Consider the following 57,671-nt stretch of genomic DNA (forward strand, 5'->3'; position numbering starts at 1 on the left):
ATATGGTCCAGCTCTGCTCAATGGTTCCGGTAAATGGCGGCAATTCTTCTAACGGAAAAGGCAGAGAAGCATAGCTGGAGTCAATATGCTTTCGTTCTGCATCCCAGTATGGCCCAATGGTGTCTGTGTAAAAATGCTGGATGACCCTATCCAGCTCTGGCGAAATAGAAAGCAAACCGTAGCCCCATAGCGCCAGAACGGCATTGGGTTTGGCCACGCGCGTCACTTCTGGGTAAAACTGATCAAAGTCAAACCAGTGCGCAGCCTGCCCTACCGTAATCAAGTCAAAGGAACTGGTAGCGAAATTTGTTTTCTCAGCAGGCTGAAGACTATATTCTATGTTGGCCTGAGCTGGTGCTTGTTGCAGTTGCTTTTCACTTATGTCGGTTGCTTTGACGTGGGTGAAATGCTTGGCCAGTTCTACCGCCACTTGCCCGTTGCCAGTGCCGCAGTCCCAGGCGCATTCTCTGTTCGGCACCAGTTTCAAAATAAACTCATACAAGGCTGGCGGATAGGTCGGCCTGAACTTCTTATACAGCGTTGCCTGTCGGGAGAAATTGTCTTTGGGAGCGCTCATAGGAACAAGTTTGATGGAAATAAGGAAACTGAATTAAGACCGATACGCAGGTACTTCACATGCATTTACCGTGTTGCGCCCTCTGCTTGTTCTGTGGACCAAGTATATTTACATTCATTTCAGAAAGGGGAATGCCCTTCCTGTAAGAATCCAGGTGACAACCAGATAAGAATTAGTAGTTTAAAGCTTTAAATTCAGCAACCTATCCAATATCGTTATTCCGCAACATTACCATGAACGTAAATTCTTTTAACAGAAGACTCACTCTCCTTTTGATTGCCGGTAGCATTGCCCCGTTTCTGGCCTTTACACCACCGGTTACTGAGTGGCTTAGGCAGCACATAGACCAACGGCTCTCTGTTGAGTTTCCTGGTCAGCCTACCCAAAGCAGTGGGGGTGGCACAACTCTCTACTTTGTCAAATCAGGGGAGGCCGGTTTTATGGCCTCTGCCATTCATTATAACAAACAGCCCGGCCTCAGGCCCATCACCAATTCTTACCTCTATTACGTAAGTTTAATGAGTTCCCAGATTAAAGACGCAAACGGAACATTGGTAGATTCTGCTTCTTTCACACTAGACGGTTACAAGGGATTGGAATTCTCTTTTAGAGCAGCGCCTCCCCGAGGCACGTATCAGATTACCTTTAGCAAACGGGTTATTTTTGTGGATGGACGGGTGTACCAAGCCCAGTACACACCCATTTCTCATCTGTCTAAACCAAATAAAGAAAGAATCCGGAAGTTTTTTGACTCTATGCGCCTTACCTTAATGTAGGCGGGCTAGTACGTTACACGTATACAGCCTGCTTTACCCACTGAACGCAGTTGCGTTAGCCTTTTCCCCGTATATGCCCTACCTTTACACCATAACCAGAATCTAAAACTATAGTCAATATGGCCAACGGATTTTTCAATGTTCCCATTCCGGTGAACGAGCCTGTGAAGAGCTATGCTCCGGGCAGCAAAGAAAGAGAAGAACTTCTCAACACATACAATGAACTGCGCGAGCAGCAACTGGACATTCCCATGTACATTGGCGGCGAAGAAGTGCGTAGCGGCAAGACCGGCACCATCGCGCCTCCGCATGATCACCAGCGCGTGATTGCCACCTATCATCAGGGAGATGCCAGCCACGTACAACAAGCCATTGATGCTGCTTTGGCCGCTCGTGAGCAATGGGCCAACATGCCTTGGGAAAGCCGCGCCGCCATCTTCTTGAAAGCCGCCGATCTTTTGGCAGGTCCTTTCAGAGCGCGCATGAACGCTGCCACCATGCTGGGGCAGTCCAAGAACGCGTTTCAGGCTGAGATTGATGCCGCCTGTGAGCTGATTGACTTCTTCAAGTTCAACGTGAAGTACATGACCGACATCTACAAGATGCAACCAGAGTCATTGCCCGGCATGTGGAACCGGTTGGAGCACCGCCCGCTAGAAGGCTTCGTGTTTGCTTTGACGCCGTTCAACTTTACCTCTATTGCCGCTAACCTGCCGGCCGCCCCTGCCTTGATGGGCAACGTGGTGGTTTGGAAACCAGCCAACACGCAGATCTATTCGGCTAAAGTGATCATGGACCTGTTCAAAGCCGCTGGCGTGCCAGACGGCGTAATCAACCTAGTGTATGTAGACGGACCGGTTGCGGGTGACGTTATCTTCAAGCACCGTGATTTCTCTGGTATCCACTTCACCGGTAGTACTGGCGTATTCAACCACATCTGGAAAACCATCGGTGAGAACGTAGGCAACTACCGCAACTACCCACGCATTGTGGGGGAGACTGGTGGTAAAGACTTCATCGTGGCACATAAATCAGCGGATGCCAAAGAAGTAGCCGTGGCCATTACTCGTGGCGCCTTTGAGTACCAGGGCCAGAAATGTTCTGCCGCCTCTAGAGCGTACATCCCTAGCAACATCTGGGAAGACGTGAAAGCCTACGTGATTGAAGACTTAGCATCACTGGAGATGGGTGACCCGCAGGACTTCGGGAATTTCATCAACGCCGTGATTGACGAGAAATCGTTTGACAAGTTGGCCAAGTACATTGACGCTGCCAAGAAAGACAAAGGGGTAGAGATCATTGCCGGTGGTAACTATGACAAGAGCAAAGGATACTTCATTGAGCCAACCATCATCGTTGCAGAAGATCCTTCTTATGTGACCATGTGCGAAGAGCTTTTCGGACCGGTGTTGACTTTGCACGTGTATGATGAAAACAAATTTGAGGAGACTTTGGAGATTGTAGACAAAACGTCTCCATACGCTTTGACAGGTGCCATCTTCTCTAATGACCGTTACGCCATTGAGGTAGCTTCTAAGAAACTTTCTCATGCGGCCGGTAACTTCTACATCAATGACAAGCCTACGGGTGCCGTGGTAGGCCAGCAGCCGTTCGGTGGATCGCGCGCCTCGGGCACCAATGACAAGGCCGGCTCCATGCTGAACCTGTTGCGTTGGACTACTGCCCGTACCATCAAAGAAACGTTTGTACCGCCGGTAGATTACCGCTACCCGTTCTTACAGCGCGGAAGCGCCCCAGAAGGCGCTATCTAAGCGTTTTTCATCTAATTTCCAGAAAACAGCCCAAAAACGGTCTCCCGTTCTTGGGCTGTTTTGTTTTATTAGCAGGATTTGCTGGATTGAAGCAGAATTTGCTGGATTGTTTGATTTATCAGGATTAGGGACGCTTGAAGCAAGCCATTGGCTCAGGTTTGGCATCTAAGCAAACAGCAGAATACCTTCCTTCATCCTGACCTTCCCTCTCCCTTGAGAAAGAATTGCGATTTTAGCCTGTTTCCTGGAAATTAGGCGAAAAACGAGTAAAGACACTCGTAGGAGCTGCGCATACTACGAGGTCATAAAGAGTCCTGAGTCTTGAGTCACAGTAGATTTCCGCCGGTAGGGCGATGAAGGCATTGCAACCCCTCTTCCATCAAATAGTCAGCCGACCGACCTTGCGCAGGGCAGCCTTGGCTGTGCGCCCGGAGCATGGGTAGGGAGTGAGCAGCGGCCTATCTTACAGCAGAGGCGTAAGCTCACGATGAAACGAGTCACGCCAGCCAGGTGCACACTCCGAAGAAAAGACTGTCTGAGCGGCAGCGAGTTTCTTTTCTTCTTGATTCTTTTGGTTACTTTTCTCATCAAGGAGAAAAGTGACAAACCTGAGCAGAAAGGAAGAAAGAGGGAAGTTTGGCAAGAAGGAATTGGGCAGTAGAGGCAGGAATTATGCCCAACTGATGCAAACACCCCTCTACGCTCCCCTCAAGGGGAGAATCCTCATCTAGCGATTGTTGTTGGTGATAACACCAACAACGGCGGGAGAATAAGATCAGTTGATGTAAACACCCTTCTACTGAGCTGCCGCTCGCTGCCTCAAACTCTCGTTTGGGCAATCCTCAAAGGGAGAATCCTCGTTTTACACCAATATCCTGAGAGGTAAAAATCAAGGAAAGAGCCGTGAGTGTGGAAGTTCCCTTCATCATACGTCACGGTTCCAAAGCCCCACGCCAGACGAAAGGAAGGTGACAGTAGCTCAAGGCACAGAACTCTCCCATCATCCCTACCCTCTTCACAGGGAACTGGGCACCTTAATCTTTGGACTAAGGAAACGCATCAACAACGGTTGAATGGCCCTTTCAGGCTTTAATAGCCACTAGGGAAGGAGCTTCGTAAACACAAAAAACCCTTCCTCAATAAGAGAAAGGGCCGTTGTTTGTATAGTTTGGGAAAATACCTGCAGACTAAATAAAATTCTCCACTTGTTCCTTGAACGAGGCGCGGGCAGAAGAGCGCTTGCGCTGTTTCTGGTTCCGGACATCCTCAAAGGCTTCGGCCACTTTGGGATTGCCTGAGATGTAATTGATGGTGAGGTGGAACGCATGGGTAAACTCAATGCGGTTGCGCTCCATGTCAATGACGGGCAGTTGTTCCTCCAGCTCAGAAACGGCAAGGCCTTTAGCCGGAAAGAGGTCATACTTGTCCAATACCTTCTCCAAAAACGCCTTGTATTGCTCCTGGGTAGGTCTTCTCACAATGGTCTGACCCAGAAAGAAACCGTTGTCCTTAAAGTGAAGGCACTGCGTTACCCGTACAGATCCTATAGAAGACGTGTAAAACAGAATCTCGTGCCCTTCTACCTCCATGTCACGGTTAGCGTGTAAATCTGGCTTTCCCAGGGCTTGCTTTGCATCCTTGAGCGAAGTACCAAACTCAACACCTCTAAAGTTGATTCGAAGGTCAGTGTTCTCCACTACTTCCTTTGAATCTGTGATCATATTCAACAAGCTTGCAGCCGTGCGGGGGTAGTTCAATCTATCAAAATATTCCTCTTTTGTTGAGGAACTAGTCTCATATCGCTTTTTAGACTTTCCCGATGTGGACTTATGCCATAACAGACCAAACATTGATAATATATTAAGTAAATGCTGAATTTAACTTTCCTTTTCTCTGAAGAGAAGGCCCTTTACAACAGATAGACCGCGCAACCTGCTATTTCTCCAGAATACATTTAAAGCTAGTTACTATTGCGGGTGCTCTCTTCAAAGAAAATCTTTTAAGATTATAAAAAGTTCTTTCTATTATTAAACTAACCGATTCCACCTACAAGAGAAGGCAAAAATACACAAATTTCTCCCAAAACCCTATTGCAGGTCAGATAGTTCGGAGGCAGGTTAGCGTTGCGCAAAGGCCGCACTGCATCTCTGCTTCACCTTCTTGCAGATAAAGGATAAGACAACCAGCGCAGCACATATACCAAAAGAAGAGGCCGGCGTTAGGGATGCTAACGCCGGCCTCTTGCAAGCCCATGCTTTTCTGCCGGTGCAGAGTTTATTTACCCGGCACGGCGTTTCTCTTCTTCGGCGCCGCCGGTGCGTCTGCGTGAAGGCGCCACCTGGCTCTTGCCAAACCTATAGGTGAAGCTCAAGGTAGCCACGCGGGTGTCTCTGCGTTGGTAGAAGCGTTCTGCGTACCCGGTGAGCTCTGTGGTGGCGCGGGTCTTGTTGGAATAGAAAACGTCAGACACGTTCAGTTTAAGGCTGGCTTTCTTGTCTAGGAACTGTTTTTGCACGCCCACAGAAACAAACTTGACCGGGTTCACATCCAGGAAGCCGTAAATCTCGCGGGCGCGGTAAACGCCTATCAGTTCAGCCGACCAGTTGTTGGGCAGCAGGAAGGAGTTGTTGGAGTTGAGGTTAAACGTAGGACGGCCGTTGCGTAGGTTGGTGTTGGCCAGATTGCCTTGGTACAGACCGTAATAGATTTCTAGGTTGTTGGTACTGGTGAACCAGCGTGCCACCGTGATGGGCAAGGAAAGGGTGGCTCCATAATAGTCTAGTTGGGCCAGGTTCTGATCCTGCTGCTTTACAATGGGCTTGCCGTCTTCAGTGGTTTCGTCTGTGGGAGACAGCACGCTCACCATCACGTCTGTGGTGCGGCTGTAGCTCAGCTTGGTCACAAATTTCTGCAGAAGCGTGTGCGTGAACTCAAACGAATAGGTGAGCTGCGGTTTAAGCGCCGGATTGCCTTGCGAGTAGGTGGTATGGTCCAGCAGGAATCTGAACGGGTTGAGCTGGTTGTAAGTAGGGCGGTCAATGCGCCTGCTCAAGGATAAACCTACATCATGCTTTTCGCTCACGGTGTAGCCCACGTACGCGCTGGGGAACAACTGCGTGTAGCTGCGGTCAAAGTCATCATGGGTGATGAGCTGCTTTCCTTCGGCTTGAGTATTCTCCAACCGAAGCCCCAGTTGCAGGCTTAGTTTGGTCCACTTCTTATTCAGGTTCAGGTAGGCCGCGTTGATGTTCTCTGAATACAGGAAGTGGTTGCTTTTGTCGTCCAGGTAATCATTGCGGCCCTCTGAGCGGTCAAAGAACTGCAGGTTGTTGTCTGCCTTCACCAGGCTGCTTTTCACACCGGCTTCTAAATTAGCGTTCATTGCTTTCAAGGGCTGGGCATAATCTACTTTGGCCGAGTAGATGGACAGTTCTCCGTCCAAGTCACTAAACAGCGTGGAGTCTGACTGCGGCTTGGCTGCGTTCACAAAAGAAATGTTGATGTTTTGCAGGTCACGGGTCTGGAAGGCGGCATAGTCCACATCCGCCGAAATCTCACGGCCGGTAGTGTCTATGGTATGCTTCAAGTTGAGGTTGAGGGCCTGGTTATTGCGGTTGGTGCCCGTAAAGCCATTGGTCAGGAAGGAACTTTGGTAAGCTTTGTTGCCATCCAACACATCGGCGCGATTATTAACGGTGCGGTTAATGTCTGTGAACGCGCCACTGCCCACTATGCCCACAATAGTCTTAGGCGAAATGGTGTAGTCTGCCCCTACTCTGCCGTTATGCCCATTGATGATGTGGCCGAACACGTTTTTCTGGTCATAAATACCCAGCAGGCTGCTAGACTTAGGGCCTTCCGTATCTGTTTCCTCTACTTCATAAAACTGCCGGTACAAGTCCAGCTTATTAATGTCATTGCGGTGTACGTAGTTGTAAGAACCAAACACGTTCACGTTTCGGTTGCGGTGGTTCAGTTGCAGGCCCTGGTTGGCCTTGGGGTACATGCCCATGCCAAAAGAAGAGGAAAGCGTGCCGTTGGTGCCCACGCGGTTGTCTTTCTTCAGCCTGATGTCAATGATCCCGGCGTTACCCGCCGCATCATACTTCGCAGAGGGGTTGGTGATCAAGTCGATCTTGGCCACGGTGTTGGCGCCCATGCCGCGCAGCATGTTGGCTAGTTCAGCCCCAGACATGGGCACGGGCTTGCCGTCTACCATCACAATCACGCCGCCTTTGCCGCGCATGCTTATGTTGTCGTTCTGGTCAATGTTCACGCCGGGGGCTTTCTCCAGTACTTCCAGCACGGTGCTGCCCGTAGAAGCAATGCTGTTCTCTACGTTGAGCACCGTCTTGTCAAAATGCTGTTCCACCAAGGGCTTCTGCTGCTCAATCTTTATCTCCTTCAAGGCCACGGCGCGCTCTGGCATGACCAGATCGCCTAGGTTGAGGTTGTTGTCCAGCTTGATCACGCCAGATTGGTAGGTGGCATAGTCATAATGCGTGGCCATGAGTTTGTAGGTGCCGGCCGGCAGATTGCTGAAAATGAAAGAGCCATCCTCGGCAGAAACCTCCACTTTTACCAGTTCCATGGAAGGGTCTTTCACCAGCTGAATATTGGCGGCCAGCAGGGGCTCAGCCTTGGTGCCTTGTAGTTTTCCCTTCAGTTCATAGCGGCTGGTCTCCTGCGCCCAGGCAGGCACGGTAGCCAAAAGTAAGAAGAAGAGCAGGGTGAACAGTTTGTCTTGGTGTTTCATAGTAGGCATTGTTTGGTAAGTACTTAGTTAAGGCAAAGGACACGCCGTAGAACTGTTCACGTCTGGCACAGCCCTTCCTGTGACACGTCTTGGCAAGGGGTGTGCCAATATTTTAATTGTCTATTTATCAGATATTTACAAATAACCCATCAGACCCAGGTGTATAAAAATGAACACTTTTAGCCTGTTACCGAACACCAGACCATAAGCAGAACAGGGGTAAACGCTTCCAAGAAAAATTTCCGTTTTTAGCCTGTTTCCTGGAAAATACCCCAAAAACGGCTTTCAAAAGAACAGAGGAGATTGTGTACCTTTGCCCATTGTTTTTGCGAATTAGAAAGAGAGATACCATGCTTCGTTCACACACCTGCGGCGAATTGCGCTTAGAGAATGTAGGCCAGGAAGTTGTCCTGACCGGTTGGGTACAGAAATCACGCGACAAAGGCGGCATGCTGTGGGTAGACCTGCGCGACCGCTACGGCATCACGCAGTTGATGCTGGAGGAAGGCGTTTCTAGCCCAGAGGCCCTCACCCTGGCGCGTACCTTGGGCCGCGAGTTTGTGATAAAAGCCACCGGCACCGTGATTGAGCGCGTGGCCAAGAATGACAAAATTGCCACCGGCGATATTGAGATAAAAGTAACCGCGCTGGAGATCCTGAACCCCGCCAAACTACCTCCTTTCTTAATTGAGGACGAAACCGACGGCGGCGATGACCTGCGCATGAAGTACCGGTATCTGGACCTGCGCCGTAACCCGGTACGCAAGAGCCTGGAGCTGCGTCACCGCATCGGTCAGCAGACGCGTTCGTATCTGGACGGCCAGGGCTTTATTGAGGTAGAGACGCCGGTCCTAATCAAATCCACCCCAGAAGGTGCCCGTGACTTTGTAGTGCCTAGCCGCATGAACCCCGGTGAGTTTTACGCCCTGCCACAATCGCCGCAGACGTTTAAGCAGTTGTTGATGGTGTCGGGCTTTGACAAATACTTCCAGATTGTGAAGTGCTTTAGAGACGAAGACTTGCGCGCCGACCGTCAGCCAGAATTCACCCAGATTGACTGCGAAATGTCTTTTGTGACGCAGGAAGACATCCTGAACACATTTGAAGGCTTGGTGAAGCAACTGTTCCGTGCCGTGAAAGGCATTGAACTGCCAGACTTCCCGCGCATGACGTACGCAGATGCGATGCGTCTGTACGGCTCAGACAAGCCAGACACCCGTTTCGGGATGCAGTTTGTAGAGCTGAATGACGTGGTGAAAAACAAAGGCTTTAAGGTATTTGATGATGCCGAGTTAGTGGTGGGCATCAATGCCTCTGGCAGCGCCCATTTCACCCGCAAGCAATTGGATGAGCTCACAGACTTCGTGAAGCGTCCACAGGTAGGTGCCACCGGTTTGGTGTATGCCCGCGTGCAGGAAGACGGAAGCGTAAAATCAAGCGTGGACAAATTCTACTCGCCAGAAGACCTGCAACTATGGGCGCAGGCCTTCAATGCGCAGCCGGGAGATTTACTGTTAGTCTTGGCCGGAGGCGCTGATAAAACCAGAAAAGCGTTGAACGAATTGCGCTTAGAGATGGGCACCCGATTAGGCATGCGCGACAAAGACACATTTTCTACGTTGTGGGTACTGGACTTCCCGCTCTTGGAGTGGGACGAGGAAAGCAACCGCTACCACGCCATGCACCACCCGTTCACCTCGCCTAAGCCCGAGGATATGGACCTGATTGACACCAACCCGGGCGCCGTGCGTGCCAATGCCTATGACATGGTGATTAACGGTGTAGAAGTAGGCGGTGGTTCTATCCGTATCCATGACCGTGCCGTGCAGTCACGCATGTTCAACCTGTTAGGTTTCACGCCCGAGGAAGCTCAAGCCCAGTTCGGCTTCTTACTAGATGCCTTTGAGTACGGTGCGCCTCCGCACGGTGGCATCGCCTTCGGGTTTGACCGCCTGTGCTCTCTGTTCGGTGGCGCAGACTCTATCCGGGATTTCATTGCTTTCCCTAAAAACAACTCGGGTCGTGACGTCATGATTGACGCACCGTCGCCAATCGCGCAAGCGCAATTGGATGAGTTGCAGATAGACACGAGATTGAAATAATTGCTGATTGTCAATTATTGATTGTTATAAAAAGAGCCTGCGGAGTTGCTACTTCGCAGGCTCTTTCGTTTTTGGCCTGTTTTGGTGAAAACGGACCAAAAACGAAATCGTAGCATCACTTTCTAATCACACGATACAGTTTACTACAAGCAGATTCTCCCCTTGAGGGGAGCGAAGAGGGGTGTCTGCTTTGCTGGGAATTGCGTCCCCAATCTTAATAGATCAAAACCACTTACACGATGTATAAAATCACATAAGACTTCAGAAGGAGTACTCTCCTGTATAAACACCCCTCTACGCTCCCCTCAAGGGGAGAATCTGCTTTGAGCAAGCGACAATGGTAGTGAGTAGGAACAATCCCCAAACAATCAGCAATTGGCAATTAGCAATCACTTTCGTTTTTGGCCTAATTTCCAGAAAACAACCCAAAAACGGCTTCACTTATCAAGCAAAATAAGCGCCTCTGCCGTTCACCCCTTCCATCAACCGCTCATCATATTTCCCTTCCCAAGCATGAACACTTCCTCCATATTTGTATCAATCAATCGCACTTAATAACATTTAACCAATACAAAACCATGAAAACAAAACTAACCTCTCTCCTAGCACTTCTGTTGTTCATCACGATTACAGCCCAAGCCAAAGTCCCTTCTTTCAAAGTAGTAAAGACCGGCAAAGGCCCCGCTATGATTTTGATTCCAGGTTTAAACTCCGATGGTGAGGTTTGGGACGAGACGGTGAAGCACTACCAGAAGAGCTATACTTGCTACGTGCTGACCTTACCGGGTTTCGCGGGACAGCCGGCCATCCAAACAGACCACTTCCTGAACACCGTACGCGACGAGATTATCACGTATGTGCAAGAGAACAAGCTTAAGAAACCAGTATTGGTGGGTCACAGCTTGGGCGGGTATATGACTCTAGCGCTGAGTGTGAAAGCGCCTGATTTGTTCGGGAAAGTGGTGGTGGTTGACGGTTTGCCGTACATTGGTGCCGCTCAGAATCCTGGAGCGACTGTAGAAACCATCAAGCCCATGGCCGAGCAAATGAAGAACTCCATGGCCAAGATGAGCCCTGAGATGCAGAAACAACAGGAAGCCAGCTACGGAGTGACCATGGCCACCGACTCTGCGCACATCAAAAAAGTAATTGACTGGGGCAGAAAGTCTGATTATAAAACCACCGGCCAGGCCATGTATGAAATGTATACCACTGACTTGCGCAAAGACATCGCCTCTATCAAATCTCCGGTGCTAGTGTTGGGTGCCTGGTACGGGTACAAAAATTACGGCGTGACCAAAGAGTTAACCACCAACATGTATAAAGGGCAATTTGCTAACTTGCCTACCGCCGAAGTTAAGATAGCAGACACCGCCCGCCACTTCATCATGTATGATGAGCCCACCTGGATGTTTGCACAGATGGACGCCTTCCTGCAGAAATAAGCACGGTTCATGTCAAACACACGTCAACAAAAATGGTATTGGGTCTGCCAGGGTATTGGCTGGACCCTTTACTTTTTAACGGGTCTGTTCATCAGTTACAAGTTTTTTAAGGGCTCCAGTACCATGTACGGCATCCAGTTCACCGGTGCTTTCTTGTTTCTGATGGCTACGCACCTGCAACGCTTCCTTTCCAAGAAATACCACTGGCAGAAACTGTCCATCCCCAGGCTGGCCCTTTTGATACTGCTCTACAATGCCGTCAGCTCTGTGCTGGTGCAATTGATTACCTATGCCCAGATGGTATTTAGCGGGGCTTACACGTGGAATCAGATGGAATTCTTGATTTTGCTCCTGTATTCCATCAACGGCACTTTGGTACTCACCGCGTGGTCGTCCTTTTATTTCGGGTTTCAATCCATCCAGCGTTGGAAAGCCAAAGAAGTAGAAACACTCAAACTGCAACTATCTTTGAAAGAAGCCGAGTTGGAGGCCATCCGGTCTCAACTTAATCCGCACTTTCTGTTCAACAGCCTCAACAACATCCGGTCTTTGGTCTTAGAAGATCCGTCTAAAGCCCGCGAGATGATAACGCGCCTGTCTGCCATGATGCGCTACGTGATTGGCTACAACCGCAACAACCTGGTGAGCGTGGCCGAGGAGCTGGAGTTTCTGGACCATTACGTGGCCCTGGAGAAAATCCATTTCGAGGACAAGCTGGCATTTTCTTCTGAGGTCTCTGATGATTTAAAATCAGCCGCCATTCCGCCGCTGGGCATTCAATTGCTGGTGGAGAACGCCATCAAACATGGCATTGGTACGCAGGCCAAAGGAGGGCACATTGCGCTTTCCCTACACCGATTGAATGGCCATTTACAAGTACAGGTAGAGAATACGGGTAAGCTAAGCACATCTTCTGCTCCTTCAGGCATTGGTATTCAGCGGTTGCTGGAGCGCGTAAACCATTCCCTGGACCAGCCCGGCACTTTTCAATTGCACCAATCCACAGACACCAGCGTGACCGCCACACTCACGCTTCCTTTTAAAGAATATGAGAATCTGCATCGTTGAAGACTCGCGGCTGGCGCGCCTGGAGCTGAAGCATTTACTTACCAAATTTCCGGAACTAGACCTGGTAGGCGAAGCCGAAAATGCCGAAGAAGGCATTGCCTTAGTAGAGGAACTTCGGCCGGACCTGCTTTTCCTAGACATTCACCTGCCCCAGAAGAACGGCTTTGAGTTATTGGAGTCCCTAGAGCATGTGCCGCAAGTTATCTTCACCACCGCCTATGACCAGTATGCTTTGCAGGCCTTCGAGCGGAATGCGCTGGACTACCTCATGAAGCCCATTGAGGAGAGCCGCCTGCGCCAAGCCGTGGAGAAAGCGCTGGCCAAACAGGAAGCGGTGAAGCCTGCCCTTGCCCCTTCTCAATTAAGTGAAGAAGACCGGGTGTTTGTGAAAGACGGCGAGCGCTGTTGGTTTGTGGCCTTAAAGCAGGTGCGCCTCATAGAATCCAACGGAAACTACGCCTTGCTCTCCTTCAACAATGAACGCCCCTGCATCCTCAAAACCCTAAATTACCTGGAAAGCCGCTTAGACCCCAAGGTATTCTTCCGGGCCAACCGCCAGCAGATTATCAATGTGAACTACATTGAACAAATCAACCCGTGGTTCAGCGGCAGCATCAAGATTCAACTGAGAGGTGGCGAGGAAGTAGAAGTATCCCGCAGGCAGACGCAGGTGTTCAAGGATCTGATGAGTTTGTAAAGCTTCGTTTTTGGCCTGTTTCCTGGAAAACAAGCCAAAAACGAAGCTCAGATACACCCACGCGTCTCAATTTGAGATTCAGCCCAGAGACGCGCGGGCTTGCTATTTTTAAGAGCGCTTGTTGATGCTCATCAGCTTTTGCCCCCTCAGCAATATTTTAAGGCCGTGCCGCTTCAGGGAAATGTGCGGGTCTTTCTGTTCGTGCTCCTCTACCCCCTGCTTGTACGCCGAAATAATGTCTCTGTAAGACAGCACGCCCATGACATGGTTGTCTTGGGCCACCACGGGCAGCATGTCCAGATTTTCCTTGGCCATCATCTCTACGGCGGTGCGCAGACTGTTTTCGGCGGCTACAGAGATATTCCGGCGCTTGATGAGGCTGCCTACTTTGTTGGTGCCCACATGGTGGTGGCTAAACAAGTTGGACGAGCTCACAATGCCCCTGAACTCATTCTCATTGCTGGCAATGATGAAGTAATTGCGCTGGTAGTCGGTTTCTTGGGAGAGCCAGGCGCGTACCTCGGCAATAGTGTTGTCTTCGCTTAGCACCAAGCCGTTCTCTTCTATCACTTGGGCCACAGTTACCTTCTCCAATAAATCTGGCTCATAGCTGTGCGGGGTTTTTACGCCTCGGCGGGCAATCTTCTCGGTCATGATGGTATTCTCCATCAAGAAGAAAGACACAAAGTAGGAACCCGTGCAGGCTGCCAGCAAAGGAAGCAGCGCATTTGACTGCATGGTCGTCTCCAGGGCAAACACAATGGAGGTAAGCAGCGCGCGCGAGGCTCCGGCAAACATAGCCGACATGCCCACCAAGGCCGCCAACGTAAGCGTGACGCCAGATGCCGGGAAAAAGTACAGAATCACGCTGCCTAATAAAGCACCAGTTGCCGCACCAATGGTCAACAAAGGAGCCAGCGTTCCGCCCGATGTTCCGCTGCCCAAGGCAATGGCCCAGGACAGGAACTTAAACAGGCACAAGGACAATATAATCTGCAGCGGCATGGACCCAGAGAGTATATCTGTGATGTTCTCATAGCCTACGCCCAGAGTACGCGGCGCAAAGTATCCTATTACCCCAACGCCTACTCCGCCCAGGGCCGGCCACCACATCCAATGGATGGGTAGTTTCTCAAAGCTGTCTTCCACAAAATACACGATCTTGGTCACTAGCACAGACAGCAGCCCCATGGCAATGCCAATGGTACTATAACCCGCCAGCGCCGTGTTGGACGGCACCCCAATGATTTGCTCAATAGGAAAGACCGGACCTTGCTCAAACAGAAGATGATGCCCGGCCGCCCCGGTAATACAGGCCAGCGCCACCGGGATAATAGACCGCGGCGAAAACTCAAACAAGAGCAGTTCAATGGCCAGGAAAATAGCTGCTATGGGACTCCCGAAGATAGCCGACATACCCGCCGTAGCGCCGGCAGCCAGCAAGATCTTCCGCTCATTGTGCGTGATTTTCAAAAGCTGCCCCAGCGTAGAACCTAAGGCCCCGCCTGTGGCAATAATCGGGCCCTCAGCGCCAAACGGGCCACCGGTGCCAATGGAGATGGCCGCAGAAATAGGTTTGAGGTAGGTGATGGTAGGCTTAATGCGGCTTTGGTTGGTTAGGATCTGCTCCATGGCCTCTGGTATTCCGTGCCCTCTAATCGCCTTGGAACCATACAACGCCATGAGTCCTACAATCGCGCCGCCAATCACGGGTACCACAATCACCCACAAGCCTAGTGTATTATTGGCAGGACTCATGTATTCAGTGGAAAGCACCCCGAAAAAGGAGATATTGGTGACCAGGTCAATCAGGTAGACCAAAAGCTTGGCGATGAAACTGATGACCACTGCCACCCCCACAGCCAAAGCGGCCATGAGTAAGAGGCGTTTCTTGTTATGCGAAGGGGGTGATTGTACGTGTTCTGCTTCTAAGGTTGGACGGAGAGAGAGGGCAATAGGAATACCTTGGTCTGTCATTTATCAATCAATTAAGTTTAAAAATCTTCGGGGGCAGATTCAACTTGCTCAATTCCTGTAAAAGGAGAGAGAAGCTAAACTTTAAAACGGCGAAACACCGGGTTCCGTTTTTAGCTTGTTTTCCAGGAAATAGGCCAAAAACGAGTAAAAACAGAAGAGGCGCTTTGTAGGCGCCTCTTCTGTTTGGTTGTATATGCTCATAGATTATAGCAAGTCGTTGAACAAGCCTGGCACAAGACCCATTAGCACGGTAAGCACCACTAAGGAAATCAAAGTAAAGCTGGCTAGGGCGTCTACGGTGATTCGCTCGCCGGCCGGGTCTTTCATGTACATGGCAATAATCACTCTGAAGTAGTAATAGATACCTACGGCAGACATCAAGATGGCCACCACAATCAGCCACAGCATGTCTTGCTCCAGGGCGGCAGAGAATAAGAACAGCTTACCGAAGAAACCACCCGTCAACGGAATACCCGCCAATGACAACATCGCCACAGTCATCACAAACGCCAGCAACGGATTGGTTTTGCCCAAGCCGTTGAACGCCTCATACGCATCTGACTTGCGCTCATCTGCCACATACTTCAAAATACCGAATGCCGCGATGGTAGCCACTGAATAGGCCAAGGAATAGAACAGGATAGCATTCTCAGAACGGTCATTGAAAGACGTCAAGGCAATCATCAAATACCCCGCGTGCGAGATACTGGAGTAGGCCAGCATACGCTTCATGCTGGTCTGGGCCACGGCACCAATGTTACCAATCAATAAGGTCAAGACGGTAATGGCCACTACGGTTGGGAACCACTGCTCATACACGCCGCCAAACGCCGCCGACATCAATTTGTAGAAAGCCGCAATACCAGCGGTCTTCACTACGGTAGACATGTAGCTAGTGAACACGGTAGGCGTACCTTCATACACGTCTGGCGTCCAGAAGTGGAAAGGCGCGGCACCTACTTTAAAGGTGATTCCTACCAATACCAACAGAAGTCCCATCAAAAGCAATGGGGCGTTGCCAGCGTCAATGTTTCTGGCAGCGTCAGAAATAATGGTCAGGTCAAAAGAGCCGGTGGCACCGTACAACAAAGCTACCCCAAACAAGATAATGCCTGTAAAGAAAGAACCCATCAAGAAGTACTTCATGGAAGCCTCATTGGACAGGATGTTGCGCTTGTCAGAACCAGCCAGAATGTACATGCTGATGGACATAATCTCAATGCCAATGAACAGCATCAAGAGGTTCTCATAGCCCACCATCATGATACCGCCCACCAAAGAGAAGAGCATCAGCGAGTAATATTCCGCCAGGTTCCCGTCTTCATCGCGGCCGTATTTGCTGGAGAACGGCAAGATGAACAGCGTGGACAGAATCATCACGGCGGCAAAGCCAATGGAGAAATTGTCCATGGTGAACATGTTGTTGAAATAGGTCTGGGGATTGTTCCAGTCCAGTAACGTAGCACCTAAGGAAACTGCCAAGAACAGCATTACCATAGGCATGAGTACCTTCTTAGATTTCATGAACCCTAAGAACAGGTTCACAATACCAAAAATAGAGAGTAGAATTAATGAGGTCATGTGCAGGTAATTTCTCCTGTGTATATAATATCGTCGCTAAACTTAGCGGTTAATCACGTTCAGCAACTGCCCAATGGCCGGTTCAGAGATGTTCAAAAACGTATTGGGGTTCAAGCCAATCCAGAACACCATTATCACCAAGGGCACCAACACGGCTTTCTCGGTAAAGGTCAGGTCTGTGAAAACATCCGTAATATGGTTGGTCTCGCCAAACATCACGCGCTGGAACATGCGCAACATGTACACGGCTCCTAAGATGATGGTCAAGCCGGCGATTGCTCCCATCCAGGCATTGTACTGGTACACGCCCATCAAGAGCAGGAACTCACCCACAAACCCATTGGTCAACGGCAAGGCCACCGCGCCCAGCATCAAGACCATAAAGCACACTGTCAGGAACGGGGCCTTCTGCGTGATTCCCCCCATGGCGGCAATCTCGCGGGTACCGGTGCGCTGTTGAATGATGTCAATGATGAAGAACAAGCCCACCACGTTGATGCCGTGGCTCAGCATCTGCACCATCACGCCTTGCAAGCCCTGCTCTGTCAACGTGAACAAACCAGCGGCAATCAGACCCACGTGCGAGATGGAAGAAAACGCAATCAGGCGCTTCATGTCATGCTGACGGATGGCGATGATGGCTCCGTAGACAATCCCGATGATGGCTAGAACGATGGCTACCGTAGACCATTGGCTTACGCCTAATGGTACTATTGGCAACAACCAGCGCAATACGCCATAGATACCCATCTTCAGCATTATACCAGAAAGCAACATGGTACCGGCGGCCGGAGCCTCGGCGTACGTGTCTGGTTGCCAGGTATGGAACGGGAACACCGGCATTTTAATAGCGAAGGCAATAAACAGGAACCAGAACAACCAGCTCTGCGTGCCCGCATCCAATACTAATTGATAGAAAGCCGAAAGCTCAGAGGTGTGCGTGCCCGGCGTCTGGAAATACAGATACACAAACGCGGCCAGCATAAACAAAGATCCGAAGACCGTGTACAAGAAGAACTTGAACGTCACCCGTATTCTGTTCTCCCCGCCCCAAAGGCCGGCAATAAAGTAGATTGGAATCAAGGCTACCTCCCAGAAGAAGTAGAACAAGAACGCATCCAAGGCAGTGAACACGCCAATCAGACCGGTCTGCATAAACAGAATCAAGGCATAGAATGACGACGGACGCTCATAGTTGTGCTTGAACGTGGACAGGATGATTAACGGCAATAAGAACACCGTCAACAACACCAGCAGTAAGCTGATGCCGTCCATGCCTACTTTGAACACAATGCCCGCAGACTCAATCCACGGAAGGTTAATCAAGTACTGGGCAGAGCTATCAGTCGGGTTGAAACCAACCCATGCCCAGATTCCCAAAAGCAATTCTACCAAGGCTGCGCCAAATGCTACTTTCTTGGCTCCCTGTCCTTTTACCAACAGTACCAGCAGTGCGGCCACAGCAGGCCATAAGATTAATAATGCGGTTAACATGTGTGGCCTATCAGATAATAAAGTTCAGCAATAAAATTAACGCGATGCCCAGCACCATCATCAGAATGTAAGAACCGGTGGCTCCGCTCTGGACAAAGCGCAAGGTGCGTCCGCCACCCAAAGTAGCTTTCCCGAAACCGTTCACGATTGGGTCAATCAGACCTTTCTCAACAAAGCGGTGCAAACCGGTAGACAGAGCCATAACAGGTTTTACAATGATGGCGTTGTACAGTTCATCCACGTAGTATTTGTTGTACACCAGCTTATGCAACGGCGACAAAGGGGCACCTTCTTCAGCAGGAACAGATTTCTTCTTGCCATAGATGACATAAGCCAAGATAATGGCAACTACTGCTACTGCCACCGACACGCCCATGAGCATGTATTCCGTCTCATGTGACAGGTGCTGTGCCTCAAACGCGCTTGGCACGGCTCTTCTGGCCAGTTCATAGATAGGCGACAAGAAGTTACCCAGCATGTGGTTCTGGCTGAATACCGCCGGCAAGCCCATGAATCCACCAATGGTAGAAAGAATGGCCAGGATAATCAAAGGAATGGTCATCACGGCGGGTGACTCATGCAAGTGCTTGCGTTGCTCCTCGGTGCCTCTGAACTCCCCGAAGAAAGCCAGATACAACAGTCTGAACATGTAGAAGGCCGTCATGAACGAAGTCAACAGACCAAATGCCCACATCACCTTGCTGTGCACAAATACGTGCGCCAACAACTCATCTTTAGAGAAGAAACCGGCAAACGGCGGAATACCAGAAATGGCCAACGTCCCGATTAAGAAAGTCAGGAAGGTGATAGGCAATACTTTTTTCAGGCCGCCCATTCTGCGCAAATCCTGCTCACCCGACATGGCGTGAATTACGCTACCCGCGCCCAAGAACAGAAGGGCTTTGAAGAAGGCGTGCGTCAACACGTGGAACAAAGAAGACGAATATGCCATCACGCCCAGCGCCAGGAACATATAGCCTAGCTGACTCACCGTAGAGTATGCCAATACTTTTTTGATGTCGTTTTGGAAAAGGCCAATGGTAGCGGCAAACAGAGCCGTAGCCAAACCAATGATGGCCACAAACTCAAGCGTGTCCGGCGCCAGGGTATAGAGCACGTTGGAACGTATCACCATGTAGATACCCGCCGTCACCATGGTAGCGGCGTGAATTAAGGCAGACACTGGTGTTGGACCCGCCATCGCGTCTGGCAACCACGTATAAAGCGGCAACTGAGCGGACTTACCCATAGCACCCACGAACAGCAAAAAGGTAATGGCAATCACTACGGCATCGTTTACCTGGTTCAGTTGTGAGGCTTGGTTGAACACCTCGCCGTAGCTCACGCTACCGTAGGTGATGAAGATTAAGAAGATACCCAGCAAGAAGCCTAAGTCACCAATACGGTTAATGATGAAGGCTTTCTTAGCGGCGTTGTTATAAGGTGTTACCTTGTTCCAGAACCCGATGAGCAGGTACGAGCAAAGGCCCACGCCTTCCCAGCCCACAAACATCATCACGTAGTTCGCACCCATCACCAGCAGAAGCATGGAGAACACAAACAGGTTAAGGAAGGAGAAGAATTTACCGAAGTTCTCATCATGGCTCATGTAGCCCGCTGAGTAGATATGAATCACAGAACCCACGCCCGTCACCAATAACAGCATCACCAGCGACAACTGGTCAATCTGGAAGGCGAACGGGATCTGGAGGTTGGCGACGTTAATCCAGTCAAAGATTTGCGTGGTGTACGGACGGTTGCCATAGCCCTCAAACCCAAAGAACAGGTACAAAGACAGCAGGAACGAGCCCAGGACAGAGGCACAGCCAATGAGTCCCGCCAGCCCTTTCGGCAATTTCCGGTTGCCAATACCGTTAATCAGAAACCCGATGAACGGCAGGAGCGGAATCAGCAACGTAATGAGACGCATCTCAGAATTGTTTGCCGGCAAAATAAATTCTTGCATTTGGTAAAGCGTATATGAAACGGTATGCTTAACAGATTCAGGCAGAGACTACACGTCTGTCTACCACTTCAATTTGTTCAGGAAATGTATGTCTGTGGTGCGCAGGTTGCGGTAGATCATCACAATGATGGCCAACCCCACGGCCACCTCGGCGGCAGCCACGGCCATGATGAAGAACACAAAAATCTGCCCGTTGGGATCTGAGCGGTACGCTGAGAACGCCGTGAGCAACAGGTTCACAGAGTTCAGCATGAGCTCCACGCACATAAAGATGATGATGGCATTACGACGGGTCAGAACTCCAATGATGCCAATACAAAACAGGGCGGTGCTGAAGAACAGATAGTAGTTCAGCGGGATGGTTCTGATTACCTCAGGTATCTCATTCATGGTCTTTGTATTCTCAGGAATTGCCTTGCCCGGGCGCATAAACGGCGGCCAAAGTTATTCCCATTTTTTGGTAAATCCACATTAAATTAAACCCTCTCCCCAGTTCCTGTTCTTAGGAGCCGGAGTACCTTCTCTGCCGTTTTTGGGCTCTTTTCAAGAAAATAGGCGAAAAACGCCTTTAATTGAAAATGCCTGTCTTTGGCTTTGAAGCCTGGAGGGGCTGCCTCCTCCTACCCACCCGTTTTTGGCTTGTTTTCTGGAAATCAGGCTAAAAACGAAGGAGCGGTCTGACAAGAAAAAAAGACAACATGCACAGCTGTCCTTTTCTGGCGCTTGTCTGCGCCTTAGAATCTGTTTTGCTCGCCCGGTTCGCGCTTGCCCAGCATGACGGCACCCGCCATGGCAGCCAGGAACAACACAGACGCCAGCTCAAACGGCAACAGGTAGTCCTTGAAAAGCACCTTGCCCAGGTTTTCTACCAGGCCAATCTGCGAATTGAAAGAAGCAGGGTCATAGGCTCCCGTGTTCACATCCTTCAGGGCGGCAATCATCACTACCAGCAAGATTCCGCCGGCAATGGCAGCGGCAAACTTACTCAGGTTGGACTTGTGCACCTCGGTGTCTTCGCGCATGTTCAGAAACATGATCACAAACAGGAACAACACCATGATGGCCCCCATGTACACAATAAAGTTCACAGCCGCCACAAACTGGGCATTGAGCATGATGTAATGGCCCGTCAAAGAGAAGAAGGTCAGGATCATGAACAAGATGCTGTACACTGGGTTCTTGGACACCACTACCCCAATGGCAGCAAACAAGGTCAAGAAGGTTAAGAAATAGAATAAATTACCCGTCATATCAATGGTTGGTGATGATCGCGTGTTGGTGAGAGATTAGTTAGGGGCAGAAGTAGGCATGGGCTCCACCAAACGGTCTTTGCCGTAGATGAACTCGTCGCGCTCGTATCTGGCCGGGGCCGTCTTGTCGTTCTGCAGGAAGATGGCCGCCTTGGGGCAGGCTTCTTCACACAGGCCGCAGAAGATGCAGCGCAGCATGTTAATCTCATAGCTCACCGCGTATTTCTCTTCGCGGTACAAGCCTTCCTCCCCTCTCTTGCGCTCACCGGCTACCATGGTAATGGCCTCGGCCGGACAGGCTACGGCACAAAGACCACAGGCCGTGCAACGCTCTCTGCCCTGCTCGTCACGTTTTAAGACGTGCAAGCCCCTCCACACCGCACTCATAGGGCGGGTTTCTTCTGGGTACTTAATAGTCGCCTTCTTTTTAAAGAAGTGGCGCATGGTGATAGAAAGACCCTGGAAAATGGCGGGGAGATACATTCTCTCCGAAAAATTCATGGGTTTCTTCTCCAGCTTCTTTGCTCTATTACTTAATGATTGCATATCAATCTGGTCTTTAAATAGTAGGTAAGGCTTTTCTCAAATAGAAAGAAGCATCACAATGGTGCAGGCAATCGTTTATCTGAAGTATTCTTCCTTCAGTAAAATGGCACCCGCTGTCAAGATCACGTTCAGGATGGACAACGGAATCAAGATTTTCCAGCCCAGGTTCATCAATTGGTCATACCGGAAGCGCGGCAAGGTCCAGCGCACCCACATGAAGAAGAAGATGAAGAAGAAAATCTTGCCAAACAAGGCCACCGTACCCAGGATGGTCACCACGTTGTGCGGCAAGCCCAGGTCATACATGAATGGGAAGTTATAGCCGCCAAAGTACAGCGTAGACATCACGGCAGAGGCCACAAAGATGTTCACGTACTCCGCAAACAGGTACAAGCCCATGCCCATAGAACTGTACTCCGTGTGGTACCCGCCAATCAGCTCGGTCTCGCACTCAGGCAAGTCAAACGGAACGCGGTTGGTCTCAGCAAAGGCACAGGTAATGAAGATGATGAAGCCTACCGGCTGGTAGAAGATGTTCCAGTTGAAGCCAGAGATCCCGAACAGGTCTGCTCCCTGCTGCTCAGCTATGCCGCGCATGGAAAGCGTTCCAGACAGCAACAGCAACGCAATGATGGACATACCCATGGCCAGCTCATAGCTGATGTTCTGCGAAGCCGCTCTAATGGCACCCAGCAATGAGAACTTGTTGTTAGACGCCCAGCCACCAATCATGATGCCGTACACGCCCAAGGCCACTACCCCGAAGATGTAGAGAATGCCGATGTTCACCTCAATGGCCTGCAACGGAATGACCATGTCCCCAATGATGAGGGTATTGCCAAACGGAATCACGGCGCTGGCCATACAGGCCGTCAACATGGCCAGTGATGGACCAGCCACAAACAGGAACTTATTGGCATTGGCCGGCACGAACTCCTCTTTGAAGAAAAGCTTAACGGCATCTGCCAGAGGCTGCGCCAACCCAAACGGACCCGCCCGGTTGGGTCCCACGCGGTCCTGGATGAACGCCGCCACCTTGCGCTCTGCGTAGGTAGAGTACGTGGCAATCAGCAGGGTAATGCCAAAAATGGCGAAGATGATGGCTGCCTTGATCAATAATAGGGTTAGCTCCATTATACTTGTCTTCCTAGGTTAAAAGGAGTGGATTTTAAATCTTCTTCGGTTGATCCTGGCAAGTTAGGCACCACCGGTACGTTCAACACCGGCAACTCATAGTGGTTGGCAGAGATCACAGAACCCTGGTCAATGTGACGAGGCCCTTCAATGGTCCAGTCCTGCGGATCTTTGTGGTCAAAGCGGCATTCGTTGCAGATGAACTCCTGCACCTCGCCGTACTTGTCTTTCCGGCCCGTAACACGCAATACGTCATTGCCGCGCATCCACAGCACCACTTTACCAGAGCAGGTAGGGCAGTCGCGGTGGGCATCCATGGGTTTGGTGAACCACACGCGGTTTTTGAAACGGAACGTCTTGTCAGTCAAGGCGCCTACCGGGCACACGTCAATCACGTTCCCAGAGAACTCGTTGTCAATCACGTTTTCAATGTAGGTACCAATCTCGGCGGCATCGCCTCTACCCAACACGCCGTGCACGCGCTTGTCCGTAATCTGGTCAGCGGTGTATACGCAGCGGTAGCACAGGATGCAACGCGTCATGTGCAGTTGAATCAATGGGCCTATGTCCTTTTTCTCAAACGTGCGGCGCTCTTCTTCATACCGCGTAGCCGATGTGCCGTGCTCATAAGAGAAGTTCTGCAAATCGCACTCACCGGCCTGGTCGCAGATTGGGCAATCCAGTGGGTGGTTAATCAACAGCATTTCCACCACGCCTTTGCGGGCGGCCAGTACGTCTGGATTGGTAGTGTTCTCCACCACCATGCCGTCTTGTACCGGGGTAATGCAGGAAGCCACCAGCTTAGGCATAGGGCGCGGGTCTTTGGCAGAACCAGCCGCTACCTTAACCAGGCAAGCCCGGCACTTTCCGCCGCTTCCTTTCAAAGGAGTATAATAGCACATGGCCGGAGGAACCACATCGCCGCCTATTTTACGGGCTGCGTTGAGGATGGTAGTTCCCTCTTCTACCTCCACCTCTATGCCATCAAAAGTTATCTTTACCATTTCACTATCTTGTTGATTGCTGGTTGTCACCTGTAGGTGAACATCAGCAAATGGCTATTTAATCTATTGCTCGTTTTTGGCTTCTTTTCTGCAAAACAGGCCAAAAACGAAATTCTTTTAGGCTAACACCGAAGCATTCTTGTTGAACACCGCACCCGGAGAAGTTGCCTGCTCTGGATGTTTCACGTGCCACTCAAACTCTTCCCTAAAGTGACGAACCGCAGCCGCTACCGGCCAGGCTGCCGCATCACCCAACGGGCAGATGGTATTCCCTTCAATCTGCTTAGCAACGCTCACCAGCAAGTCTATGTCATGCATGTGGCCATGGCCGTATTCAATGCGGTGCAAGACTTTCTCTAACCAACCGGTTCCTTCACGGCATGGGCTACACTGTCCGCACGACTCATGGTGGTAGAAACGGGCCAGGGTCCAGGTATGGCGCACAATACAGGTCTGGTCATCCATCACGAAGAAACCGCCCGAACCCAACATGGTACCCGTGGCAAAACCACCATCAGAAAGCGACTCATACGTCATCAATCTATCCTCGCCAGCGGCGGTTTTCAAGATTAAATCCTTTGGCAGAATTGGAACTGAAGAACCACCGGCAATGACGGCTTTCATGTCACGGCCTTTCCAGATGCCACCGCAGTATTCATCTGAGTAGATGAATTCTTCAACCGGCACGCCCAGCTCAATCTCGTACACGCCCGGCTTATTGATGTTACCACCAGCGGAAATCAATTTGGTACCTGTGCTGCGTCCTACACCAATCTTGGCGTATTCAGCGGCAGTGTTGGTGATAATCCAGGGAACAGTTGCAATGGACTCCACGTTATTCACCACCGTTGGCGAGCCGTAAAGGCCCCACACCGCCGGGAAAGGTGGCTTGTTACGCGGGTTACCGCGCTTGCCTTCCAAAGATTCTAGTAAAGCCGTCTCTTCGCCGCAGATGTACGCGCCACCGCCTGGGTGCACGTGTAAATCCAGAGAGTAACCGCTTCCTAAGATGTTCTCACCCAAGAAACCGTTGGCATAGGCTTCGGCAATGGCTTTCTCCAGAATGCGTAGGATGTACATTAACTCCCCGCGTATGTAGATGTAAGAGGTGCGGCAACCCAAGGCGTAGCTAGACGTGATCATGCCTTCCACCAAAAGGTGCGGCAGTTTTTCCATCAGGTAGCGGTCCTTGAAGGTGCCTGGCTCAGACTCATCTGCGTTGCACACCAGGTAACGTGGTTTGCCTTCTGGCTTAGCCAAAAAGCTCCACTTCATTCCCGTAGGGAAACCGGCGCCACCACGGCCTCTCAAGCCAGACGTTTTCACTTCTTCCACCACTTCCTCTGGGGACATGGTCTTCAACGCTTTCTCTACAGAGGCGTAGCCACCGTGCTTGCGGTACACGTCAAAGGTTTCAATGCCTTCAACGTTGATATGTTCCGTTAATAATTTTCTTCCCATGGTTTCTTCACCGTTGAAGCTTTCAGGTCTTCCAGCAACTGATCTGCGCTGGCAGCGTCCAAATTCTCATAATACTGCTCTCTCACCTGCAACATTGGGCCGGTACCGCAAGAGGCAAGGCACTCCACGGTCTTCAAAGTAAAGTTTCCGTCTGCGCTGGTCTCACCCACGGCACAACCCAACTTGTTCTCCAAGTGCTGAATCAACTGATCTGAGCCGCGCAGCATGCAGGGCCCCGTTCGGCAAACCTCCAACACGTGCTTGCCCACCGGTTTCAGGTTGAACATGGTATAAAAGGTGGCCACCTCATACACCTCTATTGGCTGAATGTTCAGGATTTCGGCTACCTTGTCCATCGCCTCTGGGCTTATCCAGCCGCCAAACTCGGCCTGCGCAATGTGCAGGATGGGCAACAACGCTGACTTCTGACGGTCTGCCGGGTAATGGGACATGTAACGCCGAATCTCGGCTAGGGCCCCCTCTGAGAACTGTACTTCTTTCTTTTCTGCTGGTTGATCCATTGTGGTCAGTGAACAGGATCCAGTAAACAATAAGCAGTTGTATCTGCTAACTGTGCTTCCCTATTCCTTTATATATAACAGGATGCAATGTATTCTTGTGCTCTGCTAACTGATAACTATTTACTGTTACCTGTTAACTGTCTTAAGCGTCTAGCTCACCGGCAATCACATTCATAGAAGAAAGGATCACAATGGCATCTGACAACTGCGTGCCCACCACCATTTCTGGGTAGGCTTGGTAGTAAATGAAGCAAGGTCTTCTGAAGTGCAAACGGTACGGCGTGCGGCCGCCGTCAGACACCAGGTAGAAACCTAGTTCGCCGTTACCGCCTTCTACTGAATGGTAGACTTCACCGGCTGGTGCGTCAATCTCGCCCATTACAATCTTGAAGTGGTAAATCAAGGCTTCCATGTTGCGGTACACCTCTTGCTTTGGCGGCAGGAAGAACTCTGGCGCATCTGCATGGTAAGGACCTTCTGGCAAGTTGTCAATGGCCTGCTGAATGATGCGCAAGCTCTGCCAGATTTCCTCATTCCGCACCATGAAGCGGTCATAAGTATCGCCCTTGGTGCCTACCGGAATGTCAAACTCAAAGTCTTGGTAAGAAGAGTAAGGATTCATAACGCGCACGTCATAGTCCACGCCGGCAGCTCTCAGATTAGGACCTGTGAAGCCGTAGTTCAAGGCACGCTCTGCGGTAATAGGACCCACGCCTTCCACACGGTCCACAAAGATGCGGTTGCGGTTGAACATGGTCTCAAACTCCCGCATCACAGCCGGGAACTCAGCTAAGAATTTTCTGATTTTTTCAATGGCCAACGGCGAAAGGTCACGCTCCATGCCGCCAATTCTACCCATGTTGGTCGTCAGACGGGCACCGCAGATCTCCTCGTAGATCTCATAGATTTTCTCACGCTCCTGGAACACGTACAAGAAGCCCGAGAAGGCGCCCGTGTCCACACCCAGAATAGAGTTACAGATCAAGTGGTCCGCAATACGGGCCAGCTCCATCACAATCACTCTAATGTATTCGGCACGTTTTGGAACCGTCACGCCTAACAGCTTCTCCACTGTCATCCACCAACCCATGTTGTTGATAGGTGAGGAGCAGTAGTTCATGCGGTCAGTGAGCGGTGTAATCTGGTAGAAGGCGCGGCGTTCGGCAATCTTCTCAAAGGCGCGGTGAATGTAGCCAATGGTAGGAACGCCAGAAACGATCTTCTCACCATTCATCTGTAGAATGTTCTGGAAGATGCCGTGCGTGGCCGGGTGCGTAGGACCTAAGTTGAGAGTGGTTAACTCCTGTACGTAGGTGTCCGTGGTGTTAATCTCTGTAGTAGTTGTTTTGTCTAACTCCATGATGGCTGTTAGGGTATGCGGCTAAAGCCGATGACCGCCTTTATGGGCAATCCTCGGCTGGGGCCATTTTATCTTCCGAAGAAGGTATTAATCTTGTCTTCGCGGGTTTGGTCTTCCAGCGGGAACTCCTTGCGCATGGGGAACACTTCCATCTCTTCCACATTTAGAATGCGGATCAAGTTGGGGTGGCCCTCAAACCGGACGCCGTAGAAATCCCAGGTCTCGCGCTCCATCCAGTTGGCGGTGGCGTACAGGTTGGTAGCAGTAGGCACCACGGCATCATCCTCAGAGAAGAAGATTTTAATGCGCAGGCGCACATTGTGCACCAGGCTGTGCACATGGTAGATCACGCCCAGCTCCTGCCCCTTGTTGTCTGGGTAATGGATGCCGCACATGGTGGTGAGGAACTGGAACTGCATCATCTCATCATCATACAGCGCCTGCAGCATGGGAATGATATTTTCACGGGTAGTGGTCACGGTGACCAGACCGTACGGCTCCTGGATATCAAACACCTGGTCCCCAAACTTCGCTTGAAGGTTCTGGATGAGGAGTTCGTTGGTAAGTTCGGACATGCCTATTTAATGTTGTAAGAAGCTAGTAATGCTTGATATTCTGGTGAGTTACGGCGGCGCAGGGACTCATTGGCAGCCAAATCCTGGATGCGCATGAGGCCGTCCAAAATCTGCTCTGGGCGCGGCGGGCAGCCCGGCACGTACACGTCTACCGGTACCACGCGGTCAATACCTTGCAATACGCTGTAAGAGTCAAAGATACCTCCGCTGGTAGCGCACGCGCCCACGGCAATCACCCAACGGGGCTCGGCCATCTGCTCATACACCTGCTTTACCACTGGCGCCATTTTCTTGGCAATGGTCCCCATCACCATGAGCAAGTCTGCCTGCCGCGGAGAGAAGCTGGGACGCTCAGACCCGAAACGGGAAATGTCATAGTGAGAACCCATGGTGGCCATGTACTCAATACCGCAGCAAGACGTCGCAAACGGCAAAGGCCACAAAGAGTGCTTGCGGGCCAGGCCCACCACCTTCTCAAAAGAGGTGGCAAAGAAACCAGAACCCTCCATGCCCTCAGGGGCATTCACCATGGTAATATCGCTTTTGTTATCGCTCATGTTAGTTTTCGCTTGTTTTCTGGAAAAGAGGCCAAAAACGCCCATACCCAGAACACGAGTAAGCTTATAATAGTTTGTTGCCAGCGGCGGTAAAATGCAATTCTACTCCCACTTAAGGACGCCTTTCTTGAGAACGTAGTAGAAACCGGTCAAAAGTAATCCCATGAACAGAATCATCCACACAAAGCCGTCCACGCCCAGCGCCCTGAAGTTCACGGCCCATGGATACAAGAAAATCACCTCCACGTCAAAAAGTACAAAGAGGATGGCAATCAGGAAATATTTGATGGAGATGGGGGCACGGGCATCACCCTTGGACTCTATGCCGCACTCCCAGGAGGCGTCTTTCACCTTGCTGTGGCGCTTGGGACCAATGAGGTGGGTGACCACCATGGCAAAAACCACAAAGCCCAAAGCAGCCGCGAACTGAATCACAATGGGCAGGTAATCGCCGGGTAAATATTGCGCAGTTGTTGTAGGTTCCATAATAAAGCAAATTAGGTGGCAAAATTAGGTACTATTACCTAAGATTCAAAGGAAAATACAGAATGGTACAGGATCCTGAGGATACTATCGATTGGACTTGGCTTTTTCTAAAATCTTCTTGGTCAAACGATATTCCTTTTAGAAAAAATCAAATAAAACCGGGCACTTCTGTTATTATTCTCAAAAAAATTCTTTCTTTACATAGCAGAACAGAAATGTTCGCTTCAGGTTTAGCGGTCTCCCCCTCAGACGCTAGGCCTTCCTTGTTTGAATTATTCAAGCTTTCTTCAAACATGGCAAAAGCCCGGTTATTTTAGCCGGGCTTTTTCTCTGCCCGCTCAGCATTTGAAAAGCTCCTCTTTTCTCCCCTACCTTTGCGCCACCTTCTGCCGGAACTTACCGGCCCGGTATTTGCTTTTAGCCGCTAAGGCACCAACACCCTTATATAGTATGAACAGAAAATATCTGATAGCGCTCCTTCTCCCGTTTTTGCTGGCCTTTGCCGGTCCTAAGCTGAAGAAGGTAGCCATTACCAAGACTGTGAGCTTATCCGTTCCAGAGACGTTTACCGTGATGCCTGATGATGGCATTGCCAAGGAATATCCGGCGGCGCGCAAACCAGTGGGCGTTTTTACCAGCCCAGACGGCCAGATTGACATCAGCGTAAACCAGCGCCCCAGCACGTTCCCAGAGGGAGACGTGGAAATGATGCAGGCGTTTTACAAGGCGTCCATCCAGCGCATGTTCTCTGAGGTGAAATTCATTAAAGAGGAAAGCCAGAAGATCAACGGCCGCGATTTTTTAGTGTTTGAGTTTGTCTCTACCGTTAAAGACGAGCGCAAGACCGTGCAATTGGCCCCGGTGAGAAAGTACACCATCATTCAGTACACCTTCTTAAAAGACCAGATGCTCATCTTCAGCTTTAACGCCCCGGCACAATTGCAGCCGCAGTGGCAGGAAACGGCCAGGGAGATCATGGCGAGCGCCCAAGTCAAGTAATTTTTATCGTTTTTGGCCTCTTTTCCAGAAAACAGGCCAAAAACGCTTTTGTAACATAGCAGAACGGGTAGCGGTAAACAGAGCTACCCGTTTTTCATTTAACCCAAACCCAGCCGTGCTCAGCATACACTCAGACGAACATTTCATGCGCGAAGCCTACAAGCAAGCGCAATACGCCTTAGAGGAAGGCGAAATCCCAATCGGCGCCGTCATTGTCTGCCAGAACAAGATCATTGCCCGCGCCTACAACCAGACTGAGAAGCTGAACGACGTCACCGCGCACGCCGAGATGCTGGCCTTTACCGCCGCCGCCAACCATTTGGGCAACAAGTACCTGCATGACTGCACCTTGTATGTGACCGTAGAACCCTGCGTGATGTGCGCTGGCGCCAGCTACTGGTCACAGTTAAAGCGCGTAGTCTATGCCGCCGCAGATGAGAAGCGCGGTTATAGAAGAACCGGCGTGAACCTGTTGCACCCCAAGACCGAACTGGTGGCGGGCATACTGGCGAACGAGTGCAGCCAGCTCATGTCTGATTTTTTTAGAGCGAAAAGAATTTAGATTATCTTTGGCGCAGTCCGTATGTCTATACAGACATCACTTATTGTAAAACCTTAACCTCAGAAAACTATGGCATTTGAACTTCCGCAACTTCCGTATGCGTACGATGCGCTTGAACCGCACATTGACCGTCAGACCATGGAAATCCACCATACCAAGCACCACCAGGCCTACACTACCAACTTGAACAACGCCATTCAAGGCACTGACAAAGAAGGTCAGTCTATTGAAGAGTTGTTGCGTGATGCGGTAAAAACCCCTGCTATTAGAAACAACGGCGGTGGCTATTACAACCACAACCTGTTCTGGACCATCTTGAGCCCGAACGGCGGCGGTAACCCAACCGGCCCGGTAGCCGAGGCGATAGACAAGGCCTTCGGGTCTTATGACGCGTTCAAAGAAGAGTTTACTAAGGCTGCTACTACGCGTTTCGGGTCTGGCTGGGCTTGGCTGTGCGCTGTTGAAGGCGGCGGTGTGCAAATCTGCTCTACCGCTAACCAAGACAACCCCTTAATGGAAGGCGTTGAATCTTGCGGCGGTCTGCCTATCCTTGGCCTGGATGTTTGGGAGCACGCCTATTACCTGAAATACCAGAACCGCAGACCAGAGTACATCACAGCATTCTTCAACCTCATCAACTGGGACGAAGTAAACCAGCGCTACGCCCAAGCCAACGGCTAAGCGATTCTGCGCTTCATGCAATAAAAAAAGTCCCACTGTTTACAGTGGGGCTTTTTTTATGTAGCTATTGGTTTCAAGTCACGATTACTGCAAAACCGTTTTTGGCCTATTTCCCAGAAAACAGCCCAAAAACGAAGAGACCTATAAAGTTTTGAAAACCTCACAGGTCTCATGCGCCAACTCAAAAGACGCTCGCAGCGTCCGGCAGGACCTGCGAGCGTCTGCGCCAATGCCATCTCAAACCGCAGATTCCCCCCTTGAGGGGAGCGTAGAGGGGTGTTTACACCAGCGAGCATAACTCTGAAGAAGCGTGTTTACAGCTGTAGAAAAATCAGCAACGAAGGCAATGCGTTAGAGAAAAGGCAATGCCGTTGTCTCTACATGACCTTCTGCGCATTTCGTCTTGGGGGATGACTTACTCGTGCAGGATAGCCTCAGCAAAAGAAGACATTACCCAATGGTTTCGCGGTACCCGCGAGGGTAGTCTGGAGACTACCCTCCATATGTAGGCACGCGTCTGGAGACTCGCGCTAGTCATTTGCCGCCTCTCCAACGCCAATCTCCTCGGCCCAGCCTTTTCTCCCTCAGGGAGAAGGGACGGTGCTTATTCGTTTTTGGGCTGATTTCTAAAAAAAAAAGGCCAAAAACACTTTTTACACAAGTAAGCACTTCTAATTGCCAACCTTCACACACATGATTTTACAAGATAAAGTTGTAATATAGTCTTCTATACATGTGATGGGGTTCTATGGAAATTTTATTGCTCATCGTCTTACTGGTACTGCTTTTGGTGACTGGCAGCCGTTTGATGACACGGTTAGAACAGCAAAACCACACGCTTGAAAGATTGCAGGACGAGGTACGACTTCTTAGAGAACAGCAAGCCCAACGACCCAAGGTATCTCCCCTAGACGCTGCGGCTCTTGCTACTCAACGAGACACTGCTTCTACCGCTTCGCCAGTAAGAGAACCTGCGCCTGCGCCCGTCCCTTTACCTGCACCGCCTCCAAGACCTGCTCCTAAACCTCCCGTATTTGAGCCCTACGTACCTGAACGGCAAGCCACGGCGGCCTTCACGCCAGCACAAGAAAAATCTCCTCGCAAAAATGTCTTCACTTCCTTCACGGAGAACCTTGACTGGGAGAAATTCATTGGCGAGAACCTCATCAACAAGCTGGGAATTGCCATTCTGGTGCTGGGCATTGGGTTCTTTGTGAAGTATGCCATTGACCAGGACTGGATAAATGAGATTGGCCGCGTGGCCATTGGATTGCTGGCGGGTGGCGCGCTCATTGCGGTAGCGCACAAGCTTAGAATAGAATACAAGGCGTTCAGCTCTGTGCTGGTGGGTGGCGGTATGGCCATTCTGTATTTCACCATTGCCATTGCCTTTCATGAATACCAGCTGTTCAGTCAGACTGCGGCGTTTTTGTTGATGGTGGCTATTACGGGTTTTACCATCTTCCTGTCCATTGCCTATGACAGAATTGAGCTGGCGGTGCTGGCTTTGATTGGCGGGTTTGGCAGTCCGTTCATGCTCAGCACCGGCGAGGGCAACTACGTGGTGCTCTTCAGCTTTATTCTGGTGTTGAACGTGGGCATTCTGGTGCTGGCGTATTTTAAGAAATGGAACCTGCTCAACCTCATTGCCTATGCCTTCACCATCATTCTGTACGGTGGTTGGCTAGGCACTAAGGTAGTGGCAGAACCGGGAGCGCCTCATGCCGGCGCCTTGTTGTTTGCGACGCTCTTTTACCTGGTGTTCTTCCTGATGAACATCGTTTACAACCTCAAAGAAAGCAGACGCTTCACCGCCCCCGAAATTCTGGTCCTGCTCAGCAACACCTTCTTGTATTACGCCTCGGGCATGTATATTTTGTCGTTTCTGGGGCAAGGGCAGTACCAAGGACTCTTCACAATTTTGTTGGCGGTGTTCAACTTTGCCTTCGCGTTTGGCTTGTACCGCCGCCGGCAGGTGGACCGAAACCTGGTGTACCTGCTCATTGGCCTGGTGCTCACGTTTGTGAGTTTAACGGCTCCGGTTCAACTGGAGGGCAATTACATTACGCTGTTCTGGGCCTTGGAGGCAGTTATGCTTTTATGGTTGTTCCAGCGATCAGGTATTCAGTTGCTTAAATCTGCGTCGGTGCTGGTGTTGGGCTTGATGGTGGTGAGTTTGGGAATGGACTGGATGGGCTATACAATTACTAGAACGCAATTACCTCCGCTTGTCAATAAACTATTTGTAACCGGCATAGTAGCTGTGGTCGGATTGGCGGGTACTTGGTGGTTGCTGGGCAAAGAGGAAGTGACTATGTATCACACTCGGTTTTGGCGAGGATATCGACAGTTGGTAGGTGTAGCCTTGGTCATTTGCCTGTACTTGGTATTGGTGCTGGAACTGGACCACCAATTAGGATTCTCCATGCTCAGCGCCAATGCCCAGATGCTGGTCTTAGGCCTGTTCCATTATCTGTACTTGCTGGGGTTGGTTTGGTGGGGACAGCGCCGCGGAAATCCTGTTTACCAATGGGGCGCATTGGCCTTTTCTTTGGCGGCCATTCTCTCTTATCTGGTCATTCTCCACCCCATTGTCACAGATACCCGCAATGCCTATTTGCTAGGGCAAGGCGAAACCTTCGGGTCCTTCCTGCTCCATTATCTGCCGTTTTTGTTGATTCCGGCCTTACTTTTTGGCATGGTGAAGTTGCTTCAAAGAATGGTGGGGCTGCACAGTAGGTTAGGCAAGATTGGTCTGTGGGTGGTGAGTTTTGTAGCTGTTTTCTTAGCTTCCACTGAATTGGAGCACTGGTGGATGATTTTCTTCTTCGACGCCAAGACTGGCATCTACGCCTTGCAGGAACATATTAGAAAGATTGGCTTCCCGATTCTTTGGGGCGTGGCTTCCTTTATTTTGATGGCCTTGGGCATGTCTAAAAAGCTGAAGACCTTACGCATCATTTCACTCTCCTTGTTCTTCCTGACCTTGGTGAAGCTGTTCCTGTTTGACATCAGGGGTATTTCTGAAGGCGGAAAGATTGCGGCCTTCATCTGCTTGGGCGTTATCTTGCTGGTGGTGTCCTTTATGTACCAAAAACTCAAAAACCTCATTCTTGTTGATGATGCCCAAGCGCCCGACACTTCCGTTACAGATGCGTAGCCTCTTCTTGCTGGCCTTGTGCCTGGGCATGCACACCGCCTTCGGGCAGGACTTCGGGTGGCAGGCTGCGCTGGCCCCGGTACCGGCTTCGGGATGGCACAAGGTTTTGTTGCCGGCAAGTGTGACAGGGCGCCTGCAACCGGGCATGGAAGATTTACGCCTGTATGGTTCAGACGGCAAAGCAGTGCCGTACCTCTTGCAAATAGAACAGCCCGTCCAATACAAAACGCTCTTCAAGCCCTACCAGATTCTGCGCTATACCCGTCGGCCTGGGGGTTTGTCTGAACTGCTCATCCATAACCCAGAACAACGGAGCATCAACAACATCAGCCTGCTCATTGGCAATGCCGAAGTACGAAAAACCGTGGCCCTGAGCGGCAGTGACAACCAGCAGGATTGGTACGTGCTCAAAGAGCAGGACGTGCTTTACGCCATCAGAAATGAGAAGCAGACCGCCGAGGTCAAGTTGCTGGACTTCCCGCTGAGCAAGTACCGCTACTTCAGGCTACAACTCAACGACTCTGCCAGCGCGCCGCTCAACATCTTAAAAGCCGGCTACTATGACACCTATTCTGAGGCCGGCAAGTACACCCGCATTCCCATTCAGCACTCCTCCCGCAAAGACAGCTCCGACAAGATTACGTACTTGCGTCTGGACTTCGGGCAACCCGTGTATCCAGAACAGTTGGTCTTCTATGTCTCTTCTCCTCAACTGTACTACCGCGAGGGAAAGGTGGTTCTAGGAAAACGCACGGGAGGAACCAGACGAGAGAGAAAGCGGCGTCAACGCACTAACAGGCACCTCATTTTTGAACCGTTCATCCTCCACTCCAACGCGCCTGCACAGGTCTATCTACCCCGAAGAAAAGTAGAGCAATTGGTCATCCAGCTCCAAAACGAAGACAACGCGCCGCTTACCATTGACTCGGTGCAGGTGCTGCAACTTAACCGCTACCTGTTGGCCCAACTGCAACCCAACCAAGCCTACACCCTGCGCTACGGAGACAAAGACCTAGACGCCCCGCACTATGACCTCCACCATTTTCAGGACAGCATTCCGGCCACGCTGCCATTGGTCTCTATCCAAAAGATCACCTCACTGAAAAAGGAGAAAAAAGCCAACACAGGCTCTAAAATCATTCTTTGGGCGGCCCTTGGCATTGTAGCCGTGGGGCTGGGCTATATGACAGTTCGGCTGTTGAAGGATATGGATAAGAAGAAATTGTAATACAATCGTTTTTGGCCACTTTCCCAGAAAACAGGCCAAAAACGCCTACCTTCTATCCAAGCAAAGGCTTTTTTGCTTAGCTTCAGACACTCAATCCTATACACTACCTAACAAACCAGAATCTCCCATGAAGAACCCTTTCCCGCAGCGGTTCCTGCGTCAGTCCGTGCCCGTGTTATTAGGCGGATTGCTCTTGTTGCCTGCCTTGCCCAGTGAGGCGCAACAGAAACCTGCTACTTCAAAATCCTCCAAGGCCAAAGCCAGCAAAGAAGGCTACGACGAGAAACTATACAATGCCCTGACGTGGCGCTCCATCGGGCCATACCGAGGCGGACGCTCAGGGACAGCGGTAGGCGTGCCGGGCCAGCCTAACCTATTTTATTTTGGCAGCACGGGCGGTGGTGTTTGGCGCACCAAAGACGGCGGATCAAGCTGGGAGAATATCTCTGACAAGTTCTTCGGGGGTTCTATTGGCGCAGTGGCCGTAGCCGAGTCTGACCCGAACGTGATGTATGTGGGCGAAGGTGAGAAAACGGTGCGCGGCAACGTGTCCTCGGGCTTCGGTATGTGGAAGTCGGAAGATGCCGGCCTTACCTGGAAACACATCGGGCTGAAGGATTCTAAGCACATTCCACGCGTGCGCATTCACCCTAAAAACCCAGACTTAGTCTATGCAGCGGTTCTGGGGAATATTTATGCACCCAATGAACAGCGCGGCGTGTACCGTTCCAAAGACGGTGGCAAAAACTGGGAGCGCGTGCTGTTTGTGAATAAAGAAGTAGGCGCTTTTGACCTGACCATTGACCCCGTGAACCCGCGCAACCTATATGCCACCACCTGGCGCATGCAACGCACGCCGTACAGCCTGTCTTCGGGTGGACCAGGTTCTGGTATCTGGAAAAGCACAGACGGCGGTGACACATGGAAAGAACTGTCTAAAAATACCGGCTTACCGAAAGGTACTTTGGGCATCATCGGCGTAGCCGTTTCTCCGGTGAACAACCAGCGCGTATGGGCAATGGTAGAAGCCGAGGACGGCGGACTGTTTAGATCAGATGACGGCGGGCAGAACTGGACCAAGCTCAATGATGACCGCAACCTGCGCCAGCGCGCCTGGTACTATACCCGCGTGACCGCAGACCCTAAAAACGAAGACGGCGTGTACGTGATGAACGTAAGCTATCATCATTCTACAGACGGCGGCCGCACGTTCAAAAGCTACAATGCCCCACACGGTGACCACCATGATTTATGGATTGCCCCCGAAGATCCCAAGCGCATGATCATAGCAGACGACGGCGGCGCGCAGGTGAGCTTTGACGGCGGTCAGAACTGGAGTTCCATGGACAATCAGCCTACCGGGCAGTTTTACCGCGTGGTCACAGACAACCATTTCCCGTACCGCATCTACGGTGCGCAGCAGGACAATTCTACCGTGCGCATTGCCCACCGCACCACCGGCCGTAGCATTGGCATGCATGATTGGGAAGAAACCGCGGGTGCCGAGAGTGCCCACATTGCCGTTGACCCTACCAACCCAGAGGTGGTGTACGGCGGTAACTATGGTGGTTTCTTAGCACGTGTAGACCATTCTACCGGCTTTGAGCGCACCATCAACGTGTGGCCAGACAACCCCATGGGCCACGGCGCCGAAGACTTGAAATACCGCTTCCAGTGGAACTTCCCTATCTTCTTCTCGCCGCACAACCCTAAGAAGATGTATACCACGTCCAACTATTTGCACGTGACCACTAATGAAGGACAAAGCTGGCAGGACATCAGCCCAGATTTGACGCGCAATGAGAAGTCTACTTTAGGACCATCGGGGGGCCCTATTACCAAGGACAACACCAGCGTGGAGTACTACGGCACCATCTTCGCGGCAGCCGAGTCACCGGCCGAGGAAAACGTGATTTGGACCGGCTCTGACGACGGCCTGGTGCACGTAACCCGCGACGGCGGCAAGACCTGGAAGAACGTGACGCCCAAAAACCTGCCCGAATGGAGCATGGTGAACAGCGTAGAACCGCATCCCACCCAGAAAGGCGTGATGTATTTTGCCGCCACGCTCTACAAAAAAGGCGATTTCCAGCCGCTGTTGTTCAAAACGGATGACTACGGAAAGTCCTGGACCAAAATCACCAAAGGCATTGCAGAGAACCACTTCACCCGCGTAGTGCGCGTTGACCCTAAACGCGCTGGCTTGTTGTACGTCGGTACGGAATATGGCATGTACGTGTCCTTTGACGATGGCAAGAACTGGCAACCGTTCCAACTGAACCTGCCAATTGTGCCCATCACCGATTTGACCATTAAAAACGACAACCTCATTGCCGCCACCCAGGGTCGAAGCTTCTGGATTATTGATGACTTGACGCCCTTGCACCAGCTCAACAGCACCGTGGCCAGCAGCAAAGTGCACTTGTACAAGCCCATGCCCAGCTACCGCATGAATGGCGGCAACGCCGCTAATCCTAAGTTAGAGGGCCAGAACCATCCGGGTGGAGTAATGATTCACTACTACTTGGCGCAGAAACCAGACTCGGCTACTACGGTGACTTTAGAATTGCTACAGAAAGACGGAAAGCTGATTAAGAAATACGCCAGCAATGCCAAAGACCGCACCTCTAAACTGGACGTGAAAGACGGCATGAACCGCTTCGTCTGGAACATGCTCTACCCAGAGGCCTCTAAGTTTGAAGGCATGATTCTGTGGGGAGGCGGCACGCAAGGACCAAGGGCCATTCCGGGCACCTACACTGCACGCCTCACGGTGAACGGCCAGAAGCAGGAAACCGACTTTGAGATTGTACAGGACCCACGCAGTAAAACCGCCCCAGCCGACCTGAAAGCGCAGTTTGACTTCTTGCTTTCGGTGCGTGACAAGCTCACCGAAACCAACGATGCCATCAGTAAAATACGGGAGGCGCGTACGCAGATTAACAGCGTGACGTCTAAGTTCCAGGGACGTGAGGACATGAAAGATGTGCTGGCCACCGCTAAGGACCTGAACAAGCGCATGACCGAGGTAGAAGAGGCCCTGTACCAAACTAAGAACCGTTCGGGCCAGGACCCGTTGAACTATCCTATCAAGCTGAACAACCGTCTGGCCAACGTAGCCTCGCAGGCATCACAGGGAGATTATAAGCCTACAGAGCAACAGTACGCATTCCAGAAGGAAATCACTGCTGAGATTGACAAGGAGTTGCAGAAGCTGAACCAGGTGTTCACCAAAGAGCTTCCGGCCTTGAACCAGCTCATCAGGAACAAGAACGTAGACGCCATCATCATCAAAGACACCACTAAGAAAGAAGGCCTGTAAGCACGTCGCTCTTTCTAATTCTTCGCAAAGCCGATGCCTCACCCGCATCGGCTTTGTCGTTTTTGGGCTGTTTTCTGTGAAAGAGGCTAGAAACGATTTGTTTGCAATTGCGGGAAATACGCATATATTGCATTAAGCTAATGCTTTGCCTGAGGGAGATGTACACATTGTAACTCGCCGTTAATCATTCCTTCCGGCACCCTTACTATTTCAATGTATTGTTTAACCCGAGGCTTATTCAACCAAGCTTCACATACCAAATTAGGAATATGTCTATGATGAAGGAATTCAAAGAGTTTGCCATGCGAGGTAACGTGGTAGACCTGGCAGTGGGGGTTGTGATTGGCGCGGCCTTCGGGAAGGTGGTCACGTCATTTGTGGATGATGTCTTGATGCCCCCGCTAGGTGTTCTTTTGGGCGGCGTGGACTTCACTGATCTTAAAATCATCTTGAAAAGAGGCGTACAAGACGCCGAAGGCAAGTTCACAGACGTGACCTTGAACTACGGTAACTTCATCCAGAGCCTGATTGACTTCATGATTATCGCCTTCGCCATTTTCATGGTGGTCAAGCTGATGAACTCTCTCAAACGCAAAAAAGCAGATTCGCCGGGCGTACCGCCGGCTCCTACTAAAGAAGAAGTATTGCTTACTGAGATTAGAGACGCCTTGCGCGCACCTAACAAGCCTACTTTGTAGAAATACCAGTGTACAGAATGAAGGACTAAAGTGGGAATAATTGCCTTCATTCTGTTCACAATTCTCCTGCTCCACCCTCTTTTGTCATCCAGAAAGGATCTTGGTTGCGAACTAAAAAAGCGTTTAATCAAACGTCATTACAGTTCGCTCACAAGGTCCTTTCAGGATGACAATTGGGGTGAGTTGTGTCATTGATTTTCTAAACAGTAGTCGTTTTTAGGCTATTTCCCAGAAAACAGACCAAAAACAGAAAGCGCTACTCAAGGGTAGCGCTTTCTGTTTTATATCATCACAAGAACGCTTAGGCTTCTTGTTGTTGGTCTTTGATGGCGAGCTGTCCGCAGGCGGCGTCAATGTCTTTGCCACGGCTACGGCGTACGTTCACTTGCACGCCTCTATCGGCCAGGTAGCGCATGAACGGCTCTAAACGAGCATCCTCAGACTTCTGGAATAGACCGTCACCAATAGGATTGTATTCAATGATGTTCACCTTGCACGGGATGAGCTTAGAGAACTCCAGCAATTCCTTGGCGTCTTCAATGTTGTCATTGAAGTGGCTAAGCAAGATGTATTCATAGGTGACCTTGCGGCCAGATTTATTGTGGTAATACACCAGCGCTTCTTTTAGGGCCTCCAGTGAGTTGGTCTCATTGATAGGCATGATTTCGTTGCGCTTTACGTCATTGGCGGCGTGCAAAGAAAGCGCGAGGTTGGCCTTAATACCGTCATCGGCCATCTTCTTAATCATCTTGGCAATGCCGGCGGTAGAGACTGTGATTCTACGGGCGGCCATATTCAAGCCGTCTGCCGCCGTGATGCGCTCAATAGACTTCATGACGTTGGCGTAGTTCAAGAGAGGCTCGCCCATGCCCATGTACACAATGTTGGTGAGGGGACGATTGTAATTGCCTTCGGTTTGTTCTTTGATGCGCACCACCTGGTCATAAATCTCATCAGCGTTGAGGTTTCTAATCCGGTCCATCTTGCCGGTCGCGCAGAAAGAGCAGGTTAAGGAGCAACCCACCTGGCTAGACACGCAGGCGGTCATGCGCTTAGGGTGCGGAATGAGTACGCCCTCTACAATGTTGCCGTCATACAGCCTGAAGGTAGATTTGATGGTGTAGTCTTCGCTCAGCTGGCTGGTGTTCACGGCCACGCTGTTGATGGTGAAATGGCGTTCCAGTTTCTCACGGAGAGGCAGGGCAATGTTGTTCATCTCCGCGAACGACGTAGCTGTCAGCTTCCAAATCCACTCATACACTTGTTTGGCCCTGAAAGGCTTTTCGCCCTGCTCGGTCATCCATGCCTTGAGTTGGTCTAAGGAAAGCTTTCTAATGTCCTGGCGGTTCAGAATCTCTATGTCTGGAATCAATGTGGTACTCATACCACAAAGGTACAAAATATCTTACGCTTTAGTTTCCAGGCGCTCCCGGGCTTCTTGGGGTACTGATTTTAATTTCCGGATGCTGTAATCAAAGCACAGCATGCCCGTTTTGGCGTTGGCCACTTCTTTTCCGTTCTGGTTGGTGAGCAGGTACACTAGGTCAAAGCCGTACTTGTTAAAGTCAGTGGCCGCCACTTGTACCGTGAGCGTGTCGCCGTAGAAGCCTTCGCCTTTGTAGACGATGGCCACATCACTCATAATCAAGCCCGCACCCGCCAAGTCCAGCTCTGAGTAGCCGTGCACTTTCAAGAACTGCACCCGTGCCTCATGCAACAGACTCAATAGTGCGTCATTGCCCAAATGCCCACCATAATTGAGGTCTGTGATTCTGATAGGCAGTTGCGTCTTGAAGGAATAGCTGGCAGGAAGGTCAATCTGGATACGGGCCACGTTTTGGTAATTAGTAATTAGTAATTAATAATTGATAATCAGAACTGGGAAGATACGGGACGCTTTGGTGAATTACGAATTAGAAATTACGAATTGAGGGAAAGTGATTTTGAAGTAGGAATAAGAAAGTGGAGGTGAAAGTGCTAGAACTGTTGACCGTTTTTGGGCTGTTTTCCGGGAAATGGGCCAAAAACGAAGCCTCGGCTCTGCCAGTGAGAACCGAGGCTGTCTGTAGGAAAAAGGAAGGAACCGGTTACAGCTTTACAATTTTTTTGGTGCGCACGTTTCCTCCTGAATGGATTTGCAGAATGTAATTACCGGCAGGCAGCTGGTCTACCTGTATCTCCTGCGAGGCTACGGTTTTGTTTAGTTGGGCGCTCAGCATTTTCTGGCCGGTCAGGCTCAGGACGTGCAAGGTGCCGCCGGCCGTGTTGTCCAGCTTGATGGTGATTCTGTCCTGCACCGGGTTAGGGTACACTACGTGAGCCAATTCCAGCTCTTTTCTGGCAGCCAGCACCGTCTGGAAGTTGCTGTACACGTACCGCTCAGAATTCTGGTAGGTCTTGTAAGTGGAGCTTGATTCATCTGTGTCATACCGCTGCACAATGGTCTCGGTGATGTCATTGGTGGTATTGTAGGTATGCTGGAACTTCATTCCCCAGGTGATGACCCAGGCATTGTTTTCCCATTCCTCAGACTGGTTGGAGATTTCATTTCCTTTGGCGTCAAATACCACTACGTCACGGTCAGAAGCCACCCAGGCGTTGTTCACCCACTCAGACCAGGTCTCTATATAGCTGCCGTTCTCCTGGAACACCGTGGCCCGCTTGTCTACATTGACCCAGGCTCCTTCTACAAATTCCTGGTATTCCCCGCCTATGTCATTCCAGTCTCTCCAGTTGGTGGTGCTCAGTTTAGAGGCGTCATCCCATACAATGTTGATTTCGCGCTCGTCGTTCACCCAGGTAGTTCCATTGTATTCCTGCTCGGTGACGGTGGTGGGCAAGGCGCTGCCGCCCGCGTATTCTGCCAGTGTTTTGTCTTCGGGCACCCAGCTGCCGTCAACCATTTCATAATACACAATCTCCACAGGCTTTCCGGCAGAATTGTAGGCATAGGTTTCCTTTTCTAAATTCTTCCAGGTGCCCTCCTCGTAGCTTTGATAAATCTCCTGGGTAACTCTGTTATTGGTAATGGTGAGCACATGCTTGTTGCCGTACTGCAGTGCCCAGGCCCCATTCTCCCAGTAGTAGAACATATACTCGGTTAGCTGCTTGGTGGCAGGGTCATAGGCAAACGTGGTTTTGGTCTGGTTGGTGTTGCTGGACCCGTCTGTGGTGATTAATTGCGTCACCTGGCCATTGGCATTGTACGTGTAGGTAGATTTATAGCTTGCATTCCAACCATTGGATCCCCAGGAATACGTTTGGACATTCACGGGTAGCCTGGCGGGGTCACCAGTACGGCGGCTTGACAGGTTGCTCAAACCCACCCGCTGAGCGGCATCCTTTTTAAGCGGTGCCGCCTTCTTAGCCGATTGATGGGTAACGGCCGGCTTCTTGCCTTGCGCAAGACTGGTCAAGGCGAGGGCCAGGAACAGGAAGCCCAGCACTAGAATCTTTTGCAAATAGTCGCGTGCCTCGTCTTTTTTGTAGTAGTTTTCCATGTTTTATGATTTATGAGAGAGGTATAGTATTATCAGTTAACTTGTTAGCAAATATAGACATCTCCTATTATCAAAAACACTACCTACTTTTCAGTATTATCCTCCTTTCTGGGTTTATAATTTTTCAATCTACCATCCAACAAATAGCTTATTCTAGCCCTTGAAACAAGCAGCCGTTGTTAGCCTGTTTTCCAGAAAATACGCCAAAAACGGCTCCTCTTTTGTGGGCTTTTGCTACTTTCAAGATTCAATAGCTCTAAGAAAACCGTGAACATACCCGCCCTGCAGAAAGGAGACACCGTTGGCATTGTTTGTTTGGCCAGAAAAGTAAGCCTGGAGGATGTTGCCCTGGGCGTACAGCTGCTGGAGAGCTGGGGTCTGAACGTACTCCTAGGCCAGACCATTGGCGCCCAGGACCATTACTTTGGCGGCACAGACGCGCTCCGTACCCAAGACTTCCAGGAGATGCTGGACAACCATGAGGTGAAGGCCATCTTCTCGGCCCGCGGCGGGTACGGCACCACCCGCATTCTGGACGCCTTGGATTTTAGTCTTCTCAAGAAGCACCCCAAATGGATAGTAGGTTTTAGTGACATCACCTCACTGCACTGCCACTTGCACGCGCTGGGCCTGGAGAGCATACACGGCACCATGCCCCTGCTCATGGGCCAGCCCGACACCCAGGAAGCGGATGAAACCCTGCGCCAGGCCTTGTTTGGCGAGCCCCTCGCCTACTCGGTTCCGGCACACGCGCGCAACCTGGAAGGCACCGCCGTAGGTAAAGTAGTGGGCGGCAACCTCATCCTGCTCAACAACATCATTGGCACCGCCTCAGACATAGACTACGCTGGCAAGATCCTGTTCTTAGAAGACGTGGGCGAATATTTCTACAACGTAGACCGCGTCTTGGTGCACCTCAAGCGCCTGGGCCGTTTGCAGCAGTTGGCCGGCCTGGTGGTGGGGCAGTTCTCAGACATGCAAGACACGGCAGTCCCCTTCGGGAGAGATGTAACTGAAATGATCTTGGAACATTGCTCAGATTTTGGCTATCCTATCTGCTTTGATTTTCCGGTGGGCCACGTTCCCAGAAACCTGGCCCTGCTGGTTGGTCGCGAGGCTACGTTAGACGTGACCGCAGCCGGCACCTCGCTTACGTTTACCGTGGAGCAGGCTTAAATATGAAACCCCGTTTTTGGGCTGTTTTCTGGAAAACAGCCCAAAAACGGGGTTTCATTTGTTCTTAGTTGATGCTTACTTCTCTGACTTTACTACCTGCAACACCGTCTGACCAACCACTTTCAACGTGTTCTTGTCAATTACCTGTAGGTTGTCTGAATGCCGATGATGGTACGGTCCAAAGTAGCCGTCCGGACTGGTAGAATCATAGGCAATAATATCAGCCATTGGGATTTCTGCGTTTTGGATGACGTAGTAGTGGTCATCTGTGATGCTTGGGCTATTCTGGTACGGGAAGTAGTCTGAGAAGCCCATGCTATGTGCCGTCTTCCAGATGTTGTCCACCACGTTTTTGGCATAGGTCCTGCTGATCTCTTCCTGCGCGAAGCGGGCTCCTTTGGCGCCTACCATGTCTAACAAAATTCCATACTGCGCCTTGTAGCCAATGGGCATCAGGTTCTTGGACCAGTGCTGCGAGCCCAGGCAATAGGTATCCGGGATGTAGTCACCGGCATCATCGGGTTGGCCGTAGTCTTCGCCGTCAAAGAGCATGATATCTACGCCTATTCCTTCGCTTAAAGGATTGGCTTGTAGTTGACGAGCAATTTCTAGCAGAACGCCCACGCCGCTGGCGCCGTCATTGGCCCCGTCAATGGGTTTGTCGCGGTTTTGGGTGTCTTTGTCGGCTACATGGCGGGTGTCCCAGTGGGCGGCCAGCAGGATTCTGCGGGCGGCTTTAGGATTGATTTGCCCCATGAAGTTACGCAGTTCCAAGGTTTTGCCGTCATAGGCTTTGGCCGTGAAGCTCTGCACCTGCACCGTGGTCCCGAAGCCTTTCAGCTTACCAATCAGATAATCGCCGCAGGCGCGGTGCGCTGGCGTGTTGGGCACCCTCGGCCCGAAGGCCACTTGCGCGGCCACGTACTGGTACGCCGAGTCTTCGCTGAAGGCGGGAGGGGTCACTTTCACGGTCTCTGTGGTAGGTTCAGAGGATTCTGTGCTGGCGGTGTTCTTGTCTTTGCAGGCAAACAGGTTGGCCGCCACTAACAAGGTGAGCGCCGCTACTTTCATGTTATTCTTCATAAGCCCAGTCTATACCGGTTTTCATATCTTTAATGACAATGCCTTGTCCTTTCAACTGCGCCCTGATTAAATCCACCTTGGCGTAGTCTTTCGCTTCCTTGGCTTCTTTGTAAAAACTGAGCACCAGTTGCAGCATATCCATGGCGTTGGCGGTCTGCTCTTCTTTTAAGCCCAGAATGTCTTTCACCATGGTCTGGTAGGCGGTACGCATCTGCTCAAACACTTCTTTAGAAATGGTCTCCAGTTTAAAGCCGCCCGTGAACATGCTGTTGATTTTCTTGAGCAGATTGAACAGCGCCGCAATCACTTTGGCCGTGTTCAAGTCATCGTTCAAGCTAGTAAATAATTCGGCTACTTGTTTCTTGATTTCCTCTTCGGCTTTGGCGTCAATGTCACCGGTGGTTTCTGGGTACTGCAACTGCTCCAGAATGCGGAGCCCGTTCATCACCTTCAAGAAGCCTTTGCGCGCGGCCTGCAAGCCTTCATTGCTGAAGTCCAGCGTGCTACGGTAATGGGCCTGCAAGATGAAGAACCTAATGGTCATGGGGCTGTAGGCCTGCTGCAACACCTCATGCTTCCCGGTGAACAGCTCGCCCAGCGTAATGAAGTTGCCCAAGGATTTACCCATCTTCTTGCCGTTGATGGTGATGAGGTTATTGTGCATCCAGAAACGGGCGGCGTCTGTGTGGTTGTCGCTGGCCTGGCTTTGGGCAATCTCGCATTCATGGTGCGGGAACATCAAGTCCAGTCCGCCGCCGTGGATGTCAAACTGCGTGCCCAGGTATTTTCTACTCATGGCCGAGCACTCCAAATGCCAACCCGGAAATCCTTCTGACCACGGCGAATTCCAGCGCATGATATGACTAGGCGAGGCTTTCTTCCAGAGCGCAAAGTCCAGCGGCGAGCGCTTCTCTTCCTGCCCTTCCAGGTTGTCGCGGGTATTGGACAGCAAATCTTCTATCACGCGGCCAGAAAGCTTGCCGTAGTTATGCTCCTTATTATAAGCGGGTACATCAAAATACACCGACCCGTTGGACTCATACGCCAAACCGTTGGCCAGAATCTCCTGAATCATCTCTATCTGCTCAATGATGTGGCCCGAGGCGCGCGGTTCAATGTCTGGGGGCAGCACGTTCAAGCTAGCCATATCTGCGTGGAAGCTGTTGGTGTATTTTTCCACTACTTCCATGGGCTCCAGATGCGCGGCCTTGGCTAGTTTCTGAATCTTGTCTTCGCCGAAGTCTGCGTCGTTCTGCAAGTGACCCACGTCTGTGATATTGCGCACGTAGCGCACTTTGTATCCCAGGTACTGCATGTAGCGGCGTAGCACATCAAAGGTGATGTACGGTCGGGCGTGGCCTAAATGGGCGTCGCCGTAGACGGTAGGTCCGCAAACGTAAAGCCCCACGAACGGACTGTGCAAGGGTTCAAAGGATGACTTCTGCCGCGTGAGCGTATTATATAATGACAATGGGTGTTGCATGGGGCAAAATTATAAAACTTACTGGTACTTCTGGCAAGACTGCCTCCACAGGAAATACGCAGTTGATGTAGGTTGAGATAACGGCCGTTTTTGGGCTCTTTTCTGGAAAACAAGCCAAAAACGGAGGTTGATTCTATTCTGCTACTTCTTGTTCGGGGCGTTTCTCCATCACATACGTGCTTTCCAGCGGAAAATGGTCTGAATACGGAATATGCTCCAGCACGTCAAACCGAAGCAGTTGCATGCTGGGGCTGAAGAACTGGTTGTCTATGCGCAGGGGCAGCTTTCCGTTATACGTGAACCCAAACCCGCTGCCGCCTGCTTCAAACGCATTGTCCAGGTGCCGGCGCAGTTGCTGGTACGTGTAAGAACTGGGTACGTCATTGAGGTCTCCGCAGATTAAAACCGGGTACGGACTTTCCTGCAAGTGTTCTATGAGGCGCTGCACCTGGTGGCTACGGGCAATAAAACCACCTTTGAGCCGCCGGGCAATGCCCCGGCCCTTGGTTTTGAACGCGGCCTCGCTTTCTACAGCGGCTTCTACTTCCTTCTCCTCAATGCTCATGGACTCCAGGTGCATGTTGTACACCCGCAGCGTGTCTTTGTTGGGAAGCTTCACGTCCACAAAAATGACTTGGTTCTTGGTAGGCCGGTCAAATTCAACGTGTCCTTTGTTCACAATGGGAAAGCGGGAGAAGATGGCCAGGCCAAACTCGGCGCCTATTCTATTGGTGAGGGCCTTGCCCAAAAACATCTCGCGCCCCTGGCTGGTGCCTATGCGCTTCTTGCTGTTGTACTGCTTGTGCTTTTTGTCATAGTAGAACTCCTGCAGGCAGAGGATATCTGCCGGATGACTGGCCACCCATTGCATTTCCTTTTCTGGAAGGCCTGGGTCTGCGGCGTGCAGGTGCTTGTAGACGTTAAACACGCGCACGTTGTAACTTAAGACCGTGACGCGTTGTTGTTCTGGGAGAGGCTGCGCGTCTGGCGTGTTTAGGGTAAAGTAACGCGTATGTTGGCTCCAGAACAGGACAATGAGCCCCAGCGGCAGCAAGGCCCACAACGGTTTTTTCCAGAGCCAGAGCAGGCCCATGACAAAATTAAACAGCAGCGCCCCGGGCAGGGACATGGCAATGAAGCCAGCCGGCCAAAACACGTGCGGGGGAACATACTGGCAAAGAACCCCCACCAGCAGCCACCCAGTAGACAACATGGTCAGGAAAGAAAGAAGCGTCTTCAGCACAAAAAAAGAATTTCTAGCAGGAGTAAACCTACGCAAAAAATCCGGAGAGGGCTTGCCCCTCGTAGATGAGAAGCGTTTTTAGCCCGGTTTAGGGAAAACACCTCCAAAACAGAAGCTGCCTTTGGACCCCTCACGCATACCAGCCAGAACGCACCATCGTTTTAAACTTGGTGATAGTTACCTTGTTTTGGAAATTATCCCCTAATTTTGCAATCTAACACTTTTAACAGTACAGCTATGATGCTATCTAACGTTTTGGCATTTATCGGTAACCTGGGCACAGGCGAGATGATTTTGATCGTGCTTGTGATTCTTCTCCTTTTCGGGGCGAAGCGTATTCCAGATCTGGCCCGCGGCTTAGGAAAAGGTATCCGCGAGTTCAAGGATGCCACTAATGAGATCAAGTCAGACATTGAGAAGTCTGCCAACAACAACGACCGCTACAACAACAACCAAGGCCATAACAACCAAGGTGGGTACAACAACGGCCCGTATAACCCAAATCCTAACGCGGGTTACAACCAACAGCCTGGCATGAACAACCCAGCCCCTGGTGCCTACAACAACGACCCAGCGGTTAATCCTAACCCAAATAATACTACCAACCCCAACGTTTAAGCATGCGCTACACATCCCTTGACGCTATCCGTGAGGAGATAGGCCGAGGCTCGCTCACCTGTAAACAACTGGTGGAGCAGTACTTGCAGAACATATCAGAAAAGCGCCACCTCAATGCTTTTTTAGAAGTGTTTGAGGCCGAAGCCTTACAGAAGGCCGAGGAGGTGGATGCTAAAATAAAAGCCGGCACCGCCGGTAAACTGGCCGGCATGGTCATTGGCCTGAAGGACGTATTAGCCTATGAGGGCCATGCGTTGCAAGCCTCCAGCCAGATCCTGAACGGATTCAAATCTCTCTACACGGGTACTGCTGTGCAGCGCTTGTTGCAGGAAGACGCCATTCTCATTGGCCGTCAGAACTGTGACGAGTTTGCCATGGGTGCCTCTAATGAGAACTCTTCTTTTGGCCCCGTGCTCAATGACGCCGACAACACCCGCGTACCGGGTGGTTCGTCTGGCGGATCAGCGGTGGCCGTGCAGGCGCATCTGTGTTTAGCCTCCATTGGCTCAGACACGGGTGGTTCTGTGCGTCAGCCGGGTGCGTTCTGCGGCGTGATTGGCATGAAACCCACGTATTCCCGCATTTCGCGCTACGGTCTTATTGCCTATGCTTCTTCTTTTGACCAGATTGGGGTCTTGACGCACAGCGTAGAAGATGCCGCTCTTTTATTAGAGGTTATGGCCGGGCCCGATGAGTTTGACGCCACCGTAAGCCAGCGCCCCGTACCGGCCTACAGCCAGAACCTGACCTATGACCGTCCCGCGCGCATTGGGTACATCAAAGACTCCATTGAAAGTCCAGGCTTGCAGCCCGAGGTGAAGGATGCCGTGATGGGCGTCCTTGACAGGCTGCAGGAAGAAGGCCACACGGTAGAGGCCGTGGACTTCCCGTACCTGGACTACATGGTGCCTACCTACTACATCCTGACCACCGCTGAGGCCAGCTCTAACCTGGGTCGCTATGACGGCGTCAAGTACGGCTACCGCAGCGAGAACGTCACCGATTTAACGTCGCTTTACAAAAAGACTCGGTCAGAAGGTTTTGGCCCAGAAGTGCAGCGTCGTATCATTTTGGGCACTTTTGTCTTGAGTGCAGATTACTATGACGCCTACTATACCAAGGCCCAGCAAGTAAGACGCCTTATCAAAGACAAGACAGATGAGTTGCTCAAGCAATATGATTTCTTGATATTGCCTACCGCTCCTACTACGGCCTTTAAGCTAGGCGAGAACACCAAAGACCCGTTGGCCATGTATCTGGCAGACATCTTTACGGTGCAGGCTTCGTTGGCGGGCGTTCCGGCTATTTCGTTACCAATTGGAGAAGACGCAGCAGGTCTGCCTATTGGGGTGCAACTGATGACCAAAGCGTTTGGCGAAGAGCAATTGTTTGCATTCTCTAAGCAACTGATGGACCACCAAAAAACCGTTTCTGCTTAATGCGCATTTCTACCTTTCTCACAGGCGTTGTATTGGCATTAGGACTGGGCTTTACGGCTCAAGCCCAAAGACTCACCGTTCCAGAGCTACCTATTGCAGGGTTGAAAGACTCTACTAAACTAGCAATGGACAGCGTGGAGTTTATTCCAGTAGAATCCAATGAGCTCATCCAGGACCGCCTGAGCTGTCTTGAAAGTGAGATTCCGTTGGAGTTCAACAAGCACGTGAGAGGGTTGATAGACTATTTCACTATAAGAAACCGCAAGTATACCCGCCGCATTCTAGAGCGCGAGCAGCTGTACTTCCCTATGTTTGAGAAATACCTGGCCAAGCACAACATGCCAGATGAACTCAAGTATTTGGCGGTGGTGGAGTCTGCCCTATTACCAAAAGCAGTTTCTTCTGCCAAGGCAGTAGGTCTGTGGCAGTTCATGACGCCTACGGCCAATGACTTCAGGCTGGTGCAAAACTCGTATCTGGATGAGCGCATGGACCCTGAGAAGTCTACCGAGGCCGCCTGTAAATTCCTGAAGCAGTTGCACAAAATGTTTGGCTCCTGGGAGATGGCCTTGGCGGCGTATAACTGCGGACCGGGCAACGTGAAGAAAGCCATTGCGCGGTCTGGCGGCAAACGTACTTTCTGGGAGATTTATCCGTACCTGCCCAAAGAGACCCGCAGTTATGTACCGTCGTTCACCGCCATTGTGTACGCCATGAACCACGCGCCGGATCATAACATCAAGCCAGATTCCATCAGGAAGCCTGTAGCAGTAGATACCGTTCTCATCAACAATGGCATTGACTTGAAACTGCTGGCCAAGCAATTGAACCTGCCTGAGAACCAGTTGGTGGAGTTGAACCCGGCCTTACGCAAGCCTTTTGTACCCGAGACAGTTCAGAATTTTGCCCTGCGCATTCCGGTAACGGCACGCCCGGCACTGGACATGAATAGAATGGCTATTTTAGATTCAGCCAGATACAGAGCGCCTGTGCAGTTGAAACTTCCTGCTTCTTCTACCATGGTAGCCAAGGCAGAACCCGCCGTTCCGGTAGACAGCGCCACCAAGAAAACCTATTACACCGTCAGGCGCGGTGACAACTTGGACAAGATTGCCAAAGCCCACGACGTAACCATTTCTGACCTGAAAACCTGGAACAAACTGAAAGGCTCCACCCTTTTGGCCAGTCAGAAACTTATTGTGGCCCAGCCAGCCGTTCTGAAGCCAGAGGCCGAACCAAAGTCTGAAGCAGCCTTATTGGCTTCAGCAGAGGTGGTGGCCGCTGAGAAAGACGTCAAGGTAGCGGGTCCTAACGCAGAAAATACACCAAAAGAGAATGCCGCCACTGCCCTGGTAGCCGAGAAAAAGTCTTCTGTGAAGACATCTGCGGGAGACCAGAAGGAAATCTTGAAAAGAGGCACCGTGCACCACGTTCAGCCCGGCGACACGCTCTGGAACATTTCTAAGCGCTACAACAACGTGAGCGTGGACCAGTTGAAGAAGGCCAACAATTTAAAAGACAATGAGATTAAGCCCGGCATGAAATTGATTGTAGGCTAATCATTCTATAGGAGTAGGAAAAGCATCTCGGGCTGTTGGTCTGAGATGCTTTTTTTTGCCCCTTTTCAGAAAAACAGCCCAAAAACGGAAAGCAGACAAAACCGGGTTTACCTTTGCGAAACCAAAAAATCTTAACAATTTACGCTTTACACCAGCGCCTGCCCCTTCACAGGCAGTACCGCTGATTTTTACACATTACCACAGGAGAAGAAGGATATGATCAAAATCAACAAGGAAGACGCTCTTAACTATCACAGCCAAGGGCAGCCCGGGAAGATTGAAGTGGTTCCTACAAAGATGGTGAGCACGCAGATGGACTTAGCCCTGGCTTATTCGCCGGGCGTGGCTGAGCCTTGCAAAGAAATTGCCGCCAACCCAGAAGACGTTTACAAATATACCGCCAAGGGCAACCTGGTAGGCGTAATTTCTAACGGTACCGCCGTTTTAGGCTTAGGAAACATTGGCCCAGAGGCTTCTAAGCCCGTGATGGAGGGAAAAGGCGTTCTCTTCAAGAAGTTTGCCGGCATAGACGTTTTTGACATCGAGATCAACGAGACCGACCCTGATAAATTCATTCAGATAGTAAAGTCCCTGGAGCCTACGTTTGGCGGCATTAACCTGGAGGACATCAAAGCCCCAGAAAGCTTCAAGATAGAAAATGCCCTGCGGGAGCAGATGAACATTCCGCTCATGCATGATGACCAGCACGGCACGGCCATCATCTCCAGCGCTGCCCTGTTGAACGCACTGGAGCTGGTAGGCAAAAAGATACGGGACATCCAGGTGGTGATCAATGGCGCAGGTGCGGCCGCCATTGCCTGTACCAAGTTATATGTAGCCCTGGGCGTGAAGCTGGACAACATTGTCATGTTTGACAAGGACGGCATCATCAACCCGCACCGCAACGACCTGGACATTTACCGGGCGCAGTTTGTGACCATGCGGAAGATCACCACGCTGGCAGAAGCTATGAAGAACGCAGACGTGTTCATTGGCTTAAGCGCCGGCAACGTCTTGAGCCCAGACCTGGTGAAACTGATGGCCAAAGACCCCATCATCTTTGCCCTGGCCAACCCAGACCCTGAGATTCCTTATGACGTGGCCATGGCTACCCGCAAGGATTTGATTATGGCCACCGGCCGCTCTGACCATCCTAACCAGGTAAACAACGTGCTGGGTTTCCCTTATATCTTTAGAGGAGCCTTGGACGTACGCGCCACCGAAATTAACGAAGCCATGAAACTGGCGGCGGTAAAAGCCTTGGCAGAACTAGCCAAAGAACCCGTTCCAGACCTGGTGCACAAAGCCTACAGTGACAATACCATTTCCTTCGGACGGGAGTACCTGATTCCCAAGCCGTTGGATCCTCGCTTGATTACAGTGGTGAGTCCGGCCGTGGCCAAAGCGGCCATGGATTCTGGCGTGGCCAAACACCCCATTACCAACTGGGAGCGCTACCATCATGAGTTACAGGCCCGCATTGGCATCAACCAGAAGCTGATGAACCGCGTCATGAGCCAGGCCAAGCAGAACCCTAAAACGGTCATCTTTGCGGAGGCGGATCATTACAAGATTCTGAAAGCGGCCCAGATTGTCTTAGACCAGGGCATTGCTACGCCTATTCTATTGGGCAACAGAGTGCGCATTGCCGAGCTGATGGAAGAGTACAAGCTGGATCTTCAGGGAGTACGCATAGTAGACCCACTGGAAGAAGACGCCAAATGTGAGAAGTACGCACACATGTTCTATGAGAAGCGCAAACGCAAAGGCGTGAGCCTGTTTGACGCCCGCCGCCTCATGCGCTACCGCAATTATTTTGGCTGTATGATGGTGGAGACCGGCGAGGCAGACGCTTTGATTTCTGGCTTGACCCGTGACTACTCCAAGACCATTCTTCCGGCCTTGCAAGTGATTGGCGTAGAGGAAGGCGTGAACAAAGTGGCCGGCATGTACATCATCCTCAGCAAAAAAGAACCGTTCTTCTTTGCAGACACCACTGTAAACCTAAACCCTACCGCAGAGGAAATGGTGGACATCATTGGGTTGACGGCCCGCTATGTACGCTTCTTTGACACAGACCCACGGGTGGCTGTTCTTTCTTACTCCAACTTCGGGTCTAGCAGCGGCGTCATTCCGGCCAAAACCAGTGAAGCCACGCGTCTGGCCAAGTTGAAATACCCAGACTTGCTGATTGACGGCGAGATGCAGGCCAACACCGCTTTGAACGCTGATCTATTGCGCGAGCATTATCCGTTCAGTGAGCTGGCCAAGGAAGGTGCCAACACCTTGATCTTCCCTACGCTGGAGTCTGGCAACATTGCCTACAAGCTTTTGCAGGAGATGGGCCACGCCGAGGCCATCGGTCCGGTATTGATGGGTATGCGCAAACCAGTGCACATTTTACAATTAGGCAGCTCGGTGCGCGAAATCGTGAATATGGTGGCCATTTCTGTGGTAGATGCCCAGACGTCCAATGGGAAACTATAAATTGTACCAAACGTACTGCGTTAGTTAGCAGAGCCACCTATCTGCGCAGAACAATGGTTTTTCATCTGCGTTTTTGGCCTGTTTTGGTGAAAACAGGCCAAAAACGCAGATCTTTATTAACAGCAATACCTATTCCAGACCCTTACCTGTCAACCCAACCATATGATTGCTTATATAGACGGCCGTCTTGCCCACAAAGATCCCACGTATGTCATCATTGACGTGGGCGGTGTTGGGTATGAGTTACGCATCTCCTTGAACACCTACGGAGCCTTGCCCGAGGGAGAGCGCTGTCGGTTGTTCACGCACCTGGCCATCAAAGAAGACTCCCATACCTTATATGGATTTGCCGATTCTGCGGAGAAAAACGCGTTTCTGCACCTTATCTCTATTTCGGGCGTGGGGCCTAACACGGGCCTCATGATCCTTTCTTACCTAACGGTGCCTGAGTTGCAGCAAGCCATTGTGCGGGAAGACGTACGCACCATTCAGAAGGTGAAAGGCATTGGCGCCAAGACGGCCCAGCGCATCATTCTGGAGCTGCGTGACAAGTTCAGAAAAGGACTGGGCGCCGAAGGTCTGCACGTCTCCTTTGAGGCACACAATACGTCCAGAGAGGAGGCGTTATCTGCATTGGTAACCCTGGGCTTTGCCAAGAACATGGCAGAGAAAACCCTGGACAACATCATCAAGCGCGAGGGTGCTGGTTTGAGTGTAGAAGACATGATCAAGCTTGCCCTGAAATCATCATAGGCCACCTTATTTGCATTTGTGTTTACTAGAAGAAGAAAGCCTTTCATTCTTGCCTCTGCCGTAGGATTGGTGTCTTTGACAGCATGGCTGTCTCAAGCCGAGCCTCACAAAAACATGTCCCTGCGCGACTGGAGAAGTCGCTTACACACCATCACCAACCTCACAGAGCAGCTTGAAAATGAACCTCAACAGGATACTACACAAATAAAATACATTCCGTCGCGTAGGCCCAAGCTTCAGTTCAAGGACCGCGCTGGCGACCCTTTTTCCAATACCTTCTCCACCACCCCGCTCATTCTGCCGCCGCCCTCTAATTTAAAGATAGACGTGGTGCCAGATGACAGCCTCAAGCGCTATCAGATAAGGGAGCAGCTGGGAGATCTGGATTACCGCACACCCAGTACCATGACCTTTGAGGAGTACTCACGGTACCAGCAGCGCGAATCCATTAGGAACTACTGGCGCACCAAATCAGCGACTTTAGACGAGCAAAACCCCGCCGCGCCCAGTCGTAGGCTAGTGCCGCGCATAGATGTAGGCGGCCGCACGTTTGACCGTCTCTTTGGCGGCAGCTTTGTGGACATCAGGCCCAATGGTTTGGCCACGCTTAAGTTTGGGGCGCTCTTCAACAAGAATGAAAACCCGGCCATTCCCCTGCGCCAGCAGAGCGTGGGCGATTTTGAGTTTGACCAAAGCATTGCCCTCAACATTGACGGGCGCATTGGCGAAAAACTACGCATTACCGCCAACTGGGACACCAAGGCCAATTTTGACTTTGAGAACAACCTAAAGCTGGAGTACACTGGCTACCCAGAAGAGATCATCAGAAAGATTGAGGCCGGTAACGTGAGCATGCCCCTCAACAGCTCTTTGATTACCGGCGGGCAAAATCTATTCGGGTTAAAGACGCAACTGCAACTGGGTAAACTGTCCGTTACTGCCATTGCCGCCAACCAGCGGGGGAGCATTGACCAAGTCAACATCCAGAACGGTGCCCAGAACCGCAATTTTGAGATACGGGCAGATGAATATGACGCCGACCGTCACTTCTTCCTGGCCCAGTTCTTTAGAGGCAAGTATGACCAGTCGCTGCGGAATCTGCCTCTGGTGAACTCAGGCATTGTGATACGCCGTCTGGAGGTGTACATCACCAATGACAACCGCACCACTGAGAACCTGCGCAACATTGTGGCCCTCATGGACATTGGCGAGGCAGACCCGTTCAGGGATAGGTTTGATACCAACCAGCCTACCGGAGCCGCTGCAGGCAATAACCAGAACGGCCTTTTTAACGCCATCAAAGGCCAACGCAACAACAACCAGGTAGAAAACTCTCTGGAGGCGCAGGGACTGCAGAAGGCGGTAGATTACGAACACGTGCGCGCCCGCCGCCTTGACCAACGCGAATACAAGTTCAACCCGCAGTTGGGCTACATCTCCTTGAACTCGGCGTTGCTGCCAGAGCAGGTGCTGGCCGTGGCATTTGAATACACCTTGAACGGTCGTACCTACAAAGTGGGCGAACTGCAGGATGATTACCAGAACGTAGCCGAAGACCAGGTAATTTTCCTGAAGATGCTGCGGGCCACCAATCCCAGCTTGCAGTTTCCTACCTGGGACCTGATGATGAAGAACGTGTACTCGCTCAACGCCAATCAGATTGAACGCCAAAACTTCCAATTGAACATTGTCTACAAAGATGACCAGACCGGCGCTGACTTGACCAGTTTGCAGGAGGAATCCCGCATTAAAGGCATTCCATTGGTGCGCGTGTTCAATGTAGACAACGTGAATACCAACAATGACAAACCCGCCGACGGTAACTTTGACTTTTTAACCGGCATCACTATTGATCCCGAAAGCGGGCGCATTTACTTTCCTGAGGTAGAGCCCTTTGGCTCTTACCTGCAGAACAAGCTAGGCACAGGTCCAGAAGATCCGCTCACTGATAAATACGTTTTTCAGGCGCTGTATGACTCCATTCAGACAGATGCGCAGCAGTTTTCCTCCAAAAACAAATTCTTTTTACGCGGCCGCTACCAAGCCTCCAGCACAGATGAAATTACCCTGCCCGGCATTAGAATAGCCGAAGGTTCTGTGGCCGTATACTCAGGTGGCACCCGTTTGGTGGAAGGCCAGGATTACCAGGTATTCTATGATTTAGGTCGCGTAAAAATATTGAATCCCAGCTACCTCAACAACGCCAACAACCTGCGCGTGACCTATGAGAAAGCCGACATTCTGAACGTGCAGCCGCGTACCCTCCTGGGCGCACGGTTTGACTATAAGGTAGACAATGACTTGATTATTGGCGCCACGGTCATGCACCAAGGAGAGCAGCCGTTTGTGAACCGCGTGAGCATTGGCGATGAGCCTACCAACAACACCATCTACGGCTTTGACGTCAACTACCGCCGCGACTCGCGTCTCCTGACCAAACTCACCGATAAGCTTCCGTTCCTGACCACCAAAGCGCCTTCTACCGTGACGCTGGGTGCAGAATTTGCGCGTTTGGTGCCCAATACCACTAAGTTTGATGGCGAAGATGGCGTCTCTTACATTGATGACTTTGAGA

Annotated in this window: 44 protein-coding genes (2 of these 44 only partly in view); 20 read left to right on the forward strand and 24 right to left on the reverse strand. The window is 51.1% G+C overall.

Going from position 1 to position 57,671, the window contains the following annotated elements:
• Positions 1-577, reverse strand: the 5' portion of a protein-coding gene (locus GU926_RS09475; RefSeq protein WP_160691259.1) for a class I SAM-dependent methyltransferase. The gene continues 173 nt to the left of window position 1, outside the view; 577 of the gene's 750 nt are visible here — the first part of the coding sequence; it begins with the start codon at positions 575-577; its stop codon lies beyond the left edge, outside the window.
• 233 nt (positions 578-810) lie between these two features.
• On the opposite strand from GU926_RS09475, the gene GU926_RS09480 reads away from it, so the two are divergent.
• Both GU926_RS09480 and pruA read left to right on the forward strand, forming a co-directional pair.
• Positions 811-1,353, forward strand: coding sequence for a hypothetical protein (locus GU926_RS09480; protein ID WP_160691261.1), 543 nt, complete (start codon positions 811-813; stop codon positions 1,351-1,353).
• A 119-nt stretch (positions 1,354-1,472) separates the two neighbouring features.
• Entirely contained in the window at positions 1,473-3,125 is a 1,653-nt protein-coding gene (gene pruA, locus GU926_RS09485; protein WP_160691263.1) for an L-glutamate gamma-semialdehyde dehydrogenase, read from the forward strand.
• 1,187 nt (positions 3,126-4,312) lie between these two features.
• Here pruA and GU926_RS09490 read toward each other — a convergent pair.
• Together GU926_RS09490 and GU926_RS09495 are read right to left on the reverse strand one after the other, a co-directional pair.
• Positions 4,313-4,846 (reverse strand): RNA-binding protein, encoded by a 534-nt coding sequence (locus tag GU926_RS09490; protein ID WP_160691265.1) that lies wholly within the window; start codon positions 4,844-4,846, stop codon positions 4,313-4,315.
• Positions 4,847-5,403: 557 nt separating this feature from the next.
• Positions 5,404-7,881: a TonB-dependent receptor gene (locus tag GU926_RS09495; protein ID WP_160691267.1), complete on the reverse strand. Its 2,478-nt coding sequence runs from the start codon at positions 7,879-7,881 to the stop codon at positions 5,404-5,406.
• Positions 7,882-8,231: 350 nt separating this feature from the next.
• On the opposite strand from GU926_RS09495, the gene aspS reads away from it, so the two are divergent.
• The 4 genes from aspS (at position 8,232) to GU926_RS09515 (ending at position 13,193) form a co-directional block, all read left to right on the forward strand.
• A complete protein-coding gene (gene aspS, locus GU926_RS09500; RefSeq protein WP_160691269.1) occupies positions 8,232-9,983 on the forward strand; it encodes an aspartate--tRNA ligase in 1,752 nt (583 codons plus the stop codon).
• A 578-nt stretch (positions 9,984-10,561) separates the two neighbouring features.
• A complete protein-coding gene (locus GU926_RS09505; protein WP_160691270.1) occupies positions 10,562-11,428 on the forward strand; it encodes an alpha/beta fold hydrolase in 867 nt (288 codons plus the stop codon).
• Positions 11,429-11,437: 9 nt separating this feature from the next.
• Entirely contained in the window at positions 11,438-12,496 is a 1,059-nt protein-coding gene (locus GU926_RS09510; protein WP_160691272.1) for a sensor histidine kinase, read from the forward strand.
• Complete coding sequence (locus GU926_RS09515; RefSeq protein WP_160691274.1) at positions 12,477-13,193, forward strand: LytR/AlgR family response regulator transcription factor; 717 nt, start codon at positions 12,477-12,479, stop codon at positions 13,191-13,193. The genes GU926_RS09510 and GU926_RS09515 overlap by 20 nt, the downstream gene beginning before the upstream one ends.
• A gap of 108 nt (positions 13,194-13,301) precedes the next feature.
• Here GU926_RS09515 and GU926_RS09520 read toward each other — a convergent pair whose 3' ends face one another.
• The 15 genes from GU926_RS09520 to GU926_RS09590 all read right to left on the reverse strand — a co-directional run bounded on the left by GU926_RS09520 (position 13,302) and on the right by GU926_RS09590 (position 29,105).
• Positions 13,302-15,068: a chloride channel protein gene (locus GU926_RS09520; protein WP_198001396.1), complete on the reverse strand. Its 1,767-nt coding sequence runs from the start codon at positions 15,066-15,068 to the stop codon at positions 13,302-13,304.
• A 306-nt stretch (positions 15,069-15,374) separates the two neighbouring features.
• Positions 15,375-16,751: an NADH-quinone oxidoreductase subunit N gene (locus GU926_RS09525; protein ID WP_160691278.1), complete on the reverse strand. Its 1,377-nt coding sequence runs from the start codon at positions 16,749-16,751 to the stop codon at positions 15,375-15,377.
• Positions 16,752-16,793: 42 nt separating this feature from the next.
• On the reverse strand, positions 16,794-18,245 hold the full coding sequence (locus GU926_RS09530; protein WP_160691280.1) for a complex I subunit 4 family protein: 1,452 nt from the start codon (positions 18,243-18,245) through the stop codon (positions 16,794-16,796).
• 10 nt (positions 18,246-18,255) lie between these two features.
• Positions 18,256-20,211: an NADH-quinone oxidoreductase subunit L gene (gene nuoL, locus GU926_RS09535; protein ID WP_160691282.1), complete on the reverse strand. Its 1,956-nt coding sequence runs from the start codon at positions 20,209-20,211 to the stop codon at positions 18,256-18,258.
• 60 nt (positions 20,212-20,271) lie between these two features.
• Positions 20,272-20,601: an NADH-quinone oxidoreductase subunit NuoK gene (gene nuoK / locus GU926_RS09540; RefSeq protein WP_160691284.1), complete on the reverse strand. Its 330-nt coding sequence runs from the start codon at positions 20,599-20,601 to the stop codon at positions 20,272-20,274.
• Positions 20,602-20,945: 344 nt separating this feature from the next.
• Positions 20,946-21,461 carry an NADH-quinone oxidoreductase subunit J family protein gene (locus GU926_RS09545; RefSeq protein WP_160691286.1) on the reverse strand — a complete coding sequence of 172 codons (516 nt, stop codon included), beginning with the start codon at positions 21,459-21,461 and terminating at the stop codon, positions 20,946-20,948.
• Positions 21,462-21,497: 36 nt separating this feature from the next.
• Positions 21,498-21,962, reverse strand: coding sequence for a NuoI/complex I 23 kDa subunit family protein (locus tag GU926_RS09550; RefSeq protein WP_198001397.1), 465 nt, complete (start codon positions 21,960-21,962; stop codon positions 21,498-21,500).
• Between the two features lie 120 nt (positions 21,963-22,082).
• Positions 22,083-23,141 carry an NADH-quinone oxidoreductase subunit NuoH gene (nuoH, locus tag GU926_RS09555; RefSeq protein ID WP_160691290.1) on the reverse strand — a complete coding sequence of 353 codons (1,059 nt, stop codon included), beginning with the start codon at positions 23,139-23,141 and terminating at the stop codon, positions 22,083-22,085.
• Positions 23,141-24,145, reverse strand: a complete 1,005-nt coding sequence (locus tag GU926_RS09560; RefSeq protein WP_160691292.1) for a 2Fe-2S iron-sulfur cluster-binding protein — start codon at positions 24,143-24,145, stop codon at positions 23,141-23,143. The genes nuoH and GU926_RS09560 overlap by 1 nt, the downstream gene beginning before the upstream one ends.
• A 117-nt stretch (positions 24,146-24,262) precedes the next feature.
• Positions 24,263-25,606 carry an NADH-quinone oxidoreductase subunit NuoF gene (gene nuoF / locus GU926_RS09565; RefSeq protein WP_160691294.1) on the reverse strand — a complete coding sequence of 448 codons (1,344 nt, stop codon included), beginning with the start codon at positions 25,604-25,606 and terminating at the stop codon, positions 24,263-24,265.
• Positions 25,588-26,127 (reverse strand): NADH-quinone oxidoreductase subunit NuoE family protein, encoded by a 540-nt coding sequence (locus GU926_RS09570; protein ID WP_160691296.1) that lies wholly within the window; start codon positions 26,125-26,127, stop codon positions 25,588-25,590. The genes nuoF and GU926_RS09570 overlap by 19 nt, the downstream gene beginning before the upstream one ends.
• A gap of 142 nt (positions 26,128-26,269) precedes the next feature.
• On the reverse strand, positions 26,270-27,487 hold the full coding sequence (nuoD, locus tag GU926_RS09575) for an NADH dehydrogenase (quinone) subunit D (RefSeq protein ID WP_160691298.1): 1,218 nt from the start codon (positions 27,485-27,487) through the stop codon (positions 26,270-26,272).
• 68 nt (positions 27,488-27,555) lie between these two features.
• Positions 27,556-28,062, reverse strand: a complete 507-nt coding sequence (locus GU926_RS09580) for an NADH-quinone oxidoreductase subunit C (RefSeq protein ID WP_160691300.1) — start codon at positions 28,060-28,062, stop codon at positions 27,556-27,558.
• A 2-nt stretch (positions 28,063-28,064) separates the two neighbouring features.
• Positions 28,065-28,619 (reverse strand): NADH-quinone oxidoreductase subunit B, encoded by a 555-nt coding sequence (locus tag GU926_RS09585; protein ID WP_160691302.1) that lies wholly within the window; start codon positions 28,617-28,619, stop codon positions 28,065-28,067.
• 102 nt (positions 28,620-28,721) lie between these two features.
• Positions 28,722-29,105, reverse strand: a complete 384-nt coding sequence (locus GU926_RS09590) for an NADH-quinone oxidoreductase subunit A (protein ID WP_160691304.1) — start codon at positions 29,103-29,105, stop codon at positions 28,722-28,724.
• A gap of 450 nt (positions 29,106-29,555) precedes the next feature.
• Between GU926_RS09590 and GU926_RS09595 the strand changes: the two genes are divergently transcribed.
• The 7 genes from GU926_RS09595 (at position 29,556) to mscL (ending at position 39,755) form a co-directional block, all read left to right on the forward strand.
• Entirely contained in the window at positions 29,556-30,104 is a 549-nt protein-coding gene (locus GU926_RS09595) for a hypothetical protein (RefSeq protein WP_160691306.1), read from the forward strand.
• A gap of 115 nt (positions 30,105-30,219) precedes the next feature.
• Entirely contained in the window at positions 30,220-30,666 is a 447-nt protein-coding gene (locus GU926_RS09600) for a nucleoside deaminase (RefSeq protein ID WP_232058285.1), read from the forward strand.
• A 69-nt stretch (positions 30,667-30,735) separates the two neighbouring features.
• Entirely contained in the window at positions 30,736-31,347 is a 612-nt protein-coding gene (locus tag GU926_RS09605) for a superoxide dismutase (RefSeq protein ID WP_160691308.1), read from the forward strand.
• 748 nt (positions 31,348-32,095) lie between these two features.
• Complete coding sequence (locus tag GU926_RS09610) at positions 32,096-34,507, forward strand: DUF2339 domain-containing protein (RefSeq protein ID WP_160691310.1); 2,412 nt, start codon at positions 32,096-32,098, stop codon at positions 34,505-34,507.
• Positions 34,500-35,735, forward strand: coding sequence for a DUF3999 family protein (locus GU926_RS09615; protein ID WP_160691312.1), 1,236 nt, complete (start codon positions 34,500-34,502; stop codon positions 35,733-35,735). The genes GU926_RS09610 and GU926_RS09615 overlap by 8 nt, the downstream gene beginning before the upstream one ends.
• Positions 35,736-35,862: 127 nt before the next feature.
• The gene (locus GU926_RS09620; RefSeq protein WP_160691314.1) at positions 35,863-39,057 is read left to right on the forward strand and encodes a WD40/YVTN/BNR-like repeat-containing protein; all 3,195 of its coding nucleotides are present in this window, start codon (positions 35,863-35,865) and stop codon (positions 39,055-39,057) included.
• 269 nt (positions 39,058-39,326) lie between these two features.
• On the forward strand, positions 39,327-39,755 hold the full coding sequence (gene mscL / locus GU926_RS09625) for a large-conductance mechanosensitive channel protein MscL (protein WP_160691316.1): 429 nt from the start codon (positions 39,327-39,329) through the stop codon (positions 39,753-39,755).
• Between the two features lie 301 nt (positions 39,756-40,056).
• Here the strand turns inward: mscL and rlmN are convergent, their stop codons facing one another.
• The 3 genes from rlmN to GU926_RS09640 all read right to left on the reverse strand — a co-directional run bounded on the left by rlmN (position 40,057) and on the right by GU926_RS09640 (position 43,255).
• Positions 40,057-41,139: a 23S rRNA (adenine(2503)-C(2))-methyltransferase RlmN gene (gene rlmN / locus GU926_RS09630; protein WP_160691318.1), complete on the reverse strand. Its 1,083-nt coding sequence runs from the start codon at positions 41,137-41,139 to the stop codon at positions 40,057-40,059.
• Positions 41,140-41,160: 21 nt separating this feature from the next.
• Entirely contained in the window at positions 41,161-41,589 is a 429-nt protein-coding gene (locus GU926_RS09635; protein ID WP_160691320.1) for a thioesterase family protein, read from the reverse strand.
• A gap of 253 nt (positions 41,590-41,842) precedes the next feature.
• Positions 41,843-43,255, reverse strand: a complete 1,413-nt coding sequence (locus tag GU926_RS09640; RefSeq protein WP_160691322.1) for a T9SS type A sorting domain-containing protein — start codon at positions 43,253-43,255, stop codon at positions 41,843-41,845.
• Between the two features lie 267 nt (positions 43,256-43,522).
• On the opposite strand from GU926_RS09640, the gene GU926_RS09645 reads away from it, so the two are divergent.
• Positions 43,523-44,431, forward strand: coding sequence for a S66 peptidase family protein (locus GU926_RS09645; protein WP_160691324.1), 909 nt, complete (start codon positions 43,523-43,525; stop codon positions 44,429-44,431).
• A 75-nt stretch (positions 44,432-44,506) separates the two neighbouring features.
• On the opposite strand, the gene GU926_RS09650 is transcribed toward GU926_RS09645, so the two are convergent.
• From GU926_RS09650 to GU926_RS09660, 3 genes are all read right to left on the reverse strand, one after another.
• Positions 44,507-45,514, reverse strand: a complete 1,008-nt coding sequence (locus GU926_RS09650) for a M28 family peptidase (RefSeq protein WP_160691326.1) — start codon at positions 45,512-45,514, stop codon at positions 44,507-44,509.
• On the reverse strand, positions 45,504-46,997 hold the full coding sequence (cysS, locus tag GU926_RS09655; protein WP_160691328.1) for a cysteine--tRNA ligase: 1,494 nt from the start codon (positions 46,995-46,997) through the stop codon (positions 45,504-45,506). The genes GU926_RS09650 and cysS overlap by 11 nt, the downstream gene beginning before the upstream one ends.
• A gap of 133 nt (positions 46,998-47,130) precedes the next feature.
• Positions 47,131-48,240, reverse strand: coding sequence for an endonuclease/exonuclease/phosphatase family protein (locus GU926_RS09660; RefSeq protein WP_160691330.1), 1,110 nt, complete (start codon positions 48,238-48,240; stop codon positions 47,131-47,133).
• 237 nt (positions 48,241-48,477) lie between these two features.
• Between GU926_RS09660 and GU926_RS18665 the strand changes: the two genes are divergently transcribed.
• From GU926_RS18665 to sov, 6 genes are all read left to right on the forward strand, one after another.
• Complete coding sequence (locus GU926_RS18665; RefSeq protein ID WP_160691332.1) at positions 48,478-48,858, forward strand: Sec-independent protein translocase subunit TatA/TatB; 381 nt, start codon at positions 48,478-48,480, stop codon at positions 48,856-48,858.
• Between the two features lie 2 nt (positions 48,859-48,860).
• Positions 48,861-50,297 (forward strand): Asp-tRNA(Asn)/Glu-tRNA(Gln) amidotransferase subunit GatA, encoded by a 1,437-nt coding sequence (gene gatA / locus GU926_RS09670; protein WP_160691334.1) that lies wholly within the window; start codon positions 48,861-48,863, stop codon positions 50,295-50,297.
• A complete protein-coding gene (locus GU926_RS09675) occupies positions 50,297-51,856 on the forward strand; it encodes a lytic transglycosylase domain-containing protein (protein ID WP_160691336.1) in 1,560 nt (519 codons plus the stop codon). Before gatA ends, GU926_RS09675 begins: the two co-directional genes overlap by 1 nt.
• Positions 51,857-52,072: 216 nt before the next feature.
• A complete protein-coding gene (locus GU926_RS09680) occupies positions 52,073-54,343 on the forward strand; it encodes an NADP-dependent malic enzyme (RefSeq protein ID WP_198001398.1) in 2,271 nt (756 codons plus the stop codon).
• A 162-nt stretch (positions 54,344-54,505) separates the two neighbouring features.
• Positions 54,506-55,096, forward strand: a complete 591-nt coding sequence (gene ruvA, locus GU926_RS09685) for a Holliday junction branch migration protein RuvA (protein WP_160691338.1) — start codon at positions 54,506-54,508, stop codon at positions 55,094-55,096.
• Between the two features lie 114 nt (positions 55,097-55,210).
• Positions 55,211-57,671, forward strand: the 5' portion of a protein-coding gene (gene sov / locus GU926_RS09690; protein WP_160691340.1) for a T9SS outer membrane translocon Sov/SprA. 4,601 nt of this gene lie beyond the right edge of the window; the window shows 2,461 of its 7,062 coding nt (coding positions 1-2,461); the start codon lies at positions 55,211-55,213; its stop codon lies off the right edge, out of view.

Source organism: Nibribacter ruber, assembly GCF_009913235.1.
Taxonomy (GTDB): domain Bacteria; phylum Bacteroidota; class Bacteroidia; order Cytophagales; family Hymenobacteraceae; genus Nibribacter; species Nibribacter ruber.

What these genes read in the sequence shown, in the direction of transcription:
- pruA (WP_160691263.1), top strand. Translation starts at nt 1,473, where the DNA reads ATGGCCAACGGATTTTTCAATGTTCCCATTCCGGTGAACGAGCCTGTG.
- cysS (WP_160691328.1), bottom strand. Translation starts at nt 46,997, where the DNA reads ATGCAACACCCATTGTCATTATATAATACGCTCACGCGGCAGAAGTCA.
- GU926_RS09510 (WP_160691272.1), top strand. Translation starts at nt 11,438, where the DNA reads ATGTCAAACACACGTCAACAAAAATGGTATTGGGTCTGCCAGGGTATT.
- GU926_RS09520 (WP_198001396.1), bottom strand. Translation starts at nt 15,068, where the DNA reads ATGGCCGCTTTGGCTGTGGGGGTGGCAGTGGTCATCAGTTTCATCGCC.
- nuoK (WP_160691284.1), bottom strand. Translation starts at nt 20,601, where the DNA reads ATGAATGAGATACCTGAGGTAATCAGAACCATCCCGCTGAACTACTAT.
- mscL (WP_160691316.1), top strand. Translation starts at nt 39,327, where the DNA reads ATGTCTATGATGAAGGAATTCAAAGAGTTTGCCATGCGAGGTAACGTG.
- GU926_RS09640 (WP_160691322.1), bottom strand. Translation starts at nt 43,255, where the DNA reads ATGGAAAACTACTACAAAAAAGACGAGGCACGCGACTATTTGCAAAAG.
- GU926_RS09505 (WP_160691270.1), top strand. Translation starts at nt 10,562, where the DNA reads ATGAAAACAAAACTAACCTCTCTCCTAGCACTTCTGTTGTTCATCACG.
- nuoL (WP_160691282.1), bottom strand. Translation starts at nt 20,211, where the DNA reads ATGCAAGAATTTATTTTGCCGGCAAACAATTCTGAGATGCGTCTCATT.
- GU926_RS09530 (WP_160691280.1), bottom strand. Translation starts at nt 18,245, where the DNA reads ATGTTAACCGCATTATTAATCTTATGGCCTGCTGTGGCCGCACTGCTG.
- ruvA (WP_160691338.1), top strand. Translation starts at nt 54,506, where the DNA reads ATGATTGCTTATATAGACGGCCGTCTTGCCCACAAAGATCCCACGTAT.
- nuoF (WP_160691294.1), bottom strand. Translation starts at nt 25,606, where the DNA reads ATGGGAAGAAAATTATTAACGGAACATATCAACGTTGAAGGCATTGAA.
- GU926_RS09570 (WP_160691296.1), bottom strand. Translation starts at nt 26,127, where the DNA reads ATGGATCAACCAGCAGAAAAGAAAGAAGTACAGTTCTCAGAGGGGGCC.
- rlmN (WP_160691318.1), bottom strand. Translation starts at nt 41,139, where the DNA reads ATGAGTACCACATTGATTCCAGACATAGAGATTCTGAACCGCCAGGAC.
- GU926_RS09495 (WP_160691267.1), bottom strand. Translation starts at nt 7,881, where the DNA reads ATGAAACACCAAGACAAACTGTTCACCCTGCTCTTCTTCTTACTTTTG.
- GU926_RS09525 (WP_160691278.1), bottom strand. Translation starts at nt 16,751, where the DNA reads ATGACCTCATTAATTCTACTCTCTATTTTTGGTATTGTGAACCTGTTC.
- GU926_RS09675 (WP_160691336.1), top strand. Translation starts at nt 50,297, where the DNA reads ATGCGCATTTCTACCTTTCTCACAGGCGTTGTATTGGCATTAGGACTG.
- nuoH (WP_160691290.1), bottom strand. Translation starts at nt 23,141, where the DNA reads ATGGAGCTAACCCTATTATTGATCAAGGCAGCCATCATCTTCGCCATT.
- nuoD (WP_160691298.1), bottom strand. Translation starts at nt 27,487, where the DNA reads ATGGAGTTAGACAAAACAACTACTACAGAGATTAACACCACGGACACC.
- GU926_RS09585 (WP_160691302.1), bottom strand. Translation starts at nt 28,619, where the DNA reads ATGAGCGATAACAAAAGCGATATTACCATGGTGAATGCCCCTGAGGGC.
- GU926_RS09605 (WP_160691308.1), top strand. Translation starts at nt 30,736, where the DNA reads ATGGCATTTGAACTTCCGCAACTTCCGTATGCGTACGATGCGCTTGAA.
- GU926_RS09610 (WP_160691310.1), top strand. Translation starts at nt 32,096, where the DNA reads ATGGAAATTTTATTGCTCATCGTCTTACTGGTACTGCTTTTGGTGACT.
- GU926_RS09680 (WP_198001398.1), top strand. Translation starts at nt 52,073, where the DNA reads ATGATCAAAATCAACAAGGAAGACGCTCTTAACTATCACAGCCAAGGG.
- aspS (WP_160691269.1), top strand. Translation starts at nt 8,232, where the DNA reads ATGCTTCGTTCACACACCTGCGGCGAATTGCGCTTAGAGAATGTAGGC.
- GU926_RS09595 (WP_160691306.1), top strand. Translation starts at nt 29,556, where the DNA reads ATGAACAGAAAATATCTGATAGCGCTCCTTCTCCCGTTTTTGCTGGCC.
- GU926_RS09490 (WP_160691265.1), bottom strand. Translation starts at nt 4,846, where the DNA reads ATGATCACAGATTCAAAGGAAGTAGTGGAGAACACTGACCTTCGAATC.
- GU926_RS18665 (WP_160691332.1), top strand. Translation starts at nt 48,478, where the DNA reads ATGATGCTATCTAACGTTTTGGCATTTATCGGTAACCTGGGCACAGGC.
- GU926_RS09580 (WP_160691300.1), bottom strand. Translation starts at nt 28,062, where the DNA reads ATGTCCGAACTTACCAACGAACTCCTCATCCAGAACCTTCAAGCGAAG.
- GU926_RS09480 (WP_160691261.1), top strand. Translation starts at nt 811, where the DNA reads ATGAACGTAAATTCTTTTAACAGAAGACTCACTCTCCTTTTGATTGCC.
- GU926_RS09650 (WP_160691326.1), bottom strand. Translation starts at nt 45,514, where the DNA reads ATGAAGAATAACATGAAAGTAGCGGCGCTCACCTTGTTAGTGGCGGCC.
- GU926_RS09615 (WP_160691312.1), top strand. Translation starts at nt 34,500, where the DNA reads ATGCGTAGCCTCTTCTTGCTGGCCTTGTGCCTGGGCATGCACACCGCC.
- GU926_RS09620 (WP_160691314.1), top strand. Translation starts at nt 35,863, where the DNA reads ATGAAGAACCCTTTCCCGCAGCGGTTCCTGCGTCAGTCCGTGCCCGTG.
- GU926_RS09550 (WP_198001397.1), bottom strand. Translation starts at nt 21,962, where the DNA reads ATGAATTTTTCGGAGAGAATGTATCTCCCCGCCATTTTCCAGGGTCTT.
- GU926_RS09560 (WP_160691292.1), bottom strand. Translation starts at nt 24,145, where the DNA reads ATGGTAAAGATAACTTTTGATGGCATAGAGGTGGAGGTAGAAGAGGGA.
- GU926_RS09515 (WP_160691274.1), top strand. Translation starts at nt 12,477, where the DNA reads ATGAGAATCTGCATCGTTGAAGACTCGCGGCTGGCGCGCCTGGAGCTG.
- GU926_RS09590 (WP_160691304.1), bottom strand. Translation starts at nt 29,105, where the DNA reads ATGGAACCTACAACAACTGCGCAATATTTACCCGGCGATTACCTGCCC.
- GU926_RS09545 (WP_160691286.1), bottom strand. Translation starts at nt 21,461, where the DNA reads ATGACGGGTAATTTATTCTATTTCTTAACCTTCTTGACCTTGTTTGCT.
- gatA (WP_160691334.1), top strand. Translation starts at nt 48,861, where the DNA reads ATGCGCTACACATCCCTTGACGCTATCCGTGAGGAGATAGGCCGAGGC.